This is a genomic window from Kitasatospora sp. NPDC088134, from assembly GCF_044741705.1.
Taxonomy (GTDB): domain Bacteria; phylum Actinomycetota; class Actinomycetes; order Streptomycetales; family Streptomycetaceae; genus Kitasatospora.
This window is the reverse complement of sequence record NZ_JBIUTD010000004.1, coordinates 391,483-446,971: the sequence shown is the minus strand read 5'-3', so window position 1 is coordinate 446,971 and position 55,489 is coordinate 391,483. Positions and strand designations below refer to the sequence as shown.

48 protein-coding genes and 1 pseudogene (1 of these 49 cut by a window edge) are annotated in these 55,489 nt (G+C 73.6%); 11 read left to right on the top strand and 38 right to left on the bottom strand.

The annotated features are described in order from the left end of the window. Nucleotides 1–259 (top strand): annotated as a pseudogene (locus tag ACIOHG_RS09980) (IS5/IS1182 family transposase); the annotation flags it as partial. Between the two features lie 19 nt (nt 260–278). Here the strand turns inward: ACIOHG_RS09980 and ACIOHG_RS09975 are convergent. The 3 genes from ACIOHG_RS09975 to ACIOHG_RS09965 all read right to left on the bottom strand — a co-directional run bounded on the left by ACIOHG_RS09975 (nt 279) and on the right by ACIOHG_RS09965 (nt 4,429). Next, on the bottom strand, nt 279–1,349 hold the full coding sequence (locus ACIOHG_RS09975; protein WP_400947633.1) for a hypothetical protein: 1,071 nt from the start codon (nt 1,347–1,349) through the stop codon (nt 279–281). A 282-nt stretch (nt 1,350–1,631) separates the two neighbouring features. Next, nucleotides 1,632–3,161: a glycosyltransferase family 39 protein gene (locus ACIOHG_RS09970; protein ID WP_400947630.1), complete on the bottom strand. Its 1,530-nt coding sequence runs from the start codon at nt 3,159–3,161 to the stop codon at nt 1,632–1,634. A 68-nt stretch (nt 3,162–3,229) separates the two neighbouring features. Further along, on the bottom strand, nt 3,230–4,429 hold the full coding sequence (locus ACIOHG_RS09965) for an acyltransferase family protein (protein ID WP_400947628.1): 1,200 nt from the start codon (nt 4,427–4,429) through the stop codon (nt 3,230–3,232). Nucleotides 4,430–4,734: 305 nt separating this feature from the next. Here ACIOHG_RS09965 and ACIOHG_RS09960 point away from each other — a divergent pair, with 305 nt between their 5' ends. Beyond that, nucleotides 4,735–5,997 (top strand): glycosyltransferase family 87 protein, encoded by a 1,263-nt coding sequence (locus tag ACIOHG_RS09960; protein WP_400947625.1) that lies wholly within the window; start codon nt 4,735–4,737, stop codon nt 5,995–5,997. A gap of 59 nt (nt 5,998–6,056) precedes the next feature. On the opposite strand, the gene ACIOHG_RS09955 is transcribed toward ACIOHG_RS09960, so the two are convergent. Together ACIOHG_RS09955 and ACIOHG_RS09950 are read right to left on the bottom strand one after the other, a co-directional pair. Then, nucleotides 6,057–6,737 carry a LuxR C-terminal-related transcriptional regulator gene (locus tag ACIOHG_RS09955; RefSeq protein ID WP_400947622.1) on the bottom strand — a complete coding sequence of 227 codons (681 nt, stop codon included), beginning with the start codon at nt 6,735–6,737 and terminating at the stop codon, nt 6,057–6,059. Further along, complete coding sequence (locus ACIOHG_RS09950; RefSeq protein WP_400947620.1) at nt 6,730–8,148, bottom strand: PspC domain-containing protein; 1,419 nt, start codon at nt 8,146–8,148, stop codon at nt 6,730–6,732. Before ACIOHG_RS09950 ends, ACIOHG_RS09955 begins: the two co-directional genes overlap by 8 nt. 134 nt (nt 8,149–8,282) lie before the next feature. Here ACIOHG_RS09950 and ACIOHG_RS09945 point away from each other — a divergent pair, with 134 nt between their 5' ends. Next, nucleotides 8,283–9,827, top strand: a complete 1,545-nt coding sequence (locus ACIOHG_RS09945; protein ID WP_400947617.1) for a PspC domain-containing protein — start codon at nt 8,283–8,285, stop codon at nt 9,825–9,827. Then, nucleotides 9,827–10,057 carry a hypothetical protein gene (locus tag ACIOHG_RS09940; protein ID WP_400947614.1) on the top strand — a complete coding sequence of 77 codons (231 nt, stop codon included), beginning with the start codon at nt 9,827–9,829 and terminating at the stop codon, nt 10,055–10,057. Before ACIOHG_RS09945 ends, ACIOHG_RS09940 begins: the two co-directional genes overlap by 1 nt. On the opposite strand, the gene ACIOHG_RS09935 is transcribed toward ACIOHG_RS09940, so the two are convergent. From ACIOHG_RS09935 to ACIOHG_RS09880, 12 genes are all read right to left on the bottom strand, one after another. After that, a complete protein-coding gene (locus ACIOHG_RS09935) occupies nt 10,054–11,070 on the bottom strand; it encodes a Rieske 2Fe-2S domain-containing protein (RefSeq protein WP_400947612.1) in 1,017 nt (338 codons plus the stop codon). The genes ACIOHG_RS09940 and ACIOHG_RS09935 overlap by 4 nt on opposite strands. 139 nt (nt 11,071–11,209) lie before the next feature. Continuing rightward, nucleotides 11,210–12,796 (bottom strand): glutamine-hydrolyzing GMP synthase, encoded by a 1,587-nt coding sequence (gene guaA / locus ACIOHG_RS09930; RefSeq protein ID WP_400947610.1) that lies wholly within the window; start codon nt 12,794–12,796, stop codon nt 11,210–11,212. 781 nt (nt 12,797–13,577) lie between these two features. Next, nucleotides 13,578–15,164 carry a hypothetical protein gene (locus ACIOHG_RS09925; protein ID WP_400947607.1) on the bottom strand — a complete coding sequence of 529 codons (1,587 nt, stop codon included), beginning with the start codon at nt 15,162–15,164 and terminating at the stop codon, nt 13,578–13,580. 65 nt (nt 15,165–15,229) lie between these two features. Then, complete coding sequence (locus tag ACIOHG_RS09920; RefSeq protein ID WP_400947604.1) at nt 15,230–17,038, bottom strand: GMC oxidoreductase; 1,809 nt, start codon at nt 17,036–17,038, stop codon at nt 15,230–15,232. Then, nucleotides 17,038–18,645 carry a succinic semialdehyde dehydrogenase gene (locus ACIOHG_RS09915; RefSeq protein ID WP_400947602.1) on the bottom strand — a complete coding sequence of 536 codons (1,608 nt, stop codon included), beginning with the start codon at nt 18,643–18,645 and terminating at the stop codon, nt 17,038–17,040. The genes ACIOHG_RS09920 and ACIOHG_RS09915 overlap by 1 nt, the downstream gene beginning before the upstream one ends. 74 nt (nt 18,646–18,719) lie before the next feature. After that, nucleotides 18,720–20,333 (bottom strand): serine/threonine-protein kinase, encoded by a 1,614-nt coding sequence (locus ACIOHG_RS09910; protein WP_400947600.1) that lies wholly within the window; start codon nt 20,331–20,333, stop codon nt 18,720–18,722. 156 nt (nt 20,334–20,489) lie between these two features. Beyond that, nucleotides 20,490–21,578 (bottom strand): protein kinase, encoded by a 1,089-nt coding sequence (locus ACIOHG_RS09905; RefSeq protein ID WP_400947597.1) that lies wholly within the window; start codon nt 21,576–21,578, stop codon nt 20,490–20,492. A gap of 98 nt (nt 21,579–21,676) precedes the next feature. Further along, nucleotides 21,677–23,329: a serine/threonine-protein kinase gene (locus ACIOHG_RS09900; protein WP_400947595.1), complete on the bottom strand. Its 1,653-nt coding sequence runs from the start codon at nt 23,327–23,329 to the stop codon at nt 21,677–21,679. Between the two features lie 209 nt (nt 23,330–23,538). After that, nucleotides 23,539–24,657 (bottom strand): GuaB3 family IMP dehydrogenase-related protein, encoded by a 1,119-nt coding sequence (locus ACIOHG_RS09895; protein WP_400947594.1) that lies wholly within the window; start codon nt 24,655–24,657, stop codon nt 23,539–23,541. Nucleotides 24,658–24,817: 160 nt separating this feature from the next. Beyond that, nucleotides 24,818–26,320 (bottom strand): IMP dehydrogenase, encoded by a 1,503-nt coding sequence (gene guaB / locus ACIOHG_RS09890; protein WP_400947592.1) that lies wholly within the window; start codon nt 26,318–26,320, stop codon nt 24,818–24,820. Nucleotides 26,321–26,538: 218 nt separating this feature from the next. Then, nucleotides 26,539–27,261, bottom strand: a complete 723-nt coding sequence (gene shbA, locus ACIOHG_RS09885; RefSeq protein WP_400947591.1) for an RNA polymerase sigma factor ShbA — start codon at nt 27,259–27,261, stop codon at nt 26,539–26,541. 195 nt (nt 27,262–27,456) lie between these two features. Further along, complete coding sequence (locus tag ACIOHG_RS09880) at nt 27,457–28,068, bottom strand: response regulator transcription factor (RefSeq protein ID WP_014136228.1); 612 nt, start codon at nt 28,066–28,068, stop codon at nt 27,457–27,459. Between the two features lie 541 nt (nt 28,069–28,609). Between ACIOHG_RS09880 and ACIOHG_RS09875 the strand changes: the two genes are divergently transcribed. Beyond that, entirely contained in the window at nt 28,610–28,936 is a 327-nt protein-coding gene (locus ACIOHG_RS09875; RefSeq protein WP_400714097.1) for a WhiB family transcriptional regulator, read from the top strand. Between the two features lie 158 nt (nt 28,937–29,094). On the opposite strand, the gene ACIOHG_RS09870 is transcribed toward ACIOHG_RS09875, so the two are convergent. From ACIOHG_RS09870 to groES, 3 genes are all read right to left on the bottom strand, one after another. After that, nucleotides 29,095–30,093 (bottom strand): LysR family transcriptional regulator, encoded by a 999-nt coding sequence (locus ACIOHG_RS09870; RefSeq protein ID WP_400947588.1) that lies wholly within the window; start codon nt 30,091–30,093, stop codon nt 29,095–29,097. 143 nt (nt 30,094–30,236) lie between these two features. Further along, a complete protein-coding gene (groL, locus tag ACIOHG_RS09865; protein ID WP_400947586.1) occupies nt 30,237–31,871 on the bottom strand; it encodes a chaperonin GroEL in 1,635 nt (544 codons plus the stop codon). Between the two features lie 116 nt (nt 31,872–31,987). Further along, nucleotides 31,988–32,293: a co-chaperone GroES gene (groES, locus tag ACIOHG_RS09860; RefSeq protein WP_014136232.1), complete on the bottom strand. Its 306-nt coding sequence runs from the start codon at nt 32,291–32,293 to the stop codon at nt 31,988–31,990. 316 nt (nt 32,294–32,609) lie between these two features. Between groES and ACIOHG_RS09855 the strand changes: the two genes are divergently transcribed. Beyond that, nucleotides 32,610–32,906, top strand: a complete 297-nt coding sequence (locus ACIOHG_RS09855) for a hypothetical protein (protein ID WP_400947583.1) — start codon at nt 32,610–32,612, stop codon at nt 32,904–32,906. A 23-nt stretch (nt 32,907–32,929) separates the two neighbouring features. Continuing rightward, nucleotides 32,930–34,108, top strand: coding sequence for a methyltransferase domain-containing protein (locus ACIOHG_RS09850; RefSeq protein ID WP_400947581.1), 1,179 nt, complete (start codon nt 32,930–32,932; stop codon nt 34,106–34,108). On the opposite strand, the gene ACIOHG_RS09845 is transcribed toward ACIOHG_RS09850, so the two are convergent. From ACIOHG_RS09845 to tsaB, 5 genes are all read right to left on the bottom strand, one after another. After that, a complete protein-coding gene (locus tag ACIOHG_RS09845; RefSeq protein WP_400947579.1) occupies nt 34,084–34,983 on the bottom strand; it encodes a polysaccharide deacetylase family protein in 900 nt (299 codons plus the stop codon). The genes ACIOHG_RS09850 and ACIOHG_RS09845 overlap by 25 nt on opposite strands. Nucleotides 34,984–35,052: 69 nt before the next feature. Continuing rightward, on the bottom strand, nt 35,053–35,313 hold the full coding sequence (locus tag ACIOHG_RS09840) for a hypothetical protein (RefSeq protein WP_400947577.1): 261 nt from the start codon (nt 35,311–35,313) through the stop codon (nt 35,053–35,055). Beyond that, the gene (gene tsaD / locus ACIOHG_RS09835; protein ID WP_400947574.1) at nt 35,310–36,395 is read right to left on the bottom strand and encodes a tRNA (adenosine(37)-N6)-threonylcarbamoyltransferase complex transferase subunit TsaD; all 1,086 of its coding nucleotides are present in this window, start codon (nt 36,393–36,395) and stop codon (nt 35,310–35,312) included. The genes ACIOHG_RS09840 and tsaD overlap by 4 nt, the downstream gene beginning before the upstream one ends. Next, nucleotides 36,388–36,867 carry a ribosomal protein S18-alanine N-acetyltransferase gene (rimI, locus tag ACIOHG_RS09830; protein ID WP_400947669.1) on the bottom strand — a complete coding sequence of 160 codons (480 nt, stop codon included), beginning with the start codon at nt 36,865–36,867 and terminating at the stop codon, nt 36,388–36,390. Before rimI ends, tsaD begins: the two co-directional genes overlap by 8 nt. 48 nt (nt 36,868–36,915) lie before the next feature. Further along, complete coding sequence (gene tsaB / locus ACIOHG_RS09825; protein WP_400947572.1) at nt 36,916–37,563, bottom strand: tRNA (adenosine(37)-N6)-threonylcarbamoyltransferase complex dimerization subunit type 1 TsaB; 648 nt, start codon at nt 37,561–37,563, stop codon at nt 36,916–36,918. A 133-nt stretch (nt 37,564–37,696) separates the two neighbouring features. On the opposite strand from tsaB, the gene ACIOHG_RS09820 reads away from it, so the two are divergent. Further along, complete coding sequence (locus ACIOHG_RS09820; protein ID WP_400947569.1) at nt 37,697–38,281, top strand: L,D-transpeptidase; 585 nt, start codon at nt 37,697–37,699, stop codon at nt 38,279–38,281. A gap of 17 nt (nt 38,282–38,298) precedes the next feature. Here the strand turns inward: ACIOHG_RS09820 and ACIOHG_RS09815 are convergent, their stop codons facing one another. From ACIOHG_RS09815 to glmS, 7 genes are all read right to left on the bottom strand, one after another. After that, nucleotides 38,299–38,475 (bottom strand): hypothetical protein, encoded by a 177-nt coding sequence (locus ACIOHG_RS09815; RefSeq protein ID WP_400947566.1) that lies wholly within the window; start codon nt 38,473–38,475, stop codon nt 38,299–38,301. A gap of 102 nt (nt 38,476–38,577) precedes the next feature. Continuing rightward, nucleotides 38,578–39,087, bottom strand: a complete 510-nt coding sequence (gene tsaE / locus ACIOHG_RS09810) for a tRNA (adenosine(37)-N6)-threonylcarbamoyltransferase complex ATPase subunit type 1 TsaE (RefSeq protein ID WP_400947563.1) — start codon at nt 39,085–39,087, stop codon at nt 38,578–38,580. A gap of 64 nt (nt 39,088–39,151) precedes the next feature. Then, nucleotides 39,152–40,315: an alpha/beta fold hydrolase gene (locus ACIOHG_RS09805; protein ID WP_400947561.1), complete on the bottom strand. Its 1,164-nt coding sequence runs from the start codon at nt 40,313–40,315 to the stop codon at nt 39,152–39,154. After that, a complete protein-coding gene (alr, locus tag ACIOHG_RS09800; protein WP_400947559.1) occupies nt 40,315–41,499 on the bottom strand; it encodes an alanine racemase in 1,185 nt (394 codons plus the stop codon). The genes ACIOHG_RS09805 and alr overlap by 1 nt, the downstream gene beginning before the upstream one ends. A gap of 152 nt (nt 41,500–41,651) precedes the next feature. Continuing rightward, nucleotides 41,652–43,091, bottom strand: coding sequence for an NAD(P)H-hydrate dehydratase (locus ACIOHG_RS09795; RefSeq protein ID WP_400947556.1), 1,440 nt, complete (start codon nt 43,089–43,091; stop codon nt 41,652–41,654). A 230-nt stretch (nt 43,092–43,321) separates the two neighbouring features. Then, complete coding sequence (locus ACIOHG_RS09790; protein ID WP_400947554.1) at nt 43,322–43,690, bottom strand: holo-ACP synthase; 369 nt, start codon at nt 43,688–43,690, stop codon at nt 43,322–43,324. Nucleotides 43,691–43,757: 67 nt separating this feature from the next. Then, nucleotides 43,758–45,614 (bottom strand): glutamine--fructose-6-phosphate transaminase (isomerizing), encoded by a 1,857-nt coding sequence (glmS, locus tag ACIOHG_RS09785; RefSeq protein ID WP_400947551.1) that lies wholly within the window; start codon nt 45,612–45,614, stop codon nt 43,758–43,760. Nucleotides 45,615–45,713: 99 nt separating this feature from the next. Here glmS and coaA point away from each other — a divergent pair, with 99 nt between their 5' ends. The 3 genes from coaA (at nt 45,714) to ACIOHG_RS09770 (ending at nt 49,370) form a co-directional block, all read left to right on the top strand. Next, entirely contained in the window at nt 45,714–46,706 is a 993-nt protein-coding gene (gene coaA, locus ACIOHG_RS09780; RefSeq protein ID WP_400947548.1) for a type I pantothenate kinase, read from the top strand. A gap of 185 nt (nt 46,707–46,891) precedes the next feature. Beyond that, nucleotides 46,892–48,211: a glycosyltransferase family 2 protein gene (locus ACIOHG_RS09775; RefSeq protein WP_400947545.1), complete on the top strand. Its 1,320-nt coding sequence runs from the start codon at nt 46,892–46,894 to the stop codon at nt 48,209–48,211. Next, nucleotides 48,204–49,370 (top strand): glycoside hydrolase family 26 protein, encoded by a 1,167-nt coding sequence (locus ACIOHG_RS09770; protein WP_400947542.1) that lies wholly within the window; start codon nt 48,204–48,206, stop codon nt 49,368–49,370. The genes ACIOHG_RS09775 and ACIOHG_RS09770 overlap by 8 nt, the downstream gene beginning before the upstream one ends. 7 nt (nt 49,371–49,377) lie before the next feature. Here ACIOHG_RS09770 and ACIOHG_RS09765 read toward each other — a convergent pair whose 3' ends face one another. From ACIOHG_RS09765 to rplM, 6 genes are all read right to left on the bottom strand, one after another. Beyond that, nucleotides 49,378–50,865 carry a glycosyltransferase family 39 protein gene (locus ACIOHG_RS09765; protein WP_400947540.1) on the bottom strand — a complete coding sequence of 496 codons (1,488 nt, stop codon included), beginning with the start codon at nt 50,863–50,865 and terminating at the stop codon, nt 49,378–49,380. Nucleotides 50,866–51,030: 165 nt separating this feature from the next. After that, complete coding sequence (locus ACIOHG_RS09760; RefSeq protein ID WP_400947537.1) at nt 51,031–52,158, bottom strand: glycoside hydrolase family 26 protein; 1,128 nt, start codon at nt 52,156–52,158, stop codon at nt 51,031–51,033. 7 nt (nt 52,159–52,165) lie between these two features. Next, on the bottom strand, nt 52,166–53,248 hold the full coding sequence (locus ACIOHG_RS09755) for a hypothetical protein (protein ID WP_400947535.1): 1,083 nt from the start codon (nt 53,246–53,248) through the stop codon (nt 52,166–52,168). Nucleotides 53,249–53,367: 119 nt separating this feature from the next. Then, nucleotides 53,368–54,732: a phosphoglucosamine mutase gene (glmM, locus tag ACIOHG_RS09750; RefSeq protein WP_400947533.1), complete on the bottom strand. Its 1,365-nt coding sequence runs from the start codon at nt 54,730–54,732 to the stop codon at nt 53,368–53,370. A 133-nt stretch (nt 54,733–54,865) separates the two neighbouring features. After that, nucleotides 54,866–55,372 (bottom strand): 30S ribosomal protein S9, encoded by a 507-nt coding sequence (gene rpsI / locus ACIOHG_RS09745; protein ID WP_030457400.1) that lies wholly within the window; start codon nt 55,370–55,372, stop codon nt 54,866–54,868. A 48-nt stretch (nt 55,373–55,420) separates the two neighbouring features. Next, nucleotides 55,421–55,489, bottom strand: partial view of a 50S ribosomal protein L13 gene (gene rplM / locus ACIOHG_RS09740; protein ID WP_400714172.1) — the end only. It continues 375 nt past the right edge of the window; only the last 69 of its 444 coding nucleotides appear in the window; the start codon falls outside the window, past its right edge — the gene reads right to left on this strand; its stop codon occupies nt 55,421–55,423.

Below are 55,489 nucleotides of genomic sequence, written 5' to 3'. Positions count from 1 at the left end.
CCGGATCAAGGCCGTCATTCCGGAGAAGGCCGACCAGGCCGCCAACCGGAAGAAGAAGGGCAGCGCGGGCGGTCGGCCCGTCGCACACGACGCCGAGCTCTACAAGGACCGCAACACCGTCGAGCGCCTGATCAACAAGCTGAAGGCCTGGCGGGGCATCGCCACGCGCTACGACAAGAAGCCCGAGAGCTACCTCGCCGGCCTCCACCTCCGGGCCTCGATGATATGGATCAAGGACCTCACCAAGCCCAATCCTTGATCACAATCAGATACACGCCCTAGGGCGCGTTCGGGTAGACCAGGACGATGTAAGCGCCGTAGAACGCGGAGACGACCGCTGCCCCGGCCAGGATCAGCGCCACGGTGGCGCGGCTGCGCAGCCTGGCCAGACCGACCGCCAGCGGCAGCAGCAGGCCGAAGGCGGGCAGCAGGAAGCGCGCCCGGCAGTTGAAGTAGGCCGCGTCGCCGAATGCCAGCACGAGGATCCCGGCGCTCAGCAGCACCAACGGCAGCGGCTGCCGCTGGATCAGCGAGACCCCGAAGAGGATCACCGCGGCGAACAGCACGACCGCGACCATGACGTCGGCCAGCCAGACCTGCCCGGAGTTGGTCAGCAGCCCCTGGAAGGACCTGAAGGTGGCCCGGCCGAAGTCGAACTCCGACTGCCACGCCTCCTGGATCTTGAAGTAGGCGTCCCACCGGCCCTTCTGCAGGCCGACCCAGCCGATGTAGCCGACGGCGCCCGCCGGAGCGATCACCATGGCGACCAGTGGACGCCACCACGCGGACGCCCGCTGCTCGACGCTGCGCCGCCGCCAGGTGCACAGCTCCCACAGGGCCGCGGCGCCGATGGCGCCGGCCACCGCGAGGCCGGTGGGCCGGGTGAGTCCGGCGAGCACCGCGAGCAGTCCGGCGGTCAGCCAGCGGCGGCAGATCGCCTGGTACACGGCCCAGGCGGCGAAGGCGGTGAACACCGGCTCCGAGTAGGCCATGCTCTGCACGGCGGCGTGCGGGAGCACTCCCCAGAGGACGGCGGCCATCACGCCGGTGCGCCGGTTGTAGAGCTTGGCGGCCACCGCGTAGATGCCCCAGGCGGCAGCGAGCGAGCCGGCCCAGGCAACCAGCAGTGCGGCCTGGCTGATCGACAGCGGCAGCAGCCACGCCGTCCACCGGGTCACCGTGGGGTACAGCGGGAAGAACGCGTACATCTCGTAGTCGCCGTGCGGGCCCGGGATGGGCGCGACACCGGCGTAGCCGAGCCGGGCGATCGACTGGTAGAGCGGCGCGTCCCACAGGACGCTCAGCCGGTGCAGTCCCGACTCGGGGCGGCCGCGCGACCACAGCACCACGACGAGCACACCGAGGGCGCGGGCGGCGGCGTACCCGAGCAGGGCGGGCGCCGCGCCCCGCAGTGCGGCCGCGGACCTGGCCGTCCGGCCGCGTCCCCGTACGACCGAGCGGGCCGACGTCCCGGATGCCGGACCGGCTTCACGACTCGGTGCGGATGATGTGTCCGTACCCACTGAGGGCTCCTGCGAGGCTGCACCCCGTCATTGACGGAGTAGTGAGACAAATAACGTGGCGTACAGTACAGCCCGATCCCGGGGTACCCGCGGTCCCCCGTCCCCGGCTCAGCTCGGGTGCGGCCGTTCCATGAGGGTGACGGTCAGGCCCTGCACGTGCTGCACGGTGGACTTCCGGTACTGCGCGGACAGTGCCCGCGTCTCGGCCTCCGGGAGGTCCTTGAACGGGTCGTCGACCGAGCCGTACGTGACCACCCAGATCCGGTCCACCCCGGTGAGGCAGGCCGCCGGGTCGGCGCAGGGCGTCGAGTACAGGTCGTCGTTCTCGACCGGGGTGCGCGCGACGAACACGTCCTTGGGCCGGACGCTGTCGGGCAGGTAGTAGTCCAGGGCGAACGCGAGCATCATGTACTCGCTCGAGCCGCGGACCGGGACGATGCCGTCGCCGGGCCGGTAGCCGGTGGCGACGATCCGGGCCGCGGCCTTCTCGTTGGACCACTCGTGAGCGGTGGAGGTCCGCAGGTTCTGCTGATCGGGCACGCCGAGTCCGGCCACCACGGCGAGGCCCACCGCCGTGAGCGCACGCGGGCGCAGCGCGGCCAGGCCCGCTGCCGCAAGCACGGCCAGCGCGGGCACCGCGAAGAGCTCGTACCTGTCGAGGAAGTACGAGGTCTTGCCCTGCGAGATCACCCAGACCGCGATGATCGGCAGCACGCCGATCACACCGATCTCGAAGGCCCGGCGACGGCCCGCGGGCCAGGCGGCGGGCATGCCGGCCAGCGCGGCGATGCAGACGGCGACCAGCACCGACCCGAACAGGCCCGTCCAGAGCGAGCCGAAGGAGCTGAGGCCCGGCGTCGTCAGCCAGGAGATCTGCCGCCCCACCTGCTGCCGGCCGAGCACCACCACCGGGAGCACCGGGAGCAGGCCGACTGCCACGGCGGCCGGGAAGCCGATGAGCAGCTTGCGCTCGCGCCGCGGCCGGCGCATCGCCACGACGACCAGGTGCCCGATCAGGACGGCCAGCGCCACCATGTGGAACAGCCCGGCGAACGCGACGGCGACCGAGTAGGGCAGCCAGCGCAGCACCGTCGGCCGCTCCAGGGCGCGCAGCAGCAGCCAGGTGGCGGCGGAGACGGCGAGCACGGCGAACGCGTAGGAGCGGACCTCCTGCGCGTAGCGGGACATCGACGGGATCACGGCGAACAGCAGGCCCGCGACGACGGCGGTCCGGGTGTCGAACAGCTTGCGCGCGGCGAGGGTGACGAACACCGCCGCGCCGGTCATGGCCAGCGCGGAGGGCAGCCGGAGCACCGCCGGGGAGTCGCCGAACAGCGAGATCCAACCGTGCATCAGCAGGTAGTAGCTGCCCGAGACGGCGTCGACGTGCCGCAGCATGTCGAGCAGTTCGCCGGTGCTGCGGGCGGCCGCGCTCCAGGTCGCCAACTCGTCGCGCCACAGCTGCGGCCGCTGGGCGCCCCGGACGCCCAGCGCGAGCATCAGGAGCGCGGGCCACAGCCAGAAGAACCTGCCGACGAAGGCCGTGCCGGGGAGCCGTCGCCGACCGTGCTCGGCGCGGTCGGGCGTTGGGGCAGCGGCCTCGTCGTGGTGCAGACCGTCGGTGGTGTTCACCGTCATCGCGCTGGTTTCTCCGCGGCTATCCGTGGGGACGTTCGGGCCAAGATCGAAGGATACCGACGGCCGGATCAGGCCTTCCCGTCGGCCTCGGCCGTGGGCACACCATTGCGGCGGATCTGCCGGAAGGACGCTTCCAGCTTCCGCTTCAGCAGCGGAGCCAGCGGGCGCTCCACCAGCCGGTGGACCACCCAGGCGAGCAGCAGCATGGCGGCGCCGACCACGATCAGCGTCGGGTAGGGCGGCAGGTGGCGGCGGACCCTGGTGATCAGCTGCCAGCCGATCTCCTGGTGCAGCAGGTAGAGCGGGTAGGTGAGCGCCCCGGCAGTGGTCAGCCACTTCCAGTTCATCCAGTTGAAGGCGCCGAGCGCGGCCGCGGCCACCACGGCGAAGGCGGCCGTGGTGAAGCCCACGGTGACCAGCCACGACAGGTGGTGCCGGGTGCCGTACTCGTAGCCGTAGATGACACCGCGGATCTGGTCCTGGGCGATCAGCCAGCAGGCGATCAGCATGAACCACAGCAGCAGGTTCGGCCCGAACCGGTACATCAGGTAGATCACGATGCCGCCGATGAAGTACCAGGCGTACGTCGGCTGCGCCATGGCGGTGAGGATCGGCCAGTCGGCCTGCATGGCGAGCAGGGCGACGAAGCCCCAGATCGCGCAGAACGCGACGACCCGGCGGTAGGTCAGGCCGAAGGCCAGCAGGATGCCGAAGAGCACGTAGAAGCGCATCTCCGACCAGAGGGTCCAGTACACCGGGTCGAGGTTGTCGACCCCGAGCGGCATGTTCAGCATGGTGAGGTTGCTGAGGATGCGGGTGTAGGTCGGGCGGTTCGTGTTGTCGCCCCAGATCGTCGGCACGACCAGCATCACGGCCGCGGTGAGCAGCACGCAGCACCAGTACGCGGGGAAGAGCCTGACGATCCGCGAGGTGACGAAATCGCCCATCGACCTGCCCCAGCAGGACATGCAGATGACGAACCCGCTGATCAGGAAGAACAGTTCGACGCCGGTCCAGCTGTAGGCGCCGATCAGGTGGCCGACCGGCATCAGCTTGCTCGGCAGGCCGTGCCAGACCGCGGGGAAGCGTTCGACGCCCAGCCAGTGCCAGCCGACCACGCCCATCGCCGCGATCAGGCGCAGCCCGTCGAGGACGTAGAGCCGAGGACGCTTGCCGGTGCCCGCCGCCCCCTTGGGCGCACCCTGCGGCGGCTCCGTGGCGAGGGACGGCCCCGGAGCCGGGGAGGCGGAACCGATCGTGGAGGTCATCTGCTGCGGCTCTCGGGTTCAGTCGGCGCGGAAGGTGTCCGCCCCACCACGGGGCCGACGGGAGGTCGGTCCTCGGGGAGGCTCGGGCGTCCGCATGTTCGTGTGCGGCAAGACTGCTCGAGTCCCCATCCGCGCGGAGCGCCGCTTGGATACTACCGACAATCCCACGAGGCAACGGCAACGCCCCAGCCGCTGGTGTACGAATCGCGCGTTCGGGGTGCCGGTATGGTTCTCGCGGTGCGCGTGCCCGGTGCTCGAGCCGTCCCGGACGCCACCGCTTCCGATCCCACGTGAAGGACCACTCGATGCGGACCGTCTTCTCGGAACTCCGATCCCGCCACGACGACCGGCAGGCTACGGCGCAGCCCGGGCTGATCACCTGGCTCCAGGGCCGCGCACCGGTCCCGCTGGTGGTGGGAGCCGTACTGCTGCTGCTCAACGCGTACTACCAGGCCTACCACGCCGGCAACAACGGGCTCGACAACACCTGGGTGACCGACGCGGCGCGGCTGTTCGTCGACGGCAAGGCACCCTACGCCAACGAGCGCTTCCTGTACCTGCCGGCCGGTGTGCTCGTCGGCGTCCCGCAGACCCGGCTCGGGCACGAGACGCTGCTCGCGGTGGTGCCTCTGGCGGGCATCGTCCTCGTGCTCGGCGGTTGGTTCTTCGCCCTTCGGCTGTTCGCCGTCCCGGTCCTCAGCCGACTGGCGGTGCTCGTGGCCGGCGGCCTCGCGATGTTCGAACCGTTCACCAACGTCGTCCAGATCGGCAACTGGACGTCCGGCTACGTGCTGGTGCTGCCGCTCGCCCTCCTGCTGGCCCGCCGGGAGCAGTGGATCGCGGCGGCGGTGGTGCTGGGTCTGGCGATCAGCATCAAGCCGATCCTTGCGCCGGTGGTCCTGCTGTTCCTGATGGCGCGCCGCTTCCTCGCGTTCCTGACCGTGCTCGCGCTGCCGCTGGTGATATCGGTCGCCGCCGGCGCGATGATGCCGCAGGCGAGCCTGTTCGTCACCAAGACGCTGCCGTACCTGCTGAAGGGCCAGGGCGACTTCGCCACCCCGTTCGACGCGTCGATCGGGAACGTCCTGACCCGGCTCGGTCTGCCGGAGTCGGCCGCGAGCGTGCTCGGCCTCGCGGTGGGCGCGGCCACCGTCCTGCTGGCCTGGCGGCGGTGGCGCAACGGCGGCGACCAGGCACTGCGGCTCGCGGAGACCTCCGCGATGCTGATGCTGGCCGCGTTCCTGGCCAGCAAGCCGTCCTTCGACCACTACATGCTGATCCCGCTGGTCCCGGTGGTCGCGGGCGTCCTGGTCCCCGGGGCGGCGGCCCGCTCGCCGTGGTTCTGGCTGGGCCTGATCCCGATGGTCAACGGTCTCAACCTTCCGTACGTGAGCGCCTGGAACACCTACAACTACCGGGTCACCTTCACCAACAGCATGACGGCGGCGGTGCTCGCCGTCCGGTCGCTGTTCCCCGCGCGCGCCGGGTACGACGCCCGGCAGCAGCCCGCCGCGGCCGGCCCGGCGGTGGCCGCCGAGGAGGCCCCGGGACTGCTGTCCCCCCGCTGAGCCGCTGGGCGAGGGGGTGTGAGGGGCCGGCCCGCGGCGCGGGCCGGCCCCTCACCGTTTCAGACCAGGCGCCGGGCGGTGGCCCACCGGGTCAGCTCGTGCCGGTTGGAGAGCTGGAGCTTGCGCAGCACCGCGGAGACGTGGCTCTCCACCGTCTTCACCGAGATGAACAGCTGCTTGGCGATCTCCTTGTAGGCGTAGCCGCGGGCGATCAGCCGCAGCACCTCGCGCTCGCGCTGGGTGAGCCGGTCGAGGTCCTCGTCCACCGGCGGGGTGTCGGTGGCGGCGAACGCGTCCAGCACGAAGCCGGCCAGCCGGGGCGAGAACACCGCGTCGCCGTCGGAGATCCGGAAGATCGCGTTCACCAGGTCGGTGCCGGTGATGGTCTTGGTCACGTAGCCGCGGGCGCCGCCGCGGATCACGCCGATCACGTCCTCGGCGGCGTCCGAGACGGACAGCGCGAGGAAGCGCACCCCCTCGACGCCGACCGAGCGGCGCAGCACCTCGACGCCGCCGCCGCCGGGCAGGTGGACGTCCAGCAGCACCACGTCGGGGCGGGTCTCGGCGACCACCCGGACCGCGGACTCGACGTCGTCGGCCTCGCCGACCACGTCGATGCCGGTCTCCTCGGTGCGCCCGATCTCGGCGCGCACCCCGGTGCGGAACATCCGGTGGTCGTCCACCAGGACCACCCGGGCCCGCCGCCCGGGTGCCGCCGCTCCTGACACCGCGTCAGTCATCTGCCGCCCTCTCCATCTCCAGCTCGACCTCGGTCCCGCCGTCCGGCGCGGGCCGCACCCGCGCGGTGCCGCCGTTGCGCCGCATCCGGCCGAGGATCGATTCGCGTACGCCCATGCGGTCCTCGGGGAGGTCGTCGGGGTCGAAGCCGGGGCCGTGGTCGCGGACGAACACCGACACCGTCCTCCCCTCCACCTCCGCGTAGACCTGGACCGGTCCCCCGCCACCGTACTTGGCGGCGTTCACCATGGCTTCCCTGGCCGCCTGGGTCTGGGCGGAGATCTTCTCGTCCATCGGGCAGTCGCCGACGCAGACCAGCTCCAGGTGGACGCCGTGCCGGTCCTCGACCTCGGCGACGATCTCGCGCAGCCGCTCGGCCAGGGTGTCCGGCGCGGCCTCGGCGGCGGCCTCCGGGCGGTACAGCCACAGCCGCAGCTCACGCTCCTGGGCCCGGGCGAGGCGCAGCACCTCCTTGGGGTCCTCGGCCCGGCGCTGGATCAGGGTCAGGGTGTGCAGCACCGAGTCGTGGACGTGCGCGGCGATCTCGGCCCGCTCCTGGGCCCGGATCCGGGCGGTGCGCTCGGCGCCGAGGTCCTGCCACAGCCGCAGCGCGGACGGCCCGGCCAGCACCAGCACGCCCGCGACCACCGCCAACGAGGACTCGACCACCAGCGCCACCGGCGAGCCGACGCCCTGCATCACGAAGTAGCCGATGATGCCGGCCACCACCAGCAGCACCCCGGCCAGCACCCGCAGGTAGGCGCCCTTGCGGCTGCCCGGCTCCAGGCCGAACCAGCTCTGCCAGCGCGAGTCGTCGGCCTGCCGCCACACCAGGGCGACGCCGACGCCGACCGCGAGCAGCGGCCACACGTACGGCTTGGCGGTCTGGATGCCGAGCGCGGACAGCAGCGCCATCACGCCGATGACCAGGCCGATCAGCGCGAACAGCTGGCCCAGGCTGCCGCCGCGCTGCCCGGCGGCGGCCCGGCCGGCGCCGGACGCGGTGGCCCCGGCGGGCGCGGCGGCCGCGGGCACGGCGGTGAAGGGGGCGCCGTCGTCGCCGTGGAAGGTGCGCTCCAGCAGTTCGCGCAGCCGCCCGGGCCGGCGGCCGCCCGGCTCCTCGGCGGCCCGGCGGCCGGCCCGGGGCGCGCCGGGGGCGGCCTCGTTGATGCCGAGCGGCACCACCACCCAGAACGCGGCGTACAGCAGGGTGCCGATGCCCTGGCTGAAGAACAGCACGATGAACGCCAGCCGGACCCAGGTGACGGGCACGCCGAGGTGCACGGCCAGCCCCTGGCAGACGCCGCCGAGGATCCGCCCGTGCGGGCTGCGGTACAGCCGCCGGTAGGGCGGTGCCCCGGCCGGGGCGTCGGTCGGGGCGGTGTCGGGGGTGCGGGTCTCGGGTGCGGCCACGGCACCGATGGTGGCAGGTGCCGGGCCGACGGCGCATCAGGGTCCGGCCCTACCCCCTCCTCAGGGACAGTTCAGGGTCGCCCCCGGGCCCCGGACGGTTGGGCGCGGCCCGGCGGACCGGAAGGATGGAGGGCATGACGGACGACCAGATCCCGGCGGACGCACCGGAGAACGACGCACCGGAGAATCCCGCCGACCCGCCGCGCCCGGTGCTGACCCGCTCCTCCCGGCACCGGGTGGTGGCGGGCGTGTGCGGCGGCCTCGGCCGCTACCTGGACATCGACCCGGTGGTGTTCCGGGTGGTGCTCGCGGTGCTCGGCCTGACCGGCGGGCTCGGGTTGTTCCTGTACGGCCTGGCCTGGCTGGTGGTGCCGCGCGAGGCCGAGGACGGCGAGGGCGGCCGGACCGAGCTGCAGCGGGTGCTGACCGGCCGGGTGGACGGCCAGTCGGTCGGCGCGGTGGTGCTGACCGTGATCGGCACCGGGGTGTTCCTCTCCTCGATGGGCGACGGCGACCAGCTGTTCCCGCTGCTGCTGCTCGCCGCCCTGGTCTTCCTGGCGCTGCGCTACGACCCGGAGCGCCGCCGCCGGATCAACGGGGGCGCCGCCCCGCCGCCGGAGGCCGAGGGCGGCCCGTACGACCGGTTGGACGTGTCCGGCCCGTTCGCGGACTGGAAGTCCTGGGGCGAGGCGATGAGCCGGGACCTGCGCGGCGAGTGGAAGGCCCGCTCGGCCGAGTTCCACGAGCGGGTCGCGGCCTGGCACGGCGAGCAGGCGGCCCGGACCGCCTCCGGCGCGCCGGAGGCTCCGGACACCCCGCCGGCCGGCCCGTCCGGCTACCTGTGGGACCCGCGGCACCCGGAGCGCGACCCGTACGGCGCGACGCCGCCGGGCGCCCCCGCGCAGCCCTGGTGGCAGCGCACCGACCTGCCGGACGGCGACCCGCTGCGCAAGCAGCCGCCGGCCGAGGGCCGGGCGGAGCACGCGGAGCGGCACCGGCAGGCGCACTTGGACGCGATGGACCGGCACCGGGAGAGCATGCGCCGGCACCACGAGTGGAAGGCCAGGAGGAAGGCGGAGCGCGGGAGTTCGGTGCTCGGGGCGTCCGCGCTACTGGTGTCGGTCGGCGCGGCCTGGGCGGTCGCGGCGAGCGACCACGGGCACCACCGCTGGTCGACGGTGCTGGCGGTGGCGCTGCTGCCGCTGGGCCTGGCGATGGTGGTCAGCGCCCGCTGGGGGCGGACCCGCGGACTGACCGTCCTGTCGCTGCTGGTGACGGCGGCCCTGGTGCCGGCGGCCAACAGCCCGGTGACGGTCGCGGACTCGGTCGGGGACCGCTCCTGGACGGTCGCCGCCGCGGACAGCCCGCGCGAGCGGTACGTGCTGGGGGTCGGCGACGCCCGGCTCGACCTGTCGGCGGTGGACCCGCGGGGCGGCACCGTCCGCACCTCGGTGTGGCTGGGCACGGGCGACGCCCGGGTGGCCGTCCCGCCCGGGGTGGAGCTGCGGCTGAAGCTGCGGAACGGCGCCGGCGAGGTCAAGCTGCCCGACGGGCAGTCCTTCGACGGTCCGCTGACCAGCGAGGACGTGGTGATCGAGGTACCGGACGGGCAGCCGTCCAAGGGAGTACTGGACCTGACGGTGACGGTGGGCGCCGGTGACATCAAGGTGGTGCGGTGATGCGGAAGCATCGGTTCGACCTGTACGCGCTGGTCGCGGGCGGCCTGTTCAGCACCCTGGCGGTGGTGTACCTGGTGGCCTCGCTGAACGACCGCGAGGTGAACAGCCGCTTCGTGCTGCCGCTGGCCCTCATCGTGCTCGGCGCGGGCGGCCTGGGCGCCGCCGTCCTGGCCGCCGCCCGCCGCAACCGGGGCGGGTCGGCGGACGACGCGGAGCGGGACGCGGACTAGCTCTTCTGCTGCGGGCCGAGCCGCAGCTGGTCGCCGTTCTTGGTGACGGTGTACTTGGGCAGCGGCTTCACGGCCGGGCCGGTGATCACCGCGCCGGTGGCGGCGTCGAACTTGGAGCCGTGGCACGGGCAGTAGAGCTGGCCGTCCTTGGGCGGGTTGACGGCGCAGCCGGAGTGGGTGCAGACCGAGGAGAGGCCGGCGTACTGGCCGGCGGCGGGCTGGACGATGTAGACGGCGTCGCCGCTGGCCGGGTCCTTGACGGTGGCGGAGCCGCCGACCGGGACCTGCGCGGCGGGCACGCTCGGCCCGCCGTTCTGCTCCTGCGGGACGGGACTGGTGGCGCCCGGCGTGCCGGCGGCGGTCGCGGGGGCGGCGTTCTCGTCGCGGCCGAGGGTGGCGGTGAGCGAGCCGGAGAGCAGGCCGGCGCCGCCGAGCGCGACCGCCGCGATGCCGCCGTCGAGCAGGGCCCGGCGGCGCACCGCGTCCTCGGCGAGGCCGCGGCCGCGGTCGCGCTCGGCCCGGGCGGCGAGGTAGCCGTCGACCGAGAGCACGGGGGTGCCGGCCAGCAGCAGCGGCGTCCAGGCCATCAGGTAGGCGAGGTCGTTGCCGAGGTAGTACGGGGTGGTGTGGAAGCTGACGGTCAGCCAGAGGGTGGCGGACAGCAGCGCGCCGCCGAGCGCGGCGATCCGGCCCCACAGGCCGAACAGGGTGCCGAGGCCGACGGCGAGCTCGCCGAAGGCGATCAGCAGGCCGAAGAAGGTGGGGGCGTCCAGCGCGGGGCCGAGCGCCCAGCCGATCGGGCTGCTGCCCTTCGCGGCCTTGGTCTGGGCGTAGAAGGAGGCGGCGTCGCCGGCGCCGGCCAGGTAGTGCGTGTCGGAGAGCTTGTCGAAGGCGGCGTAGACGAAGGTCACCCCCAGGAACAGCCGCAGCGGCAGCAGGGCGAGCCGGCTGCCGGTCGCCTTCCACTGCCCGGTCGGTCCGGCCGTGCTCCGCGCTCTGGTGCCCGCCGCCATCGTTGACGCCCCTCTCCCTCACCGCCTGCCGTCCGCCGACAGGGTCGGTCCGATTGTGCCCAATGCCGATCGCACATGACCGCGCCGCCACTCCCTGTTCATGGGGACTGGCGGCGCGGTCACACGGTTGCCGGTGGGATCACTCCCACTCGATGGTGCCCGGCGGCTTCGAGGTGACGTCCAGGACGACCCGGTTCACGTCCTTGACCTCGTTGGTGATCCGGGTGGAGATCTTCGCCAGCACCTCGTAGGGCAGCCGCGACCAGTCGGCGGTCATGGCGTCCTCGGAGGAGACCGGGCGCAGCACGATCGGGTGGCCGTAGGTGCGGCCGTCGCCCTGCACGCCGACGCTCCGCACGTCCGCCAGCAGGACGACCGGGCACTGCCAGATCTCGGCGTCCAGGCCGGCCAGGGTCAGCTCCTCGCGGGCGATGGCGTCGGCGTCGCGGAGCAGGTCCAGGCGCTCCTTGGTGACCTCGCCGACGATCCGGATGCCCAGGCCCGGGCCGGGGAACGGCTGGCGCTGGACGATCTCGGCGGGCAGGCCGAGCTCCTGGCCGACCATCCGGACCTCGTCCTTGAACAGCTTGCGCAGCGGCTCGACGAGCTGGAACTCCAGGTCCTCGGGGAGGCCGCCGACGTTGTGGTGCGACTTGATGTTGGCGGTGCCGGTGCCGCCGCCGGACTCCACCACGTCCGGGTACAGGGTGCCCTGGACCAGGAACTCCACGGCCGGGCCCTCGTCGGCGATGATGTCGGCCTGGGCCTGCTCGAAGACCCGGATGAACTCGCGACCGATGATCTTGCGCTTGGTCTCGGGGTCGGAGACGCCCGCCAGCGCGGTCAGGAAGCGCTCCTCGGCGTCGACCACCACCAGCTTGACGCCGGTGGCCGCGACGAAGTCCTTCTCGACCTGCTCGGTCTCGCCCTTGCGCATCAGGCCGTGGTCGACGTACACGCAGGTCAGCCGGTCGCCGATGGCGCGCTGCACCAGGGCGGCGGCGACCGCGGAGTCCACGCCGCCGGACAGGCCGCAGATGGCGCGCTTGTCGCCGACCTGGGCGCGGATCAGCGCGACCTGCTCCTCGACGACGTTGCTGGTGGTCCAGTTCGGGGCGATGCCCGCGCCGCGGTACAGGAAGTGCTCCAGCACCTGCTGGCCGTGCTCGGAGTGCATCACCTCGGGGTGGTACTGCACGCCGTACAGCTTGCGGGCGTCGTCCTCGAAGGCGGCGACCGGCACCACGTCGGTGGAGGCGGTGACGGTGAAGCCCGCGGGGGCGGCCGAGCAGGCGTCGCCGTGCGACATCCACACCGACTGCTTCTCCGGGGTGCCCTCGAACAGGGTGGAGCCGGCCCGGGTGACGGTCAGCGCGGTGCGGCCGTACTCGCGGGCGCCGCTGTTGTCGACGGTGCCGCCGAGCGTCTTGGCCATCAGCTGGAAGCCGTAGCACATGCCGAAGACCGGCACCCCGGCCTCGAAGAGCGCCCGGTCGAGCTGCGGGGCGCCCTCCTCGTAGACCGACGACGGACCGCCGGAGAGGATGATCGCCCGCGGGTTCTTGGCGAGCATCTCGGCGACCGGCATGGAGCTCGGCACGATCTCGCTGTAGACCCGCGCCTCACGCACCCGACGGGCGATGAGCTGGGCGTACTGGGCACCGAAGTCGACGACCAGGACGGTGTCGTTCTCGGGTGCGGACTGGACGGGGGAGTCAGCGGACACAGACGGCCTTCCGGCGGCGGTACGAACGTACAAAAGCGGGTGTCGCCCCCGAGTCTACCGGGAGGCTTTCACCCGACTGCCCGCGCCGCAGCCCGTGACCGCAGCGGGCGGCGAATCGTTGCACCGGGAGACCGCACGAGACCGCCGGCGCCCTCCAGGTGCGGGCGGCACCCCGTGCGGCGGACCACGCGTGGATCATCTCCGGTCCACCGGGTGCGCGTGGCGGGCACGGGCCCGCCGTGGGACCGCGCCCCGGTGCTGCGGTCGGGCCAGCAGGGGACAGCGAACCCGTTCCGCGACCGGGCGGACCCGGGGTGTGGCGGCCGGTACCGGTGCCGGCCGCCACACCTCAGTCAGCCGCCCGCTCCGGCGTACGCCCCGGTACGCCCCGCATGCCGTTATCACCCAGAGTAGTCGTTCCGGACGATCGGATTCGGCGCCCCCACGCGCCGGGTCCGTTTCCGGCTCCCCCGAAATTGCGTCGAATCGGTTGCACGGCACGGCCCTCGTCCAGGACGATGCTGGAAGACGGGGGGCTCACCGCACTCCCCCCGCCCGGGGGTCGACCGTCCGCGCGACGGTTCCCTTCTCACGCTCCGTGAGGCCCATCCGGCCGCCGTCGGCGCGTGCCCGAGACCATTCCTCCGCGACGGCGCTCCTCCCCCGGCGCCGTCACCCCAGCACCGGCGCGGCCCTGACGCCGGGTGCTGGAACGACAAAGGGCCCCGTTCCCCCGCGGGGCCCTTTGCCCTGTCCGGGCCCGGGGCCTGCCGGGCCCCCGTCAGTCCGCCGCAGGCCGCCGGTAGGCGGCGTGCGGGTCGCCGTCCGCGCCGGCCGCGGCGAGCGGACGGGGCCGTTCCTCCAGCACCAGCTCGACCAGGCCGTGCCGCTCGCCCCCGTCCCGCTCCGGCACGTCCTGCTCCGGCACGTACCGCTCCGCCGCCCCGACCCGGGCTTCGAGCGGCGGCGCGTCCGCCCGCGGCGGGGCCCACGGCGCCGGACTGCGGCGCACCGCGTCGAGCACGGCGGGCACCGCGAGCGCGCCGAACAGCGCCCAGGCCGCGAAGGCGATCAGCACCGAGGGCAGCTCCCAGCCCAGCAGGTCGAGCCCGCTGCTGCGGCCGTCCTTCTTGAACGCGGACTCCACGGTGGCCCAGGTCGAGGTGCCGAGCACCGGCACGGCGGTGAGCACCGCGTACACGCCGGCCAGCCGGAGCCGGTCGAGCTGGGTGAGCCGGCCGCGGTGCGCGGACCAGCCCAGCGCCAGCGCCGCCAGCAGCGGCAGGAGCGCGGCCAGCCACCACCGGGCGCCCGCGTCGCCCAGGTCGTAGAGGGCCGCACCGGGCCGGCCCAGCAGCAGGGGCCGCGCGCCGCTGCCGAAGCCGAGCAGGTAGAGACCGCCGTTGACGGTGAGCGAGACGTAGGGCGCCCGAACGTGCAGCCCGTCGGAGAGCAGGCGCAGCACGGCGGAGACCGCGGTGAGCAGCACCAGCAGCACGCCGGCCACCCGGGCCGCGTGCTGCCAGGCCAGCAGCAGGCCGCCCAGCCAGGGGCGGTGGGCGGCCTCGGCGCGCAGCGCGGCCGCGCCGTCCACGGCCAGCACCAGGACGGCGGCGGCGAGGCCGGCGGACAGGCCCAGCGGCAGCAGGAGCGGGCCGGTGTCGGTGGTGGCCCTGGTCAGGCTGCCGCCGGTGAGCGCGACCGAGGTGTGCTCGCTGCCCAGCAGGCCGAGCAGCAGCGCCACCGCGGCGGACAGCGCACCGGTCCGCAGCGCCTGGAGCGCGGCGGCGCGGGCGGTCGGTTCGGCCGCGCCGGTGCGGCGGCGGCCCCGGGCGACGGCGTACAGGCCGAGGCCGAGCGCCAGCAGCCAGGCCAGCGTGATCGTGTACGGGACGACGTGGTCGGTGACGGTGTTGCCGATCACCACCGCCCCCTTGGAGGCGGGAGTGCTGGAGCCCGTCGACGCCCGCAGCGGGGTGCCGAAGGCGGTGAGCACGTAGCCGAGCCAGCTCTGGAAGCCGCTGCCCGATCGGCCGACGGCCGTGAGCCTGGGGGTGTCCTCGGGCCGGTCGTCGCCCGCCGTGCACAGCACCGCGGTGACGACCAGCAGCAGGGTCGGCGCGAGCAGCACCCGGCCGGCGGTGAGCCAGCCCGGGGAGAGCGCCGGGAGTTCGCGGGCGTGGTGCACCCGGCCGGCGCCCCACGGGGAGGGGCCGACGGGGGCACCGGCGCCGGCCTCGACCGCCTCGCCGATCGCGCCGACCTCGACCACCTCGCCGATCGCGGCGGGCGCGAGCCGCCCGCCGCAGTTGGCGCAGCTGTCCGCGGCGCCCGCGGCGGCGGCCCCGCAGGACGTGCAGATGGGCATGCTGGGTCCCCCCGGGATGGTTCGTGCTTCGAGGGCCCGTTTATCCCACCGTGGGTGAAGGGATGTCAATTGCCTTCCGGGGTACGGCGGGGCACTGTCGGGACGGGCAGCAGCGGCAGCCGCAGCTCGCCGAACGCGCCCGTCGGGACGGCCGGCCGGTGCGGGGCGACGGGGGCCACCGGCCGGTAGGCGGCGCCGGGTTCGGGGCGCGGGTCGGCCTCGCCCCGGTTGGGCCACATCGACAGCGCGCGCTCGGCCTGCGCGGTGATCGTCAGGGACGGGTTGACGCCGAGGTTGGCGGAGACCGCGGAGCCGTCGACGACGCTGATCCCGGGGTGCCCGTACAGCCGGTGGTAGGGGTCGACGACGCCGGTGTCGGGGCTGTCGCCGATCGGGCAGCCGCCGAGGAAGTGCGCGGTCAGCGGGATGTCGAAGATCTCGCCGACGGTGGAGCCGGGGAAGCCGTTGATGGAGGCGGCGAGCGCCCGGGCGCCCTCCTCGGCGACGGGGATGTAGTTCGGGTTGGGCGCACCGTGGCCCTGCCGGGAGGTCAGTTTGCCGTTCTTCAGCGAGACGGTCAGCGAGTTGTCCAGGGACTGCATGACCAGGCCGATGATGCTCTTCTCCGACCAGCGGTGCTGGTTCATCGACTGGGCGAAGATCCACGGGTGCCGGCCGACCGCGCCGAGGTAGCGCAGCCAGCGCGGACCGCGCCCGGCGCCGGAGACCTGCTGGATGGAGAGCGCGCCCATCGCGTTGGAGCCACGGCCGTAGCGGACCGGCTCGATGTGGGTGTTCTCGTCGGGGTGCACGGAGGAGGTGATGGCGACGCCGCGGGTGAAGTCGGGGCGTTCGCCGTAGCGCCGGGTGGAGGTCTGGGCGCCCACCAGGGCCTCGGAGTTGGTGCGGGTGAGGTGGCCGAGCCGGGCGGAGATCCGGGGCAGCTGGCCGCCCTCGCGCATCCGGTGCAGCAGGCTCTGGGTGCCGTAGGTGCCGGCCGCGACGACGACCCGCTCGGCGGTGATGGTGCGCGCCCCGGCCTTCTTCGCCCGCCGGGTGCGGGCGTCGGTGGGCAGCACGTCGACGGCGTAGCCCTCGCCGTGCGGGCGCAGCCGCTTCACGGTGGTGAGCGGCAGGATCTCGGCGCCGGCCCGCTCGGCGAGGTACAGGTAGTTCTCGGTGAGCGTGTTCTTGGCGCCGTGCCGGCAGCCGGTCATGCACTCGCCGCACTCGGTGCAGGCCCGGCGCTTCGGCCCGGCACCGCCGAAGTACGGGTCGTCGACCTCGCCGCCGGGCGCGGCCTTGGCCTCGCCGGTGCCGTCCTGCCCGTCGCCGAAGAACACCCCGACGGGGGCCATGTGGAAGGTGTCGCCGCAGCCCATCGCCTCGGCGGCGGCCTTCAGGTGGACGTCGGACGGGGTCATGGTGGGGTTGAGCCGGACGCCGAGCATCCGCTGCGCCTGGTCGTAGAACGGGGCGAGTTCGGACTGCCAGTCGGTGATGTGCGCCCACTGCCGGTCCTCGAAGAACGGCCTGGGCGGGACGTACAGCGTGTTGGCGTAGTTCAGCGAGCCGCCGCCGACGCCCGCCCCGGCCAGGATCAGCACGTTGCGCAGCAGGTGGATGCGCTGGATTCCGTACAGGCCGAGGGCGGGGGCCCACAGGTAGTCGCGGGTCGCCCAGGAGGTGCGGGGCAGTTCCGCGCGGTCGAACCGCCGGCCGGCCTCCAGGACGGCGACCTTGTAGCCCTTCTCGGTCAGCCGCAGCGCGGCGACGGACCCGCCGAAGCCCGAACCGACCACCACGACGTCGTAGTCGTACGACACTGCCCCTCCTCGGGTGCTGGCACCACTGCGGGCACCACTGGCTGGCACTACTTCAGTCGGAAGGCCTTCATGAGCTTGAGGCCGGTGGTGAAGAACTCGGCGAACTTCGCGTCGTCCATGCCCATCGACGGGCCGATCGGCAGCAGCCGCTGGACGGCGACGGTCTGCGCCTCGGTGTAGCGCAGGATGCCCTCGGAGCCGTGCCGGCGGCCGAGGCCGGAGTCGCCCATGCCGCCCATCGGGGAGGCGACCGAGCCGTAGGCGGCGGCGTAGGCCTCGTTGATGTTGACGGTGCCGGTGTGCAGCCGGGCGGCGACCTTGCGGCCGCGGGCGGTGTCCTTGGTCCAGACGCTGGAGTTGAGGCCGTACGGGGTGGCGTTGGCGGCGGTGACGGCCTCGTCCTCGGTGTCGAAGCGGTAGACCGACACCACCGGGCCGAAGGTCTCCTCGGCGCAGACCGCCATGTCGGGGGTGACGCCGTCGAGGATGGTGGGTTCGAAGAACAGCGGGCCGAGGTCGGGGCGGGCCTGCCCGCCGGCCAGCACGGTGGCGCCGGCCTTGACGGCCTCCTCGACGTGCCGGGTGACGGTCTCCAGCTGGCGGGCGGAGACCAGCGAGCCCATGTCGGCGCCGTAGGCGAGGCCGCCGCCGAGCCGCAGCGCGGAGGTCTTCTCGGCGAACTTGGCCAGGAAGGCGTCGGCGACCGAGCGGTGCACGAAGAGCCGTTCGATGGAGATGCAGAGCTGTCCGGCGGAGGAGAAGCAGGCCCGGACGGCGCCGGCGGCGGCCTTGTCGAGGTCGGCGTCGGCGAGCACCAGCATGGCGTTCTTGCCGCCGAGTTCGAGCGAGGCGCCGATCAGGCGCTCGGCGGCCCGGCGGGCGACGTCGCGGCCGGTCCGGGTGGAGCCGGTGAAGGCGACGTAGTCGGCGCGCTCGACCACCTCGGGGCCGACCACGGGGCCGTCGCCGAGGACGATCTGCCAGACCTGCGGGGGCAGTCCGGCCTCGACGAAGAGCTCGCGGGCCCAGAGCGCGGTGAGCGCGGTCTGGGTGTCGGGCTTGTTGACGACGGCGTTGCCGGCCAGCAGGGCGGGCAGCGCGTCGCCGACGGACAGCTCCAGCGGGTAGTTCCACGGCGAGATCTGGCCGACCACGCCCTTCGGGCGGCGGGCCTCGACGGCGCTGGTGAGGCCGGGCACGGCGCCGCCGCGGCGGCGGTCCTTCAGGTAGGCGGCGGCCCTGCGGCCGTAGTGGCGGGCGGCCGAGGCGACCGCCATCACCTCCTCGAAGGCGTGCAGCCGGGCCTTGCCGGTCTCGGCCTGGATCAGGTCCAGCACCTCGTCCTGGCGCTTCAGCAGCAGGTCGTGGAAGCGCAGCAGGACGCCGGCCCGGTGCCGGACCGACAGCGCGGCCCAGCCGGGCTGGGCCCGCCGGGCGTCGGCGAAGGCGCGCTCGACGTCCTCGGTGCCGGACACCGGGAGCAGCGCGAGCGGCTCCCCGGTGAGCGGTGCGAGGGTCTGCGCCGTCGCGTCGCCGGACGCGGTGACGCCCTTGGCCAGCCGCGCGATCAGCGCCGCCGGCACCGCCGTGGCGACGCCGCGCGCCGCCCCCTTCGCCGCAGGATTGCGGCGGCCCTGGCTCGTGCTCTCCGTCATGCGGGCAGCCTAGAGCCTGGACCCCGAGTTGTGTACCCGCCGGTAACACTTTGGCCGGCGGGTGTCGGGATCGACTACTTGACGGGCGTGAAGTTGTTCAGGACGGTGGTGAAGCGTTGCAGGCTCTGCGTCCAGTCGCTCTCCGGCCCGGACACGTACACCATGTAGGACGTCCCGTCGCCGTTGCGGAACTCGGCCTCCTTGGCGCGCCGCTTGACGCCGTCCTTGCTGAAGGAGAACTCCCAGACCGCGCCCTCCCAGCCGTGGATCCGGGCCGGCACCAGGCCGACCTGCTGGTAGTCGCGCAGGTTGCGGCTGACCGAGGTCTCCATCTCCGCCAGGTGCTGCAGCGGGGCCAGCGGCTGACCGGCCGTCACCGCGAACTGCAGGTAGTGGTCCCGGCCGTCGGGCGAGTAGTAGATCTGCCCGCTCGACTCGGTGCGGACCCACTTCCCGGTGGTCGGCAGCAGGAACCGGAAGCCGCCCGGGTCGTCCTGCCAGGCCCAGCCCGCGGGCGCGGGCGCGTCGGTCGGCACCGCGCCGGTGGGCGCCGGGTCGACCACCGCCGGGGGGTTGTCGTCCTGCCGCTGCACCTGGCGGTGCCGGTGCTCGGTCCAGTACGCGGCGCCGCCGCCCGCCCCCGCGAGCACCAGCACCGCCACCAGCGTCCACAGCACGGTGCGGCCGCGCCGCCGGGCGGCGGGCGCCGGCGGCGCCGCCGGGACGGCCGCGGGCACGGTGGCCGGCTCGGCGGCGGGCGCGGCCGCGGCCGCCGCGGCGGGCCGGTCGACCACCGGCACCAGCTGGGTCGGCAGCCGGTGCTCGCCGCCCTGCTCGGGGACGCGCAGGCCGAAGGTGTGCCCGTCGGCGATCTCGCGCAGCATCCGGACCGCCTCGTCGGCGCCGGGCCGGTCGGCGGGGTCCTTGGCGAGCAGCGCGGCCAGCACCGGGGCGAGCCCGGCGGCCCGGCGCGGCTCCGGCATCGGCTCCTCGACGACGGCGGTGAGCGTGCTCAGCGGGTTGTCGCGGCGGAACGGCGACTCGCCCTCGACCGCGTGGTAGAGCGTCGCGCCGAGCGCCCACAGGTCGGAGGCCGGGCCGGGGCGCTGGCCCTGGGCGCGCTCCGGGGCCAGGTAGTCGGGCGAGCCGATCAGGTCGCCGGGGCGGGTGATCTCCAGCGCGCCCTCGAACTTGGCGATGCCGAAGTCGAGCAGCACGACCCGCCCGGTGCCGTGCTCCAGCAGCACGTTGGCAGGCTTGACGTCCCGGTGCAGCACGCCGAGCTGGTGGCCCCGGTGCAGGGCCGCGACCAGTTGCAGGCCGACCCCGGCCGCCTCACGGGGCGTCAGGGTGCCGTCCTGGCTGATCACCTCGGACAGCGCCCGGCCGTCGACCAGCTCCATCACGATCCACGGCCGGCCGTCCTGCTCCAGCACGTCGTGGATGGTGATCACACCCGGGTGCTTGATCCGCGCGGCGGCCCGCGCCTCGCGCTTCATCCGGGACTGGAGGATCTCCAGGTCCTCCTCCGAGAGGTGGCTGACCGTCAGTTCCTTGACGGCCACCTCCCGGTCCAGCATCTCGTCCCTGGCCCGCCAGACGGTCCCCATCCCGCCCCGGCCCAGGCGCTCGCCGAGCGCGTACCGCCCGGCCAGCAGACGGTCCGTCGACTGGTCCTGCCCACCCATACGACCGTCCCCCCTTCGGTTCCCCCCACCGTCGGTCGGACGGCGTCACGGCACGTCGGATGCCACGCGCACCGACGATGAGGAGGTAAGCCTAGGCCGCACCGGGCCGGGCGGGAATCTCGGCCCGGCCGCGCCGCGCACGGTGACCGGCCGCTCTCAGCCCGCTACCAGGACGATCGCGGCGATCGCCGCGACCAGCAGCGCCAGCACCCCCGCCAAGATCAGCGGGCCGAGCAGCGCGGGCGCCACCCGGGGCGGCCGGGCCGGGGCCTGACGGTCCGTCGCCGGCGGCGCGGGCCGCCGCCGGGCGGCGCGCGGCCGGGGCACCAGCGGGCCGGCCGCGGGGCGGGGCACCGGCAGCAGCGGGTCGGGCGGCCCGTCCGGGTACGGCTCGGGGGCGAACGCCAGCAGCTCGCGCAGCTCCCGCTGGACGGCCTCGGCGTCGGGCCGGTGCCGGGCGTCCGGCCGCAGCAGCCGCTCCACCAGCGGGCGCAGCGGCCCGCAGCCGTCGGCGGGGTGGTGCCGGCCGTCCCGGACGGCGGCCAGCAGGGTCGGCAGGTCGTGCTCCGGGTAGGGGCCGTGGCCGGTCAGCAGCCGGTACAGCAGCACGCCCAGCGCCCAGGTGTCGGCGGGGGCGCCCGGGTCGATGGCCCAGCGCTCGGCGCGCGGGCCGAGCATCAGCGCCCGGGTCTCGTACACCCGGCGCGGCACCTCGCCGCCGAGCGCCGCGCACAGCTCCTCCTCGGCGGCGCCCAGCAGCAGGCCGCCGAGCAGCGCCGCGCCGTCCTCGCAGACCAGCACCGTACGGTCCGTCAGGTTCCCGTGCGTCAGCCCGGCCCCGTGCAGGGCCCGCAGCGCGCCGGCCAGGTCGGCGCCGATCTCGGCGACCCGGTACGGGGAGACCGGTCCGTTGCCGGCCAGCTGCTCCAGCGGAACGCCGGGGACGGCCTCCTCGGCGATCCACAGCAGGTCGCCCTCGGGCCCGGCGGCCAGCCCGCGCAGCAGCCGCGGGTGGGCGGGCGCGGCGGCGGCGACCTGGGCGACCCGGGCGGTCAGCCGGGGCCCGTAGGAGGGGGCGGGCGCGCCCGGCGGGTGGCCGGGGACCAGCAGCTCGGGCAGTTCCAGGGCGAACAGCCGCACCCGGGCGCCGCCGTGGACGTCCACCGCGGGCACGCCGGACTCGTCCTCCGGACGGTCCGTCACCCGGTACCGCCCGGCCACCACCTGCCCCGGGGCCGTTCGCATGCCTGTTCCTCACGCCGTCGTCCCGTCAGCCTACGGCTCCCCGGCCGCCCCTGACCCCGCTCCGTGGGGCTTTCGCCGCGCCGGGGCGCCAACGCCCGCTACGGGGCGGGCTGGAAGCTCTCGAAGGAGATCCGGCGGGCCAGCGAGCCGTCCGGCGCGGACCACACCTCCTCGGGCATCGTCCAGTAGATCGCGTAGCCGTACTTGCCGTTGCCGGTGACGAAGCCGCGGTTCAGCGAGTGCAGCAGGGTGCCGGTCTTGCCGGTGTACGTCCACTCCCAGTCGGCGGCGTTGCTCCAGTTCCGGTACGCCACCGGTTCGACCCTGACCTTGCGGTAGTTGGTCATCCTCGCGTTGCGGTCGGACTCCTGCCAGTCCTTCAGCGCGCTGTCCCCGGCCGGGGACTGCCAGTCGACGACCAGCCGCAGCCCGTGCCCCTCGAAGCGCCGGCTGGTGGCCCGGTAGTCGGGGCCCTGGTCGGTCATCCACTCGGGCAGCACGATGCTGAAGCCGGAGGCGTCCTTGTGCACGGTGTAGCCCTCGGGTATCTGCCCGGGCGTGGTCAGCGCGCCCGGCTGCTCGGTGGCCGACGCGCTCGGCGCGGGCCCCGGGGTGCCGCTCGCGGCGGGCCCGCCGGTGCCCGCGGCGGGCTGCTGCGGCGCCACCGACGCGCCGGCGCCGTCCGCGGAACTCGCCCCGGCGGTCTTCCCGTTGGGCCACCACACCACCAGCGCGGCCACCAGCAGCAGCACCGCGACCACCGCGGCGCCGGCCAGCGCCGCCCGCCGCCGGTCGGCGAACGGCCCGGCCGGGCGCGGCGGTTCGGCCGCGGCGGGCTGCGGCGCGGGCTGCTCGACGGTCTCCGCGGCGGGCGGCGCGGCCGGGGCCGCCACCGCGACGGTCTCCGCCTCGGGCAGCGCCTGCCCGGCGGCGATCCGGCGCAGCAGCGGGCGGGCCGTGTCGGCGTCCATCCGCTTGGCCGGGTCCTTCTCCAGCAGGCCCGCGATGACCGGCCACAGCGGCCCGGCCTGCTCCGAGACCGGCAGTTCCTCGGTCATCACGGCGGTCAGCGTGGCGAGCGCCGAGCCCCGGTCGTACGGCGGGACGCCCTCGACCATGGCGTACAGCGTGCCGCCGAGCGACCACAGGTCGGAGGGCGGTCCGGGCCGCTGGCCGCGGGCCCGCTCGGGCGCGATGTAGGAGGGTGCGCCGACCAGCATGCCGGTGGAGGTGATCGAGGTGTCGCCCTCGACGCTGGCGATGCCGAAGTCGGTGAGCACGGTGCGCCCGTCCTCGCCGATCAGCACGTTGGACGGCTTCACGTCCCGGTGCAGCACGCCCTGGCTGTGCGCGGCGCCGAGCACCCCGAGCAGGTCGAGCGCGATCTCCGCGGCCCGGGCGGGCGTCAGCGTGCCGTCCTCGCGCACCACGTCGGCCAGCGAGCGGCCGTCGACCAGCTCCATCACGATCCAGGGCCGGCCGTCCTCCTCGACCACGTCGTAGACGGTGACGGCGGCGGCGTGCCGGATCCGGGCGGTGGCCTTGGCCTCGCGCAGGGTCCGGACGATCAGCCGGTGCTTCTCGGCCTCGTCGACGGCCCCGGTCATCCGGAGCTCCTTGACCGCGACGACCCGGCCCAGCACCTCGTCCTCGGCCCGCCAGACGGTGCCCATGCCGCCGCGGCCGAGCACCTCGCCCAGCCGGTAGCGGTCCCCCAGCAGTCGGCCGGCCGGTTCCTGCGGCTGCGTCATCGGTGCGCTCTCCCCATGGTGTTGCGGCCTCGGCGGGCTCCCCGGGCCACGACCTGACGGCCTGTCGAACCACCACGGGGCCGACGCCGCACGCCGGAACCCCCATCATCCCCTGTCCGCCCCCGCCGGAGCTACCCGCCCCCGTCCCCGAACGGACGGAGGGGCCCCGCTGCGCCGGCGGGGCCCCTCCGTCCGTTCCCGACGGGGTGTCAGCGGCCGGGGTTGACCGTGACCTCGACCCGCTGGAACTCCTTCAGCTCGGTGTAGCCGGTGGTGGCCATCGCCCGGCGCAGCGCGCCGAACAGGTTCATCGTGCCGTCGGGGGTGTGCGACGGGCCGGTGAGGATCTGCTCGGTGGTGCCGACGGTGCCGAGGTGGACCCGCTTGCCGCGCGGCAGCTCCTCGTGGACGGCCTCCATGCCCCAGTGGTGGCCCCGGCCGGGCGCGTCGGTGGCGCGGGCCAGCGCGGCCCCGATCATCACCGCGTCCGCGCCGCAGGCCACGGCCTTCGGGATGTCGCCGCTGTAGCCGACGCCGCCGTCCGCGATCACGTGCACGTAGCGGCCGCCGGACTCGTCCATGTAGTCCCGGCGGGCCGCCGCGACGTCCGCCACCGCGGTCGCCATCGGGACCTGGATGCCCAGCACGCCCCGGGTGGTGTGCGCGGCGCCGCCGCCGAAGCCGACCAGCACGCCGGCCGCGCCGGTCCGCATCAGGTGCAGCGCGGCGGTGTAGGTGGCGCAGCCGCCGACGATCACCGGCACGTCGAGCTCGTAGATGAACTGCTTGAGGTTCAGCGGCTCGGCCGCGCCCGAGACGTGCTCGGCCGACACCGTGGTGCCGCGGATCACGAACACGTCGACGCCGGCGTCCACGACGGCCTTGGAGAACTCGGCGGTGCGCTGCGGCGAGAGCGCCGCGGCGGTCACGACGCCCGAGTCACGGACCTCCTTGATCCGCTCCTTGATCAGCTCGGCCTTGATCGGCTCCGCGTACACCTCCTGCAGGCGCCGGGTCGCCGCCGCCTCGTCGGTGATGGAAGCGATCTCCGCCAGCAGCGGCCGCGGGTCCTCGTACCGCGTCCACAGGCCCTCCAGGTTCAGCACGCCCAGGCCGCCCAGCTGCCCGATCGCGATGGCCTGCTCCGGCGACACCACGCTGTCCATCGGCGCGGCCAGGAACGGCAGTTCGAACCGGTAGGCGTCGATCTGCCAGGCGATCGAGACCTCCTTCGGGTCACGCGTACGGCGGCTGGGGACGACGGCGATGTCGTCGAAGGAGTACGCCCGGCGGCCGCGCTTGCCTCGCCCGATCTCGATCTCAGTCACTTCGAGCCCTTCTGCTGCTTTCCATCTCCCGACCAGTATCGCAGGAGCTCAACCGCCGGGGGCGCGGGGAACCGCGCGCGCCGGGGGGCCGGAACGGCAGGATCCGCCCGAACCGCAGTCGCCTGCAGCTCGGGCGGATCCCGGCGTTACGCCAACACCCTTACCGCGAGGTGTAGTTCGGCGCCTCGACGGTCATCTGGATGTCGTGCGGGTGGCTCTCCTTCAGGCCCGCCGAGGTGATCCGGACGAACCGGCCCTTGGTCTGCATCTCCCCGATGCCGGCCGCACCGACGTAGCCCATGGTCTGCCGCAGGCCGCCGACCAGCTGGAACAGCACCGCGGACAGCGGGCCGCGGTACGGCACCTGGCCCTCGATGCCCTCGGCGATCAGCTTCTCGTCGGAGGTGACCTCGCCCTGGAAGTAGCGGTCCTTGGAGAAGGACTTCGCCTGCCCGCGCGACTGCATCGCGCCGAGCGAGCCCATGCCGCGGTAGGACTTGAACTGCTTGCCGTTGATGAACAGCAGCTCGCCGGGCGACTCCTCGCAGCCCGCCAGCAGCGAGCCGAGCATCACGGTGTCGGCGCCGGCGGCCAGCGCCTTGCCGATGTCGCCGGAATACTGCAGGCCGCCGTCGCCGATGACCGGGACGCCCGCGTCCTGGCAGGCCAGCGCGGCCTCGTAGATCGCGGTGACCTGCGGGACGCCGATGCCGGCGACCACCCGGGTGGTGCAGATGGAGCCCGGGCCGACCCCGACCTTGACGCCGTCCACGCCCGCGTCGATCATCGCCCGGGCGCCGTCGCGGGTGGCGACGTTGCCGCCGATGACGTCGATGCCGACCGCCGACTTGATCTTGGACATCCAGCTCAGCGCGTTGCTGTTGTGGCCGTGCGAGGTGTCGACGACCAGGAAGTCGACACCGGCGGCGACCAGCGCCTGGGCCCGCTCGAAGGACTCGGCGGAGGCGCCGACGGCGGCACCGACCAGCAGCCGGCCCTCGGCGTCCTTCGCCGCGTTCGGGTACTTCTCCGCCTTCACGAAGTCCTTGACGGTGATCAGGCCCTTGATCCGGCCCTCGCCGTCGACCAGCGGCAGCTTCTCGATCTTGTGGCGGCGGAGCAGCGCCACCGCGTCCTCGCCGGAGATCCCGACCTGGCCGGTGATCAGCGGCATCGGCGTCATGATCTCGGAGACCCGGCGGCTGCGGTCGGTCTCGAAGGCCATGTCGCGGTTGGTGACGATGCCGAGCAGCTTGCCGTCCGGGCCGGCGACCGGGACGCCGGAGATCCGGAACCGGGCGCACAGCGCGTCCGCGTCGGCGAGCGTGGCGTCCGGACCGACCGTGATCGGGTCGGTGACCATGCCGGACTCGGAGCGCTTCACCAGGTCGACCTGGTTGACCTGGTCCTCGACCGACAGGTTGCGGTGCAGGACGCCGACGCCGCCCTGACGGGCCATCGCGATCGCCATCCGCGACTCGGTGACCTTGTCCATCGCGGCGGACAGCAGCGGGATGTTCACCCGCACGTTCCGGGAGACCCGCGAGGAGGTGTCGACCTGGTTCGGCAGCACCTCGGAAGCCCCGGGCAGCAGCAGGACGTCGTCGTACGTGAGACCGAGCATGGCGAACTTCTCGGGTACGCCGGCGGCGTTGTAGGACATGGGGAACCTTCCGTGGCGGGCCGTCGTTCAGCGCACGGACGCCCGGCTCGTCGGCCTCCAAGACGCCCGGCGCATTGGAGGAACCTCCAGGGGGACCCCGCGCGCACCGGAGAAACTTTGGCGACCCGACCAGGCGCCGATACCCCATGGTACTGGTGAGCCGGGGTACGTCGTCGCGCCCTCTTGACAACGCGCGCTCCCCCGCGCTTCTTCCGGCCCTAGCCGGACTCCTCGGCCAACGCCCGCAGCCGGGACAGCGCCCGGTGCTGGGCGACCCGCACCGCGCCCGGCGACATGCCGAGCACCTCGCCGGTCTCCTCCGCCGAGAGGCCGTCCGCCACCCGCAGCAGCACCAGCTCGCGCTGCCGGGCCGGCAGGTTGGACAGCAGTTCCTTGATCCACGCGGCGTCGCTGGAGAGCAGCGCCCGCTCCTCCGGGCCGAGCGACTCGTCCGGCGTCTCCGGCAGGTCGTCCGGCGGGATCACCGTGGACCCGGGCCCGCGCATCGCGGCGCGCTGCAGGTCGGCGATCTTGTGCGCGGCGATCCCGTACACGAAGGCTTCGAACGGGCGGCCGGTGTCCCGGTACCGGGGCAGCGCGCAGAGCACCGCGACGCACACCTCCTGCGCCACGTCGTCCACGTGGTGGCGGGCCCCGCCGGGCAGCCGGACCAGCCGGCCCCGGCAGTAGCGCAGCGCCAGCGGGAGCACGTAGCCGAGCAGCGCCTCGATCGCCGGACCGTCGCCGCGGACCGCGGCCGCGACCAGCTCCGCCACCTCCGGTGACGTGCCGCCGCCGAGGACGGGCGGGCGCGGAACCGCCGCCGTCACCCCCTCCGCACCGGCCCGGCCGGGCTCGGGAGCCGACGACGGATCGGCAGCCGCACCCTCGGGGGCGGGCTGCACCGGGTCGGGCCCGGCGGCCTCCTCGTCGTCACGCATCGGTCCATGGTGCCTGGTCGGACCGGAAAACGCGGCACCGCGTCCGGACTTGTGCATCGGAACGTTATCCGTCGCCGGGTGCACCGTGCCGCCTCCCCTGCCTGTCCGCTGGTCCCCGAGGTGCTCCACTACTCCATGGTGCAGCCTCGGGACCACAACGTCACACGTCCGAGCGAGCCCAGTTCGCGCGCCCGGTCAGCGGACCAGCCCCCAGCGGAAGCCCAGCGCCACCGCGTGCGCGCGGTCCGAGGCGCCCAACTTCTTGAACAGGCGCCGGGCGTGCGTCTTCACGGTGTCCTCGGAGAGGAACAGCTCGCGGCCGATCTCGGCGTTCGAGCGGCCGTGGCTCATGCCCTCCAGCACCTGGATCTCACGGGCCGTCAGCGTCGGCGCGGCGCCCATGTCGGGGCTGCGGAGCCGGCGCGGGGCGAGCCGCCAGGTCGGGTCGGCCAGCGCCTGGGTGACGGTGGCCCGCAGTTCGGCGCGCGAGGCGTCCTTGTGCAGGTAGCCGCGGGCCCCGGCGGCGACCGCGAGGGCCACGCCGTCCAGGTCCTCGGCCACGGTGAGCATGATGATCCGGGCGCCCGGGTCGGCCGAGAGCAGCCGGCGGACCGTCTCCACCCCGCCGAGCCCGGGCATCCGGACGTCCATCAGAACGAGATCGGAGCGGTCGGCCACCCAGCGGCGGAGGACCTCCTCACCGTTCGTCGCAGTGGTCACCCGGTCCACGCCGGGCACGGTCGCCACCGCGCGGCGAAGCGCTTCCCGGGCGAGCGGGGAATCGTCGCAGACGAGTACGGATGTCATGACCGTCGTCCTCCGCAGCTGATCCGCGTCACGTTGAGCCTCCTGGCTGGTACGAACCTCTCCGACCCGGCAGCCGGGTCGGACCCCGTTCCGATCGCACTGGCTTCCACGATCGCTCCCGAGGCCCGGCGCCCGCCGAACCGCCTCCGTACATCCAACGACCGTCACTCGAATGAGTTACGGCTTCAGGTCCATCTCCACCACTGTACGTGGTCGACCCATTACCCGAGAGCCACCTCGCGGTGCACGCGCCGCGCTTTCGTGCAGCTCGCACGCGGTGCCCGCACGGCGCGCGCCGCCCGGCCGGGCCCCGCGCACCCCCGGCCACCCGATCGGTGCAGCGTGCGAGTTCAAACCTATTGCCCTCCTTGTCCGTTTTTATAGCTTCTGGGGGTCATTGACTGTTGTGTCGGTCTGTGGGTGACTTGTCCGTGTAGTGGACGTAAGTCATATTTCCAGGTGTCCGTACCGGCCCCGCGCAGCCTCGCCGCAGCAATCGCCGCCGAGCCGCCAGGTCCCGACTCCCCGAAGGGAATGAGCCATGGCAGATTTCTCCCGCCTCCCCGGCCCGAACGCAGACCTCTGGGACTGGCAGCTGTCCGCCGCCTGCCGCGGCGTGGACAGCTCGCTGTTCTTCCACCCCGAGGGCGAGCGCGGCGCGGCCCGGACCTCCCGCGAGACCAGCGCCAAGGAGGTCTGCATGCGCTGCCCGGTGCGCGCCCGGTGCGCGGCGCACGCCCTGGCCGTCCGCGAGCCCTACGGGGTGTGGGGCGGCATGACGGAGGACGAGCGCGAGGAACTCCTCGGCCGCGCCCGCAACCGCCTCGCCGAGGTCCCGCTGGCGATGCCGCAGACCATCCGCCGCTGAGCCGCCGGGCGCCCACCCCGCCCCGCCCACTCGCACCACCGAGCACCGAGCACTGCACTGAGCACTGCACCGAGCAAGAAGAAACGATTCCCCGAGCGCGTCGCCCGGCCCGTCCCCGGCCGGTGCCACGCCGCCGCCCCGCCCGGCGGGGCGGTGGACTATCGGGCGGCGGCCGCCGCCAATTGGTCCAGCATCAGCGCCACCGCCGGCACGCCCGCCAGGTCCGGCAGGGTCAGCGCCACCACCTCGCGCCGGGCCGGCTCCCCCGAGGCCACCCGCACCGGCACCGCCGCCACTCCCGGGTGGCGCACCGACTCCAGGGCCAGCCCCGGCAGCACCGCCACCCCGAGGCCCGCCCCCACCAGGCCCACCACCGCCGGGTAGTCGTCCGTGGCGAAGTCGATGGCCGGCGCGAAGCCCGCCGCCGCGCACAGCTCGACCAGGTGGCCCCGGCACTGCGGGCAGCCGCCGATCCACTGCTCCCCCGCCAGCTCCGCCAGGTCCACCGGCGCGCCCTCGTCCCGGCCCGCCAGCGGGTGCCCGGCCGGCACCAGACCGACCAGCGGGTCGTCCAGCAGCGGGCGCACCACCAGCTCCGACCAGTCGTTCGCGGCCGCCGTGGCCGCCGCCTCCAGGGTCGCCTCGGCCCGCGCCTCGCGCAGCGTCGCGTGCGGCGAGGGGACGCTCAGGCCGCCCTGCGAGTCCGGGTAGCGGAACGCCAGCGCGACCTCGCACTCGCCGCCGCGGAGCATCGCCAGCGCCTGCGGCGGCTCCGCCTCCACCAGCGAGACCCGCACCCCGGGGTGGGCCGCCCGCAGCTGCGCCACCGAGCGCGGCACCAGCGTCGAGCTCGCCGTCGGGAACGAGACCAGCCGCACCCGGCCGGCCCGCAGGCCGGCGATCGCCGCGACCTCCTCCTCGGCGGCGGACAGCCCCGCGAGGATGCCGTTGGCGTGTTTGAGCAGCACCCGCCCGGCCTCGCTCAGCTGCATCTCCCGCCCGGAGCGCACCACCAGCGGGGTGTCCACCGCCTTCTCCAGCGCCTTCATCTGCTGGCTCACCGCCGGCTGCGTGCACCCCAGCTCCCGCGCCGCGGCGGAGAACGACCCGGTCCGGGCGACGGCGTGCAGGACGCGGAGATGACGAGCCTCGATCACGGGGTCAACTGTACGGAACCCGCCGGGCGGCCCGCGGGCACGCGAAAGGGCGCGAGGCCCCGGCGGTCCGGCCCCGCACTACGGGAGTGCGGGGCCGGTCGCGCAGTTCCTCGCGCCCTTCAGTGCCTGGCGGCCGGCCGTTTTCAGTGGCTGTGGCCGTGGCCGCCGTGCGAGTGGCCGTGGCCCGCGGCGTCGTCCTCTTCCTTCTTCTCGACCACCAGGGTCTCGGTGGTGAGCAGCAGGGAGGCGATGGAGGCGGCGTTCTCCAGGGCGGAGCGGGTGACCTTGACCGGGTCGATGACGCCGGCCTTCACCAGGTCGCCGTACTCGCCGGTGGCGGCGTTGTAGCCCTGGCCGGGCTCCAGCTCGGCGACCTTGGAGGTGATGACGTAGCCCTCCAGGCCGGCGTTCTGGGCGATCCAGCGCAGCGGCTCGGCGAGCGCCTTGCGGACGACCGCGACACCGGTGGCCTCGTCGCCGGACAGGCCGAGGCCGTCCGCCAGGACCTTCGCGGCGTGGACGAGCGAGGCGCCACCACCGGCGACGATGCCCTCCTCGACCGCGGCGCGGGTCGCGGAGATGGCGTCCTCCAGGCGGTGCTTGCGCTCCTTGAGCTCGACCTCGGTGGCCGCGCCGACCTTGATCACGCAGACGCCGCCGGCCAGCTTGGCGAGGCGCTCCTGGAGCTTCTCGCGGTCCCAGTCGGAGTCGGTGTTGGCGATCTCGGCCTTGATCTGGGCGACCCGGCCCGCGACCTCGGCGGAGTCGCCGGCGCCGTCGACCACGATGGTCTCGTCCTTGGTGACGGTGATCCGGCGGGCGGTGCCGAGCACGTCCAGGCCGACCTGGTCGAGCTTGAGGCCGACCTCCTCGGAGACGACCTGGCCGCCGGTGAGGGTGGCGATGTCGCCGAGGATGGCCTTGCGGCGGTCGCCGAAGCCGGGGGCCTTGACCGCGACCGCGTTGAAGGTGCCGCGGATCTTGTTGACCACCAGGGTGGAGAGGGCCTCGCCGTCGACGTCCTCGGCGATGATCAGCAGCGGGCGGGAGCCGCCGGCCTGCAGGACCTTCTCCAGCAGCGGCAGGAGCTCCTGGATCGAGGAGATCTTGCCCTGGGTGATGAGGACGTACGGGTCCTCCAGGACGGCTTCCTGGCGCTCCGCGTCGGTGACGAAGTACGGGGACAGGTAGCCCTTGTCGAACTGCATGCCCTCGGTGAACTCGAGCTCGACGCCGAAGGTGTTGGACTCCTCGACGGTGATCACACCGTCCTTGCCGACCTTGTCGATCGCCTCGGCGATCAGCTCGCCGACCTGGGTGTCCTGGGCGGAGAGGGAGGCGACGGCGGCGACGTCGTCCTTGCCCTCGATCTCGCGGGCGATGGAGAGCAGGTGCTCGGAGACGGCGGCGACGGCCTTGTCGATGCCCTTCTTCAGGGCGGCCGGGCCGGCGCCGGCGGCGACGTTGCGCAGGCCCTCGTTGACCAGGGCCTGGGCGAGCACGGTGGCGGTGGTGGTGCCGTCGCCCGCGACGTCGTTGGTCTTGGTGGCGACCTCCTTGACCAGCTGCGCGCCGAGGTTCTCGTACGGGTCGTCGAGCTCGACCTCGCGGGCGATGGTCACACCGTCGTTGGTGATGGTGGGGGCGCCGAACTTCTTGTCGATGACGACGTTGCGGCCCTTGGGGCCGATGGTCACCTTGACGGTGTCGGCCAGCTTGTTGACACCGCGCTCCAGCGAGCGGCGGGCGTCCTCGTCGAACTGCAGGGTCTTCGCCATGGTCCCGTTTCCTCAGGGGTAGGTCTGCGTGCGTGGAGCAACAACCGCGCCCCGGGCCCCTGTCAGTGCTGACACGGTTCCGGGGCGGGGCTGGGACGTCTTACTGCGCGGACGTCTTACTTCTCGATGATGGCGAGAACGTCGCGCGCCGAGAGGACGAGGTACTCCTCGCCCTGGTACTTCACCTCGGTGCCGCCGTACTTCGAGTACAGGACGATGTCACCGACGGCGACGTCGAGCGGCAGACGCTGGCCGTCCTCGAAGCGACCCGGGCCGACGGCCAGGACGACGCCCTCCTGGGGCTTCTCCTTGGCCGTGTCCGGGATCACCAGGCCGGAGGCGGTGGTGGTCTCGGCGTCGAGCGGCTGGACCACGATGCGGTCCTCGAGCGGCTTGATGGCAACCTTGCTGCTGGTGGTCACGTCCGAGCTCCCCTTCGGAGATTACGGGGTTGTCTTACAGGTAGGTGGCGACTGCACGGGCCCGCCGTCGCGGGGGTCGGACACGCATCGTCGCGATTAGCACTCCCACCGGGGAGAGTGCCAGGAACGACCATAGGACGCGGTTAGCACTCAGTCAACCAGAGTGCCAACGGAGTCGCGCCCGGGTTTCGCGGCGCGTCGCGGACTTCCGCGGTTCCGATGCGAACGGGCGTTCCCGTTCGACCCCCCGAACACCCGATCGGATTGAGTGCCGGTACTCAGGCGCGCGGGGCAACTCCCTTGCCAGGCTTGGCCCATGACGGTGAATCGGCAGCCGGTGGGGCGGGACGCGCTGTGTGCGCTCGGGTTGGTCGCGGCGGAGGTGCCGCTGCTGTGCGCGGCGGTCTGGGCGGCAGTGCTGGCGGCGTGGGGGGTGACGCTGGACGCGCCGGTCGCGGTGGTGCTGTGCGGGGCGGTGGCGGTGGGGGCGCTGGCCCCGGTGCTGGTGTTCCTGGTGGGGTCGGCGCGCCGGGGGTACCGGATCGCGCCGGCCGCGATGGGGCTGCTCGGGCCGGTGCTGGCGGTGCTGTCGCTGTCGCGGCTGGGGCGCTGACCGGGAGCGGCGACAATGGTGCGGTGGAGATCGAGTCGTTCCGGGCGCTGCTGACCGAGCAGGGGCAGGCGCTGCTGGCCGAGTTGCGGGGGTTCACGGCGGCCGAGGAGCTGGCGCTGGCGACCAGGCTGCGGCGGGAGTTCCCGGCGGAGCTGGTGCGGGCCGCGTTCGAGCAGGCCCGGCTGCGGCAGCGCGCGGAGGCGAAGTTCGGGGCGGACGCCGCCGCGATGTACTTCACCCAGCACGGGGTGGAGCAGGCGACCCGGCGTTCGGTGGCCGAGTGGCGGGCGGGCCGGTTCGCGGCGCTGGGGGTGCGGCGGCTGGCGGACCTGTGCTGCGGGATCGGCGGGGACGCGATCGCGCTGGCCCGGGCCGGGATCGCGGTGCTGGCGGTCGACCGGGACGAGCTGACCTGCGAGGTGGCGGCGGCGAACGCGGCGGCGCTGGGCGTGGCGGAGCTGGTGGAGGTCCGCCGGGCGGACGTCGCGGACGTCGACACGGCGGGCTTCGACGCGGTGTTCACCGATCCGGCGCGGCGCACCTCGCGGGGTCGGGTGTTCGACCCGGAGGCGTACTCGCCGCCGCTGTCCTGGGCGGTGCAGGCGGCCCGCAGCACCCCGTTCGGGGCGCTGAAGGTGGCGCCGGGGATTCCGCACGAGCTGGTGCCGGAGGGCGCCGAGGCGGAGTGGGTGTCGGACCGGGGCGAGGTGAAGGAGGCGGTGCTGTGGTTCGGCACGGCCGCCGCCGAGCCGTACCGGGCGACGCTGCTGCCGGGCGGGCACTCGCTGGCGGGCGGGGCGCTGCCGGACCCGCCGGTGGGCCCGGTGGGGCGGTACCTGTACGAGCCGGACGGCGCGGTGATCCGGGGCCGGATGGTGGCCGAGGTGGTGGCCTCGGTGCACGGCCGGCTGATCGACCCGATGATCGCGTACGTCACCTCGGACGCGCTGCGGCCGACGCCGTACGCGCAGGCGTACGAGCTGACCGACGTGCTGCCGTTCCAGGTCAAGCGGTTGAAGGCGCTGGTGAAGGAGCGCCGGATCGGCACCGTGGTGATCAAGAAGCGCGGGGCCCAGGTGGTGCCGGAGGAGCTGCGGCGGCAGCTGAAGCCGGCCGGGCCGAACGCGGTGACGGTGATCGTGGCCCGCACCGCGGCCGGCCCGGTGATGATGCTGGGTCAGCCGGTGGGCTTGGCGATGTAGTCGTCGAGGCGGGCGACCGCGAAGCCCTGCTCCTGGATGCGGGCGAGCAGCTCGCCGAACATCTGGGTCATGGTCTCGCCCTTGAGGTCGGACGGGCCGCGGAAGTGCGCCAGGACGATGTCGCCGTTCTTCAGCTTCTTGTCGGCGGCCTGGTACTGCATGTCGTGGATCTGCATGGACTCGCGCCACAGCACGATGGCGCGCGGCCCGCACTCCTGCACCGCGGTGTTCAGCGCCGGGGTGTTGGCGCCGTCGCCGTAGGGCGGGCGGAACAGGTAGGGCGCGGTGCCGTACTGCTGGGTGAGGGCGGCCTGGTCGTCGCAGATCTGCGACTTCTGCTGGGCGGGCGCGAGCTTGCTCATCACCGGGTGGCTGACGGTGTGGTTCTGGATGCTGTTGCCGAGCGCCTGGAGCGGCTTGAAGTAGGCGTAGTCGTTCTTGACGATGTCCTTGGTCAGGAACATCGTGATCGGCACCTTGAGGTCGGTCAGCATCTGGACGAACTTGGGGTCCTTCTCGGCCCCGTCGTCGATGGTGACGAAGACGACCTTGTCCTGGGTGGGGACCTCGCTGAACACCGGGACGGTGCCGGTCTTCGTCAGCTTGATCGGCTTGTCGGCGGGCGGGGCGGGCGCCTTGGCCATCGGCTTGAGGCCCCACTTGGCCCAGGCGGCGTCCCCGACCGCGTCCTGGGCGGGCGCGGTGGCAGTGCCGCCGCCGGTGCCTCCTCCCGACGTGCCCGACGCGCCCGAGGCGGCGGGCGGCTGGGCCGGGGCGGCGGGCTTGTCGGCGGGCCCGGAGCTCCCGCAGCCGCTCGCCGCCAGCAGGACGGCGAGCGCGCCCGCCCCGTACCCGATCCGCGCCCTGGTCCTCACCGGTGCCCCCTGCTCGCCCTCTACACACGTGTCGATGTTCAGGACGAACGGTACCCGCTCCGCGGTTGCCTACCCGACATCCGTGCGGGTGAAGGTCCAGTGGTGCACGGGGCGGGCCAGCAGTCCGGCGGGCGGCTCCGGCACCGGCTGCGGCTCGCCCGTCCAGAGGGCGATCAGCAGCACCCGCTCGCCGGGGGCGGTGAACAGCTCGACCCGCTCCAGGCCGGCCGCGCCGCGCACCGCGGGCAGCGCGGACTCCCGGGCCCAGGCGTGCAGTTCGGCGCCCCGGCCGGCCGCCGCCCGGGCCTCCCACATCGCCGCCAGGGTCACTTCAGCGCCTCGTGCGCGTGCGCGTGGACGTCGGTGTGCGCGCCGGGCACGTGGGTCTCGGTGACCGGCAGCGAGGAGTCCGCGGACAGGTCGAAGGAGGACGGGGTGCGGCCGCGCCAGACCATCTCGGAGCCGAGCGCGGCGACCATCGCGCCGTTGTCGGTGCACAGGCCCGGCCGGGGCACCCGGAGCACGATGCCGGCCCTGTCGCAGCGCTGCTGGGCCATCTCGCGCAGCCGCGAGTTGGCGGCCACGCCGCCGCCGATCATCAGGTGGTCGACGCCGTTGTCCTTGCAGGCCCGGACGGCCTTGCGGGTCAGCACGTCGGTGACCGCCTCCTGGAAGGACGCGGCGACGTCCGCCACCGGGACCTCCTCGCCGGCCCGCCGCTTGGCCTCCACCCAGCGGGCCACGGCGGTCTTCAGGCCGGAGAACGAGAAGTCGTACGCCGGGTCCCCGGCGTTGTTCAGGCCGCGCGGGAAGGCGATCGCCTTCCCGTCGCCCTCCTTGGCCATCCGGTCCACCACCGGGCCGCCGGGGAAGCCCAGGCCGAGCACCCGCGCCACCTTGTCGAACGCCTCGCCGGCCGCGTCGTCGATGGTCGCGCCGAGCGGCCGGACGTCGGAGGTGATGTCGCTGCTCAGCAGCAGCGAGGAGTGCCCGCCGGAGACCAGCAGCGCCATCGTCGGCTCGGGCAGCCGGCCGTGCTCCAACTGGTCCACGCAGATGTGCGAGGCCAGGTGGTTGACGCCGTACAGCGGCTTGTCCAGCGCCCAGGCGTACGCCTTGGCGGCGCTGACGCCGACCAGCAGCGCGCCCGCCAGGCCGGGGCCGGCGGTGACGGCGATGCCGTCCAGGTCGCTCGCCTTCACCCCGGCGGTGTCCAGCGCCCGCTTGATGGTCGGGACCATCGCCTCCAGGTGGGCCCGGCTGGCGATCTCCGGGACGACGCCGCCGAACCGGGCGTGGTCGTTGACGCTGGAGGCGACCGCGTCGGCCAGCAGCGTGGTGCCGCGGACGATGCCGACGCCGGTCTCGTCGCAGGAGGTCTCGATACCGAGGACGAGGGGCTCGTCAGCCATTGTGATGATCCTTCAGATCGCTTGCATCGCTTGCCAGGTGGTCCAGACGCATCACCAGCGCGTCCACGTTGGCGGGCTGGTAGTAGCCCCGCCTGATCCCGACCGGCTCGAACCCGAACCGCTCGTACAGCCGCTGCGCCCGCAGGTTGTCCACCCGCACCTCCAGCAGCAGTTCGGCGCAGCCGCGCCGCACCGACTCCTCGACCAGCTCGGTCAGCAGCATCGTGCCGAGGCCCGCGCCCTGCCGGTCGGTGTCGACCGCGATGGTCTGCACGTCGCCGTCCGCGCCGACCGCCATCAGCCCGGCGTAGCCGACCACGGTGCCGCCCGCGTCGACGGCCACCACGTAGTGCCGGCTGCCGCCCGGGTACGCCTCGGCCAGCTCCGACCAGTACATCCCGCGCGACCAGGCGTCCTCGGGGAACAGCCGGTGCTCCAGCACCATGACCGGCTCGATGTCCCACCAGCGCATGGGACGCAGCGCGTACTCAGCCACGCCGGCCGACCGCTCCGCCGCCGCTCACGCCGGCAGCACCGCCTTGTAGCCCGCGGGGACCTGGGCGTCCGGGCGGCGCAGGTACAGCGGGGCGTTGGGCAGCAGGGCGCGCCCGGCCGCCAGCTCGCGGACCGCGAAGTCGGCGAGCGCGCCCGCCGAGACGTGCTCGGGGCCGCTCGCGCCGGGCAGGCCGTACAGCAGCGCGCCCGCGCCGACCGTCCGCTCCCCCGGCTCGATCTCCGCCGGGCGGTCCACCGCGGGGCCGGCCACCCGGGCGCCGTCGGCGTCGTAGCGGGCCCAGTAGACCTCCTTGCGGCGGGCGTCGGTGGCGACCGCGAACGGCCCGGTCAGGCCCTCGGCGCGGGCCTGGTGGGCGATCGCGTCGAGGGTGCAGACGCCGTGCACGGGCAGGCCGAGCGCGTCGCCGAGGGCAGCCGCGGTGACCAGGCCGACCCGCAGGCCGGTGTACGGGCCGGGGCCGACGCCGACCGCCAGCGCGGTCAGGTCGCGCTTGTCCGCGCCGGCGGCGCGCAGCACGGCGGCGACGGTGGGGAGCAGCAGTTCGCCGTGCCGCCGCGCGTCGACCTCGTAGGACTCGGCGAGCACCCGCTCGCCGTCGTGGACGGCGGCGGTGACGGCGGGGGTGGCGGTGTCGAAGGCGAGGAGGAGCACGGGTTCAAGGTTAGAGGGTCCGGCGCGGGGGCCCGTACGGCGGGGAACACACGATCGGAAGAGGACGGAACAGGGGTCCGAACCTGGCACGATGGGCTCTCGGACGTGGGATGCGGAGCGTTGAGGAGCAGACGTGGCGAAGCTGGGTCCTGGTGTGGTGGTCGGCGGGTTGACCCTGGGCGCCCTCGCGGTGGTCGGGCTGCTGGCGTTCCAGGCGAACGGCGCCGCCTCCCGCGCGGTGGCGGCGGCCCCGTCGGCGTCCAGCAGCAGCAGCGCCGGCGCCCCGTCAGCCGCGCCCTCGGCGAGCGCGCAGCCGAGCGCCCCGCCGCTGCCGGCCGAGTCCGGCGCGGGCCTGCGGGTGGTGTACTCGCTGAAGGACCGCCAGGTGTGGCTGGTCGACCCGAAGAAGCCGGTGCCGGTGGTGGCCTCGTTCAAGGTGACGCCGGGCGCCGTCCAGCCCTCGCTCGGCGCGTACACGGTGTACAGCCGGTCGGCAGCGAGCGACGGCAGCGACGGGCGCAAGGTCGAGCACGTGGTGCGGTTCGCGCAGCAGTCCGGCACGGTGTTCGGCTTCAGCGCGCTGGTCGACGAGTCCGCGCAGCCGACGGCCGCGCCGGACCCGAAGAGCAAGCCCGGCGGCATCCGCTCCTCCCGCTCGGACGCCCAGCAGCTGTGGGACTTCGCGCCGAACGGCACCCGGGTGGTCGTGGTCGCCTAGCCCCGGGCGGTCAGGCGTCAGGCGGCGTCGCGCTCCGGCGGGGTGGAGACCGCGGCGGCGGCGCGGCAGGACGCCAGCAGGGCGCGCATCGGCACGGGCGCGGCGAGCGGGCGCACGGCCTCGGGCCGCTCGTCCCGGCCGCCCCGGGCGGTGGTCGCGGAACAGTCCTCGGTACCGGGGGTGGTGCTCGTCATGGGGCGCCTCCCTAGTTAGGCATACCTAACCTGCTGGCGCCATCCCATCACGCCCGCGCGGTGCGCCGCAACAGTTTGCCGACACGCTGTCGGAAACCCGGTTCAGTTCTCACCCAATCCGGTGAGGTCCTGACCGTCCCAGCGCCCGCCCAGCCCGGTCAGGGTGACCCGCCGCCCGTCGGCCTCCTCGACGGCGTCCGCCGCCTCGCCGCCCAGGGTGCGCTCGATCCGGATCTCCAGCCGGTCCTCGGAGAGCTGCTCGACCTTGCCCTCGCCCCACTCCACGACGACCACCGACTCCGGCAGCGACACGTCCAGGTCGAGGTCCTCCATCTCGTCCAGGCCGCCGCCCAGCCGGTACGCGTCCACGTGCACCAGCGCGGGGCCGCCGGACAGCGAGGGGTGCACCCGGGCGATCACGAAGGTCGGCGAGGTGACGGCGCCGCGCACCCCCAGGCCCTCGCCCAGGCCCCGGGTCAGCGTGGTCTTGCCCGCGCCCAGCTCCCCCGACAGCAGCACCAGGTCGCCGGGGCGCAGCAGCCCGGCGAGCCGCCGGCCGAGGCCGGTCATCCGCTCGGCGGTTTCGACGGTCAGCGTGGTCTGCGAACCCATGGCGCCCTTCTTCGGTCGTTGCGGCCACCCCTAAGGTGCCACACCGCGGAGGCGCCGCCCGCACTCAGTCCGCGGCCGGGCTCTCCGGCTCGGCCGCCAGCTCCCGCACCGCGTCCGGCAGCGGGCCCGTCCCGGCGTACGCGGCGGCCCGCTCCAGCAGGGCGGCCAGCTCGCGGTCGACGGTGCCGGGGCGCTCCAGCATCACCAGGTGCCCGGTGTCCGGCACCAGCACCAGGCGGGCGCCGGGCAGCGCGGCGGCGATCGCCTCCGAGTACTCGGGCGGGGTCAGCAGGTCCTTGGTGCCGGCCAGCACCAGGGTCGGGACGCCGGCCAGCCCGGCCAGCGCGGCCCGCTTGTCGTGCGCGGAGAAGGCCGGGTAGAACTCGGCGACCACGTCGATCGGGGTGGCGTCCAGCAGCTGCTCGGCGAACCGGGCCACCGCCGGGTCGACGTCCTTGCCCCCGAACGAGAAGCGCCGGTAGAACACCGCCGCCACGTCCGAGCCCCAGCGCCGGGTGGCCTCCACCAGCTCGACCTGGCGGCCCAGCAGCCGCACCACGCCCGGGGCGACCCGCTTCACCACCTTGGCGCCGAGCGCGGGCAGGCCCAGCGGCACCGAGTCCCAGTCGCCGGCCAGCGTACCGACCAGCGCCACGCCCGCGACCCGGCCGCCCGGGGCGAACAGCTCGGGGTGCTGGGCGGCCAGCGCCATCACCGTCATCCCGCCCATCGAGTGCCCGACCAGCACCACCGGGCCGTCCGGCACCACCGCGTCCAGCACCGCCCGCAGGTCGGCGCCGAGCTGGTCGATCGAGGCGGGCTCGCCGCCCAGGAAGGACCGGGAGCGCTCGGAGCGGCCGTGGCTGCGCTGGTCCCAGAACACGGTGCGCAGCGCGCCGCGCAGGGCCGCGCGCTGGAAGTGCCAGCCGTCCTGGTTCAGGCAGTAGCCGTGGCAGAACACCACGGTCGGGCCGCCGTCCCGCTCGGGCTCGTCCACCTCGACGTACAGTTCGGTGCCGTCGTCGGCGGCCACCTTGCGGGGCTTGCCGCGCAGCGACCCGAACGGCGCCGCGGCGTCCAGTTCCTCCCGGGCCCGGCGGCGCATCGCCCGCCCCACCGTCAGCCGCTCGATCGCCACCCCGGCCGCCGCCCCGGCGGCCAGCACGCCCAGCGAGATCCCGATCAGGCCCGCGCGGGAGACCCCGCCGGACGGCGACTGCTCGGCCATCAGCCCTCGGTCCCCCCGACGTAGCGGCGCGGCACCCGGCCCCCGATCCGGGTGATGATCTCGTACGCGATGGTGCCGCAGGCCCGGGCCCAGTCCTCGGCGGTCGGCTCGCCGCGCTCGCCGGAGCCGAACAGCAGCACCTCCGCGCCGACCTCGGGCAGGTCGCCGCCCAGGTCGACGACGAACTGGTCCATCGCGACCCGGCCCGCCACCCGGTACCAGGAGGAGCCGATCTGCACCGGCCCGGTGTTGCTGGCGTGCCGGGGCACGCCGTCCGCGTAGCCGACCGGCACCAGGCCGAGCGTGGTCGGGCCCGGCGTCGTGTAGTGGTGGCCGTAGGAGACGCCGTGGCCGCCGGGAGCGCGCTTGACCAGCGCCAGCCGGGCCGCCAGCGACATCACCGGCCGTAGCCCGTAGTCCGCCGGGGCGCCGACGTCCGGCACCGGGGACAGCCCGTACATCGCCAGGCCCGGCCGGACCAGGTCGTAGTGCGACTGCGGCAGCAGCAGGGTGGCCGGCGAGTTCGCCAGGTGCCGCACCTCCGGGTCGACCCCGGCCCGCTCGGCGAACGCCAGCGCCTGCGCGAACGAGTCCAGCTGGGCCTGGATCGACGGGTGGCCCGGCTCGTCGGCCGCCGCGAAGTGCGACCAGACGCCGACCACCCGCAGCAGGCCGTCCGCCTGCGCCTTGACCGCGTTCTCCACCAGGTCCGGCCAGTCGTGCGGCTGGCAGCCGTTGCGGCCCAAGCCGGTGTCGATCTTCAGGTGCACCCGGGCCGGGACGCCGGTCTCCCGGACCGCCGCCAGCAGCTCGTCCAGCGCCCACCGGCCGCCGACCGAGATGTCCACCGACTCGCGCAGCGCCTGCGCCCACGGCCCGCCCGGCGTCCACAGCCAGCACAGCACCCGGGCCCGCTCCGGCCCGATCCCGGCGGCCCGCAGCGCCAGCGCCTCCTCCGGCGTGGCCGTGCCCAGCCAGCGCACCCCCGACGCGACGGCCTCCAGGGCGCACCGCAGCGCCCCGTGCCCGTACGCGTCGGCCTTCACCACGGCCATCAGTTCGGGCCCGTCGACGCGGGCCCGCAGCGCGGCCAGGTTGTCGCGCAGCGCGCCGAGGTCGATCGTCGCCTCGGCGCGGGCGCCCCGGGCCAGTGCGGGTGTGCCGGTGGTGTTCGCAGTCGTCATCGCCCATCAGTCTCCCAGACCGCCGCCGCTCCCCCCGTCAGGGGCACGGCCGACCGGGTCGTTCTCACCCGTCCACCCGTACGTCCCGCCTCCCCACTGCCTCCACGCGGCGGGCGGGATTCCGGTTCCGCCGGGCCCGTCCGGTGGGTGCCTCAGCCCACCAGCGCGGCCCAGGTCGGGTGGAGGGCGGCGGCGATGTCGAGGGCGGTGATCGGGGCGCCCGGGCCCGCCGCGCGGCGGCCGGCCAGGCCGTGCAGGTGGGCGGCGACGGAGGCGGCGTCCAGCGGGGCGAGGCCGGTGGCGAGCAGCGAGCCCGCCAGTCCGGCCAGGACGTCGCCGCTGCCGGCCGTGCCGAGCCAGCCGGTGCCGGTGCGGTTGACCCGGACCCGGCCGCCGGGGTCGGCGATCACCGTGCTGGAGCCCTTCAGCAGCACCGTCGCGCCGTACCCGGCGGCCAGCCGCCGCGCGGACCGCAGCCGGTGCGCCGCGACCTCCTCGGCGCCGGTGTCCTCGCCGAGGCCCGCGAGCAGCCGGGCGGCCTCCCCGGCGTGCGGGGTGAGCAGCACCGGCGCCGCCCGGCCGAGCGTCGGCTCCGGCCCGGTCCGGGCCAGTTCGGTGAGCGCGTCGGCGTCCACCAGCACCGGGACCGCGCTGTCCAGGGCCTCCCGCAGCGCGTCCGCCGCCCCCGCTCCCCCGCCGGGCCCGACCACCCACGCCTGCACCCGCCCGGCCCGGGCCGGGCCGTCCTCCGTCACCAGCGCCTCCGGGTGCCGCCGCACCACCTCCGCGGCCGCGTGCCCGGTGTACCGGACCGCCCCCGCGCCGCCGTACAGCGCCCCCGCGACGGCCAGCACCGCCGCCCCCGGGTAGGTGGCCGAACCGGCGGCGATCCCGACCACGCCGCGCCGGTACTTGTCGCTCTCCGCCCCGGGCGCCGGCAGCAGCGCGGCCACGTCGGCGCGCTGCAGCACCTCGACGGGCGCGGGCGGCAGGTCCAGCCCGAGGCCGACGAGGTGCACCACGCCCGCGTACTGCGCGCCGGGGTCGATCAGCAGCCCCGGCTTGTGGGTCCCGAAGCACACCGTGACGTCGGCCCGCAGCGCGGCCCCCGCGACCTCCCCGGTGTCCGGGTCGACGCCCGACGGGATGTCCACCGCCACCACCGTCCCGCGCCGCGGCATCCCCGCGAACGGCGCGGCGGCCGGGCGCAGCGGACCGCGCCCGCCGATCCCGACGATCCCGTCCAGCACCAGGTCGGCCCGCCCGAACGCGCCCTGATCCTCCGTCACCCGCCCGCCGGCCGCCAGCAGCGCGGCCAGGCCCCCGGCGTGCGCCCTGGCCGGGTCCAGCAGCAGCGCCTCCACCCGGGCCCCCCGCCGGGCGAGCCGCGCCGCCGCGAACAGCGCGTCCCCCCCGTTGTCCCCGGACCCGGCCAGCACCACCACCCGGCTCCCGTACACCCGCGGCAACAGCCCCGCACACGTCGCCGCCAGCCCGGCGGCGGCCCGCTGCATCAGCGCCCCGTCCGGCAGCCGCGCCATCGACTCGGCCTCGGCGGCCCGTACTTGATCGACCCGATGGGCGAAACGCATCCGCACTCCTCGAACGAGAAACTCTTGGGCAGATGGGACGGGAGAAATCAGGGGCCCGGGGAACGGCGGGGCCGAGAGGCTGAACGCCGGAACCCGGTGGGGCGCCACGGGGCGTCGGCCAAGGACCTCAGGCCCGAAACAGGGTCGGCGCATCGCGGCCCGTCGGTCACCAGCCCCTCGGCGCCGCCGTTCCCCGGCCCCTGGTTGCTCCTCCCGAAGCGTGGGCCCGATCAACCCTCGGCGATGACGACCGCCGAGGCGACCCCCGCGTCGTGGCTGAGCGAGACGTGCCAGGAGGTGACGCCGAGCGCGGCGGCCCGGGCCTCGACGGTGCCGGTGATGTGGAGCAGGGGGCGGCCCGACTCCTCGACCCGGACCTCGGCGTCCTCCCAGCGCAGTCCGGGCGGAGCCCCCAGCGCCTTGGCCACCGCCTCCTTCGCGGCGAACCGCGCGGCCAGCGAGGCGGTGCCGCGGCGCTTGCCGGAGGGGAGGGTCAACTCGGCGGGGGTGAAGAGGCGTTCGGCGAGTCCGGGGGTGCGTTCCAGGGATTCCCCGAACCGTTCGATGTCCGCCACGTCGATGCCGACCCCGATGATCACGTCCCGCTCCCTCGTCCATCCCCGTGCGACAACAGGCGTCCCCGTACGGGGATGGACGATACGCGGGCTACTCGACGGTGACGGACTTCGCCAGGTTGCGCGGCTGGTCGACCTCGTGGCCCTTGGCGGTGGCCAGCTCGCAGGCGAAGACCTGGAGCGGGACGGTGGAGACCAGCGGCTGCAGCAGGGTGGGGGTGGCGGGGATCCGGATCAGGTGGTCGGCGTAGGGGACGACGGCCTCGTCGCCCTCCTCGGCGATCACGATGGTCCGGGCGCCGCGGGCCCTGATCTCCTGGATGTTGGAGACGATCTTGTCGTGCAGGATCGACCGGCCGCGCGGCGAGGGCACCACCACGACGACCGGCAGGCCCTCCTCGATCAGGGCGATCGGCCCGTGCTTGAGCTCGCCGGCGGCGAAGCCCTCGGCGTGCATGTAGGCGAGCTCCTTGAGCTTGAGCGCGCCCTCCAGGGCCACGGGGTAGCCGACGTGCCGGCCCAGGAAGAGGACGGAGCGGGCATCGGCCAGCGAGCGGGCCAGTTCGCGCACCGGCTCCATGGTCCGCAGCACCTCCTCGACCTGCCGCGGGGCGTCGCCGAGTTCGCGGATGACGGAGGAGATCTCGTCGCCCCACTTGGTGCCGCGCACCTGGCCGAGGTAGAGCGCGACCAGGTAGCAGGCGACCAGCTGGGTCAGGAAGGCCTTGGTGGAGGCGACCGCGACCTCGGGCCCGGCGTGGGTGTACAGCACCGCGTCGGACTCGCGCGGGATGGTCGAGCCGTTGGTGTTGCAGATGGCCAGCACCTTCGCGCCCTGCTCGCGGGCGTGCCGCAGCGCCATCAAGGTGTCCATGGTCTCGCCGGACTGGGAGATGGCGATCACCAGGGTGCGGTCGTCCAGGATCGGGTCGCGGTAGCGGAACTCGCTGGCCACCTCGACCTCGCAGGGGATGCGGGTCCAGTGCTCGATCGCGTACTTGGCGATGGTGCCGGCGTGGAAGGCGGTGCCGCAGGCGACGATCACCACCTTGTCGACCTCGCGCAGCACCTGGTCGGGGATGCGCAGCTCGTCGAGGGTGAGCCGGCCGTCGGTGCCGATCCGGCCGAGCAGGGTGTCGGCGACGGCCTTCGGCTGCTCGGCGATCTCCTTGAGCATGAAGTAGTCGTAGCCGCCCTTCTCGGCGGCGGAGGCGTCCCAGTCCACGTGGTACTCGCGGACCTCGGCGGGCGTGCCGTCGAACCCGGTGACGACGACTCCGGAGGGACGGAGTTCGACGACCTGGTCCTGCCCGAGCTCGATCGCCTCGCGGGTGTGCTCGATGAAGGCGGCGACGTCGGAGGCGAGGAAGTTCTCGCCGTCGCCGACGCCGACCACCAGCGGGGAGTTGCGGCGGGCGCCGACCACCACGCCGGGCGCGTCGGCGTGCACCGCGACCAGGGTGAACGCGCCGTCGAGCTGGCGGCAGACGGCGCGCATGGCCTCGGCCAGGTCGCCGTCGTAGGCCTCGGCGAGCAGGTGGGCGACGACCTCGGTGTCGGTCTCGGAGCGGAGGGTGTGGCCCCGGTCGGCGAGGTCGGCGCGCAGCCGGGCGAAGTTCTCGATGATGCCGTTGTGGACGACCGCGACCTTGCGGTGGTCGTCCAGGTGGGGGTGGGCGTTGGCGTCGGTGGGGCCGCCGTGGGTGGCCCACCGGGTGTGCCCGATGCCCGTGGTGCCGGCCGGGAGCGGGGTCTCGGCCAGCGACTTCTCCAGGTTGACGAGCTTTCCGGCCCGCTTGTCGGTCGCCAGGAGCCACTGCCCGGGGGCTCCTTCGGTCTGCACCGCGACACCGGCCGAGTCGTAGCCCCGGTACTCCAGCCGCCGCAGACCCGCGATCACTACGTCGAGGGCCGCCTGGGGGCCCGTATATCCAACAATTCCGCACATATGCGCCAGCATAGGTGGCGGTGTTCGGAACCCGGCGGAACGGCTGACCACGCCGGGTGACCGACACCACAACACCCCGTACGCCGGACACGGCCCACAATGGACCCTGTGCTGACCGAACTCTGTACGAGGGGCGCGACCCCCGCGCCCACCCCCTCCCCGTACGTGGATCTGGACCGCGCGGAGTGGAGCGCCCTGCGCGAACGCACCCCCCTGCCGCTCACCGCCGAGGAGGTCGAGCGCCTGCGCGGCCTCGGCACCGCGCTCGACCTCGACGAGGTCCGGGACGTCTACCTGCCGCTGTCCCGGCTGCTCAACCTGTACGTGCACGCCACCCACGAGCTGCGCGGCGCGGTCGGGAGCTTCCTCGACACGCCCGACACCGAGCGGGTCCGGACGCCCTTCGTGATCGGCGTGGCGGGCTCGGTCGCGGTCGGCAAGTCGACCACGGCCCGCCTGCTGAAGGCGCTGCTGGCGCGCTGGCCGGAGCACCCGCGGGTGGAGCTGGTCACCACCGACGGCTTCCTGCTGCCCAACGCGGAGCTGCGCCGGCGCGGCCTGATGGCCCGCAAGGGCTTCCCGGAGTCGTACGACCGGCGGGCCCTGATGCGCTTCGTCGCGGACGTGAAGGCGGGCAAGGAGCGGGTCACCGCCCCGGTGTACTCGCACCTGGTCTACGACATCGTGCCGGACGAGCGGCTGGTGGTGGAGCGCCCGGACATCCTGATCGTCGAGGGCCTGAACGTGCTGCAGCCGGCCCTGCCGGGCACCGACGGCCGGACCAGGATGGCGGTCGCCGACTACTTCGACTTCTCGATCTACGTGGACGCCCGCACCGACGACATCGAGAGCTGGTACCTGGACCGGTTCCGCAAGCTGCGCGAGACGGCGTTCCAGGACCCGAACTCCTACTTCCGGCGCTTCACCGAGGTGCCCGAGGAGGAGGCGATGGACTACGGCCGCCAGGTCTGGCGGACCATCAACCGCCCGAACCTGCTGGAGAACGTCCTGCCGACCCGCGGCCGGGCCACCCTGATCCTGCAGAAGGGCCCGGACCACAAGGTCCGCCGGGCCCGGCTGCGCAAGCTCTGACGGGCCACGGGCATCACGGCTTGGTCCCGATTGACGTGACACCGGCCACCGCGGTGCCCGCTATGCCCATTTTCAGCCTGATTCACGCCTTGCCCGGCCGTCTATCATCAGGACGGCCCAACCCGTGCACGTCACAGGTCGGCCTACTCCATACGTGAACAGTCGATCGAGACGGTCCGGGGGCCATGCTCGCTTTCCTGCTCCAGCTCCGCCAGTGGTGGACTGTCGGCACCATCTACCCCTTCGCGGTCTTCATGAGCGGCGTGTGGGTGCTGTGGTTCGTGCGCCTCGGCCTGGCCCGCCGGTACCGCCCGTGGACGCGGCCGTACCAGGTCACCACCTCGGTGATCATCCCCGTGGTGGACGAGCCCCCGGACCTCTTCTACTCGGTGCTGGACCGGATCATCGACCAGCAGCCGACCGAGATGGTCGTGGTCATCAACGGCAAGCGGAACACCGCGCTCGAAGAGGTCTGCAACAGCCTCGGCGTCTACTGGGAGTGGACCGAGACCCCCGGCAAGCGCAACGCCCTGAAGGTCGGCCTGGAGGCCTGCACCAGCGAGATCGCGGTGCTGGTCGACTCCGACACCATCTGGACGCCCACCACCCTGCCCGAACTGGTCAAGCCCTTCCGCGACGAGAAGATCGGCGGGGTGACGACCCGTCAGCGCATCCTGGACCCGGGCCGCTCGGTGCTCACCCGCTGGGCGGACTGGCTGGAGAGCGTCCGCTGCCAGTACTCGCTGCCCGCGATGAGCGTGCTCGGCACCGTCGGCTGCCTGCCCGGCCGGACCATCGCCTTCCGCCGGAAGATCCTGCTGGAGTGCATGGACGACTTCCTGTCGGAGAAGTTCCTCGGCGTCTTCCTGGAGGTCAGCGACGACCGCACGCTGACCAACTACACGCTCAAGCAGGGCTACCGGACCGTCTACCAGTCCAGCTCGCTGGTCTACACCGACGCGCCGCTGCGGCTGGGCAAGCTCGCCAAGCAGCAGTACCGCTGGGCCCGCGGCTCGCAGTACAACACCCTCCGGATGCTGCCCTGGATGCTGCGGCGGGCCCGGATGCTGGCGCTGTTCTACGTGGTAGACATCGTGGTGCCGTTCGTCCTGCTCGGCTCGTTCGCCTCCTGGGGCGAGGCGCTGTGGCACCGCACCGGCCCCAGCCTGTACATGGAGCTGCCGCTGCCCGCGGTGCACTGGAAGGCCGTCGCGACCGTCCTGGTGCTCGCCGCGGTGATGTCGCTGCTCTCGATCGCGGTCCGGTTCGGCCGTCACTTCGCCTACCGGGCGCAGGACCTGGTGTTCCTCCCGGTGTTCATGGTGATCAACACGTTCGTCCTGCTGCCGGTACGGCTGCTGGGCTTCTTCCGGATGGGCCACAACGCCTCCTGGGGCACCCGCAAGGACGGCTTCGCCGGCGAGCGGGCGCGCAGCGTCAAGGTGGTCATCCCCTACCTGCTGGGCAGTGCGCTGCTGTTCGGATCGGTGATGATCAGTGTCTGACACGACCGTGGAGCCCCTCGCCGAGCAACGGCCGGCCCCCGCCGCGCGGCGCCGGAAGAAGACCCACTGGTGGTCGCGGGGCAGCGGCATCCGGCTGCGGATCTGGATGACCGTCAACGTGCTGCTGCTGGGCACGCTCTGCTGGGGCGTCATGGCCGCGCTGGAGCTGGACGGCAAGGGGCCGCGGTACGCGGGGCTGGGCCGCCCGGCCGGTGCGCCCGGGCTCGGCCAGCTGATCCACCCGGCCCCGCCGCCGGTGCCGGACAAGTCGCTGTTCGAGACGCCGAAGGGCAAGTACTTCGGCGTGGCGACCCCGGAGGCCCCGTGGTCCGCCGGCGAGGTCGACGCGATCGCCGCGAAGGCCGGCGTGCGGCCCACCATGACCGAGTACTTCGTGCGCTGGACCTCAGAGTTCGACCCCAAGGCCATCGCCCGCGCCTACGCGCACGGCACCCTGCCGGTGATCTCCTGGGAGCCCTGGGACGGCGAGGACAACGGGCACACCGAGCAGCCCGAGTTCGCCCTGTCGACCATCGTCAACGGCTCCCACGACGACTACATCAAGCGCTTCGCCCAGAGCGTGGCCGCCCAGAAGTGGCCGGTGGCGCTCCGGTTCGCGCACGAGATGAACGGCACCTGGTACCCCTGGTCGGAGGCGAAGAACGGCAACCAGAAGGGCCAGTACGTCCAGGCCTGGAAGCACATCCACGACCTGTTCGCGCAGGCCGGCGCGGACAACGTGATCTGGGTGTGGAGCGCCAACATCGTCCGCCCGGTGCCGAACGTCGACCTGGCCGGGCTCTACCCCGGCGACGACTACGTGGACTGGATCGGCCTGACCGGCTACGGCACCAAGGGCGAGGCGAGCGCCACCGACACCTTCGGGCCGACCGTGGACATCCTGCGCCGGATCACCCACAAGCCGATGCTGATCACCGAGACCGGCCGCGAGCCCAGCACCGAACTCAAAGCGAAGTGGACCACCGACTTCTTCGGCTGGCTCAACCAGCAGCCGGACGTCCTCGGCTTCATCTGGTTCGAACGCGACCGGGACCAGGGCGGCAAGGCCGACTGGCGGTTCGACGAGACCCCCGAGTCCCTGCGCGCGTTCGCCGAGGGCATCGCCACCGTGGCACTCGCCGACGGACTCGGGGGCTGAGCGGACGTCAGCGGGGGATCTCCGCCACGTCGGGTGAGAGGTAGACGTAGTAGGCGCCGTGGGTGGCCGTGTTGGACGTCTCGATGGTCGCCAGCAGCCGGTACCCGGCCTCCCGGATCACCGGCTCCACGGCCCGGTCGGTGGCCCTGGTCTGCGCGTAGTCCAGCACGATCAGCGAGTACTTCCGGTTCTTGACCGCGGCCTTGAACCCGGGCACCCCGGTGAGCGCCCGGCCCGTCGACGGATCGGTGTAGTTGATGGCGACCAGGTCGTGCCACTGGTACCAGTTGCTGCGGTCCTTCAGGTAGTACGCGGCAACGTTGTAGTCCTCGACCAGGTAGTCCGCGGTGCCCTTCTGGACGTAGGGCCGGATCAGGTCCACCATCGGCTTCGAGTTCGGCCAGGCTCCCGTCATGTAGCTGCCCTGCCCGGCGCCGACCCAGGTCATCGGGACCACCGCCAGCAGCACCACCAGTGCCGTCGCGGCCTCTCCCGGCATCCACTTGGCCTCCACCACCGACCGCACCGCCCGGGCCAGCAGCGCACCCGCCACGACGCAGGCGAACCAGGCGCCGAAGTCCACGTGCTTCTGCAGCGACAGCCAGGTGTGGATGCGCATCTGGTTCACCGGGGCCGCGATGCCGCCGAGGAACAGCACCAGCATCAGCCAGGCCTGGACGCGGGCCTGCGGGCCCCGCCCCCGTGCTCCGGCGAACGCCACCACCACACCGATCAGCGCCAGCAGCACCAGCGCGCCGATCCACTCCCCCGACTCCTCCAGGAGGTACGACACCGTGTCGTGGGCGGGCTTGCGCATCAGCGTGGTCTTCTTGAAGCCCTGCAGGTACAGGTCCCCCGCCAGCAGTACGGGACCGGCCACCGCCACGCACCAGCCCGCGACCAGCAGCAGGCCGTTCTTCCAGCGGGCCCGTCGGTACACCGCGTAGCCCGGCCCCGCCAGCACCGCCAGAGCGACCACGACCGGGTTCCACAGCAGCGAGGCGTACTTGGTCAGGTTCGCCAGCGCCAGCAGCACCGCCGCCGCGGCCAGCGCCGGGCGGCCGCCGCCGAACGCGAACCGGGTGCTGAAGTACGCCGCCCAGACCAGCACCGCCAGCGCCATCGCGTCGTAGGTGGCGAAGCCGCCCAGGAACTGCGTCGGGCCGAGCGACGCGAACAGCGCGGCCGCGAAGAAGGCGGACATCCGATCGAACAGCCGACGGGTGGTCAGGTACAGCGCCACCGTGGCGGAGAGCATGAACACCAGGCTGAGCAGCCTGGCACCCTCCAGCGAACCCGCCATGTCGGCGATCGCCACGAGCACTGGGTAGATCACCGGCGCCCCGGAGAAGAACGTCTCGTAAGTGGCGACGTTCTGGCCGTGCACCAGGTGCGCGTATTCCTGGTACCCGGCGAATATGTAGGCCCCCTCGTCGATGAACGCGGTGTTCGCCCATATCAGCCGCGCGGACAACACGCCCTGCACCAGCAGCACTGCGAGCAGCGGCAGCCAACTGCTCCAGACCCCCGGGCGGCTCCCGCGCGCCGGGGAACTTCGTCGGCTCCGCGCCGACTCCGCGCTGTTCACTGCCACACCCGCCACGCGATACCTGCCCTGATCACTCGTCCGTGCCCGACCGACGCCGGGCAGGAGCCCATGCTAGGGCCAGCCGCCCAGGCGCTGGCGCAACAGTCCGGTCACGAACGCCCGCTGGTCGTCGGCCGAGGTGGTGAACCGCCAGTCGGCCCGCCCCCGGTCCGCCTTGTCGTGCTGGAACCAGCTGAACCCGACCACCTCGGGGTGGCCCGCCAGCCAGTCGAAGAAGCCCTTCGTCCACCCCGGCTTGCCCGGCCCGGGGCGCACCCCCACCTCGCCGATGAAGAACGGCTTGTCCGCTATCGCCCGCAGCGCCCGGTAACTGGGCGTCAGGGACTGTTCGGCGGTGTCGTCGCCGTCGCTGTAGACGTCCACGCCGATCCAGTCGACGTAGTCGTGCCCGGGGTAGAAGCCGGCCGGATCGTCGACGCCCGCGCCCACGCTGTCCGGGCACCAGAACCACACCACGTTGGTGGCCCCCTGCTCGCGGAACAGGTCGTGGACGTAGCGCCAGGCGGCGATGTAGTCGCCGGGCCGGTTGCCGTTCCGGGTCTCCGACCACTGGTACCAGTGGGCGTTCATCTCGTGGGCGAACCGCAGCACCAGTACCCGGCCGTCGGCCTTCACCGCGTGGGCGAACTCCGTCAGGTAGGCGTCGAACCGGCCGTCGACGATCGCCCGGAGCGCGTACTTGGGCTGATCCGCCGTCATGTCGCCGCCGGCCCACGGCTCCCAGGTCAGCAGCGGAACCGCGCCGAGCCGGTAGGAGCGGTCCACCGCACCCGGATCGAAGTCCTCGTCCCACTTGACGAAGTACTCCTGGACGGCGGGCGTCCGGGTGGCGGCGGCCGCCACGTCGGCGGTCTCGTCCGCGGACGGGCCGCTCGGCGTGCTGATCCCGAACAGCAGGCCGTCCGGGTGCACCACCGACGACCTCGACACCTGGCTGCCCGGCGCTGCCGCACCCGACTCCGCCGGCGACGCGGACGGCTGGGCAGCGGGAGCGGACCTGCTCGCGGACGCCACCGGCCCACCGCCCAGGTGGGTCCGCACGAGGGCGTCGTCCACCGGGCCGCCCGACTGGTTGAAAGCCGCGATCAACCCGACCAGTACGACGAGTCCCAGGACGCCGCCGGTCCACCGGACCACGCGCCGGTCGCCGAGCCGGACGAGCAGCGAACGATTGGGCACGCCCCCGTCAGCCCGCGCTCTGCAGCGCGGCGTTTCCGCGCTCGGTGAGAGCCTGCACCACGTAGGCCTGGAGGTCCGCGGTGGCCTGCAGGGCCGCCGATCCCGAGGACACCGGGCTCAGGTCGCGGTTGCCCGCGATGGTGAAGTACGCGTACCGGCCGAACACCTTGTGCCCGAGATCGCACTTGGAAACGTCCGGGCAGAACCGCGGCACCTGGTCCTTCACCAGCACCTTGATGTTGCCCTTGGCGTTGTCGCTGGCCTTGCTGGACTGCGCCTTGCTGTCGAACGCGGCCACGCCGACCGTGACGCCCGCGCCGTCCGCCAGGTAGGTCGCCAGGAAGATGCCCCGGCAGTTCTGCCCGTCCACCACCGCGCCGAGGCCGTTGTTGGTCTCCGAGCCGCACTTGTCCGAGGATTCGACGGCCGCCCGGGTGTACACCCGGCCCTCGACGGTGACGGTCGGCTGGAACAGGTTGTCCGTCGTCATCGGCGCGGTGTCGGTGCTCGCCTTGCCCAGCACCGCCTCCGGGGTGCTCGGCTTGGCGCTCGGGGTGGCCGAGCCTCCGGCCGTGCCGCTCGGACCGGCCGACACCGGGCCCGAGGCCTTCGGCGCGTCCGGGTTGGTCGGCTTGCCGTCCTTGCCGATCACGTTCATGGACACCGCCACGATGCCGGCCAGCGCCGCCACGCACACCAGCGCGACCGCGCCCAGCACCGTGCGCTTGCGCTTCCGCTTCGCCACCTCGTGCTGGTCCGCCAGCGCCGTCCAGTCCGGCTCGTCAGGGTTCTGGAACGCCCCCGGGCCGTAGCGGCCCTGAACCGGCGGGCCCAGGTACGGCTGCGGCTGGTTCGGGGGCGGGGTCTGCGCCGGGAACTGCGGGGGCGGCGCCCCGAAACCCCCGGGGTTGTGGGGCGGGGGGACGGCGGCCGGACCGGGGGCTCCGGCGGGCGGCGGAACCTGCTGCGGGTACCCGTACCCGGCGGGCGGGGGTGACGGGTACCCGTAGCCGTGCGGCGGCTGACCGCCCGCCGGTTGTGACTGGCTTTCCGGTCCCCCCGGCATCGCCTGCTGCTGCCCATCGGTCATCCGAGCCTCCGCCACCCTTGTTCAACGCGCAGATCCTATCCGGAAACTCTTCCGAATCCACGCGAGCCCCCTTGCCCGGTCAAGGAGTTGCCAATCCGCAACACCCGACCGGACACGCCTCAGCCCAGGTGCAGCCGCACCGCGGTCGCCAGGCGTTCGCACACCGCCAGCGCCTGCTCCTGGCCGACCGCCTCGACCATCACCCGGACCAGCGGCTCGGTGCCGGACTTGCGCAGCAGCACCCGCCCGGTGGAGCCCAGCTCGGCCTCCGCCGCGGCGACCGCGTCCCGCAGTTCGACGCAGGACTCGACCCGGTCCTTGTCCACGTCCTTGACGTTGATCAGCACCTGCGGCAGCCGGGTCATCACCGCGGCGAGGTCCGCCAGCGGCTGCTTGGTCGCGGCCAGCCGGGCGCCCAGCATCAGGCCGGTCAGGGTGCCGTCGCCGGTGGTGGCGTGGTCGAGCAGGATCACGTGCCCGGACTGCTCGCCGCCCAGCGCGAAGCCGTGCTGCTTCATCTCCTCCAGCACGTACCGGTCGCCGACCGCGGTCTGCACCAGCTCGACGCCCTCGCGCTCCATCGCCAGCTTGAAGCCCAGGTTCGACATCACGGTGGCGACCGCGGTGTTGCGGCGCAGCGTGCCGGCCTCCTTCATGGCGACCGCCAGGATGGCCAGGATCTGGTCGCCGTCGACCTCGTTGCCCTCGGCGTCGGCGGCCAGGCAGCGGTCGGCGTCGCCGTCCAGGGCGACGCCGAGGTCGGCCCGGTGCTCCTTCATCGCGGCGCGCAGCTTGTCCAGGTGGGTCGAGCCGACGCCGTCGTTGATGTTCAGGCCGTTCGGCTCGGCGCCCAGGGTGTACACCACCTCGGCGCCGGCCCGGGCGAACGCCTCCGGGGCGACCCGGGCGGCCGCGCCGTGCGCGCCGTCGATGACGACCTTGATGCCGTCGAGCCGGTTCGGCAGCACCGCGACCAGGTGCGCCACGTACCGGTCGAAGCCCTCGGTGTACTGGCGGACCCGGCCGACGGCGGCGCCGGTCGGGCGCTCCCAGGTCTCGTCGCCGACGCCGTAGCGGCGGTAGTGCTCCTCGATCGCGTCCTCGATCGCGTCGTCGAGCTTGTGGCCGCCGCGGGCCAGGAACTTGATGCCGTTGTCGGGCATCGCGTTGTGGCTGGCGGACAGCATCACGCCGAAGTCCGCGCCGAGCGCGCCGGTCAGGTACGCCACCGCGGGCGTCGGCAGCACGCCCACCCGGAGCACGTCGACGCCGGCGCTGGCCAGGCCGGCGATCACCGCGGCCTCCAGGAACTCTCCGGACGCCCGGGGGTCACGGCCGACCACGGCCACCGGCCGGTGCCCCGCGAACGCGTTCGCGTCGCCGAGCACGTGGGCGGCGGCCACCGACAGGCCGAGCGCCAACTCCGCGGTCAGGCCGACATTGGCCACCCCGCGCACCCCGTCCGTACCGAAGAGTCGTGCCATGTTCGCGTTCGTCCCGTCTGTCGTGCCCGAGGGGCTCGGTTGGTGCGGCCCCCGCGGACTCCGCACCGGTCCGGGAGGCACAACGCCCCGGAGCACAGTGTGCTCCGGGGCGAGGATCGCATGCGGGATGCGATTAGCGCTTGCTGTACTGCGGCGCCTTGCGGGCCTTCTTGAGACCGGCCTTCTTGCGCTCGACGGCGCGCGAGTCACGGGTCAGGAAGCCGGCCTTCTTGAGCGCGGCGCGGTTGTTGTCCACGTCCGCCTCGTTCAGGGCGCGGGCCACGCCGAGGCGCAGCGCGTAGGCCTGACCGGAGACGCCGCCACCCGCGATGCGGGCGATGACGTCGTAACGGCCGTCCAGCTCCAGGAGCTTGAAGGGCTCGTTCACGGTCTGCTGGTGCACCTTGTTGGGGAAGTAGTTCTCCAGGGTGCGACCGTTGATCTTCCACTGGCCGGTGCCGGGGACGATGCGCACGCGGGCGATCGCCTCCTTGCGGCGGCCGAGGCCGGCGCCGGGGACGGCCTCGCCGAAGCGGCCGGCCAGCGACTCGGTGGTGTACTCGGTCTCGGTGGTGTACTCGTCGACGTTCTCGTCGTCGAAGTCGACCTCGAGGGTGCTCTCGATGGCAGTCTCGGCCACGGTGTTCCTCAGCTCTTCTACGTCAGTTGGGGTGTGTGGTGGCCGGAATTACTGCGCGACCTGGGTGATCTCGAACGGCACCGGCTGCTGCGCAGCGTGCGGGTGCTGGTCGCCCGA

Bases quoted from the DNA above. Each gene is read 5' to 3' on its own strand.
- ACIOHG_RS09970 (WP_400947630.1), bottom strand. From the start codon at position 3,161: ATGACGGTGAACACCACCGACGGTCTGCACCACGACGAGGCCGCTGCC.
- ACIOHG_RS09965 (WP_400947628.1), bottom strand. From the start codon at position 4,429: ATGACCTCCACGATCGGTTCCGCCTCCCCGGCTCCGGGGCCGTCCCTC.
- ACIOHG_RS09960 (WP_400947625.1), top strand. From the start codon at position 4,735: ATGCGGACCGTCTTCTCGGAACTCCGATCCCGCCACGACGACCGGCAG.
- ACIOHG_RS09955 (WP_400947622.1), bottom strand. From the start codon at position 6,737: ATGACTGACGCGGTGTCAGGAGCGGCGGCACCCGGGCGGCGGGCCCGG.
- ACIOHG_RS09945 (WP_400947617.1), top strand. From the start codon at position 8,283: ATGACGGACGACCAGATCCCGGCGGACGCACCGGAGAACGACGCACCG.
- ACIOHG_RS09940 (WP_400947614.1), top strand. From the start codon at position 9,827: ATGCGGAAGCATCGGTTCGACCTGTACGCGCTGGTCGCGGGCGGCCTG.
- ACIOHG_RS09935 (WP_400947612.1), bottom strand. From the start codon at position 11,070: ATGGCGGCGGGCACCAGAGCGCGGAGCACGGCCGGACCGACCGGGCAG.
- ACIOHG_RS09925 (WP_400947607.1), bottom strand. From the start codon at position 15,164: ATGCCCATCTGCACGTCCTGCGGGGCCGCCGCCGCGGGCGCCGCGGAC.
- ACIOHG_RS09915 (WP_400947602.1), bottom strand. From the start codon at position 18,645: ATGACGGAGAGCACGAGCCAGGGCCGCCGCAATCCTGCGGCGAAGGGG.
- ACIOHG_RS09910 (WP_400947600.1), bottom strand. From the start codon at position 20,333: ATGGGTGGGCAGGACCAGTCGACGGACCGTCTGCTGGCCGGGCGGTAC.
- ACIOHG_RS09905 (WP_400947597.1), bottom strand. From the start codon at position 21,578: ATGCGAACGGCCCCGGGGCAGGTGGTGGCCGGGCGGTACCGGGTGACG.
- ACIOHG_RS09900 (WP_400947595.1), bottom strand. From the start codon at position 23,329: ATGACGCAGCCGCAGGAACCGGCCGGCCGACTGCTGGGGGACCGCTAC.
- guaB (WP_400947592.1), bottom strand. From the start codon at position 26,320: ATGTCCTACAACGCCGCCGGCGTACCCGAGAAGTTCGCCATGCTCGGT.
- shbA (WP_400947591.1), bottom strand. From the start codon at position 27,261: ATGCGTGACGACGAGGAGGCCGCCGGGCCCGACCCGGTGCAGCCCGCC.
- ACIOHG_RS09880 (WP_014136228.1), bottom strand. From the start codon at position 28,068: ATGACATCCGTACTCGTCTGCGACGATTCCCCGCTCGCCCGGGAAGCG.
- ACIOHG_RS09875 (WP_400714097.1), top strand. From the start codon at position 28,610: ATGGCAGATTTCTCCCGCCTCCCCGGCCCGAACGCAGACCTCTGGGAC.
- groL (WP_400947586.1), bottom strand. From the start codon at position 31,871: ATGGCGAAGACCCTGCAGTTCGACGAGGACGCCCGCCGCTCGCTGGAG.
- ACIOHG_RS09855 (WP_400947583.1), top strand. From the start codon at position 32,610: ATGACGGTGAATCGGCAGCCGGTGGGGCGGGACGCGCTGTGTGCGCTC.
- tsaD (WP_400947574.1), bottom strand. From the start codon at position 36,395: ATGGCTGACGAGCCCCTCGTCCTCGGTATCGAGACCTCCTGCGACGAG.
- rimI (WP_400947669.1), bottom strand. From the start codon at position 36,867: ATGCGCTGGTGGGACATCGAGCCGGTCATGGTGCTGGAGCACCGGCTG.
- ACIOHG_RS09815 (WP_400947566.1), bottom strand. From the start codon at position 38,475: ATGACGAGCACCACCCCCGGTACCGAGGACTGTTCCGCGACCACCGCC.
- tsaE (WP_400947563.1), bottom strand. From the start codon at position 39,087: ATGGGTTCGCAGACCACGCTGACCGTCGAAACCGCCGAGCGGATGACC.
- ACIOHG_RS09805 (WP_400947561.1), bottom strand. From the start codon at position 40,315: ATGGCCGAGCAGTCGCCGTCCGGCGGGGTCTCCCGCGCGGGCCTGATC.
- alr (WP_400947559.1), bottom strand. From the start codon at position 41,499: ATGACGACTGCGAACACCACCGGCACACCCGCACTGGCCCGGGGCGCC.
- ACIOHG_RS09795 (WP_400947556.1), bottom strand. From the start codon at position 43,091: ATGCGTTTCGCCCATCGGGTCGATCAAGTACGGGCCGCCGAGGCCGAG.
- glmS (WP_400947551.1), bottom strand. From the start codon at position 45,614: ATGTGCGGAATTGTTGGATATACGGGCCCCCAGGCGGCCCTCGACGTA.
- coaA (WP_400947548.1), top strand. From the start codon at position 45,714: ATGGACCCTGTGCTGACCGAACTCTGTACGAGGGGCGCGACCCCCGCG.
- ACIOHG_RS09775 (WP_400947545.1), top strand. From the start codon at position 46,892: ATGCTCGCTTTCCTGCTCCAGCTCCGCCAGTGGTGGACTGTCGGCACC.
- ACIOHG_RS09755 (WP_400947535.1), bottom strand. From the start codon at position 53,248: ATGACCGATGGGCAGCAGCAGGCGATGCCGGGGGGACCGGAAAGCCAG.
- glmM (WP_400947533.1), bottom strand. From the start codon at position 54,732: ATGGCACGACTCTTCGGTACGGACGGGGTGCGCGGGGTGGCCAATGTC.